At 54.7% G+C, this 56,421-nt stretch carries 53 protein-coding genes (1 of these 53 only partly in view); 19 read left to right on the top strand and 34 right to left on the bottom strand.

Translation table 11 applies throughout. The features are described from left to right. Positions 1-132, bottom strand: the 5' end (the start) of a protein-coding gene (locus tag ACHHZ6_RS18420) for a DUF2589 domain-containing protein (protein WP_182273404.1). Its footprint begins 426 nt before the window's first position; the window shows 132 of its 558 coding nt (coding positions 1-132); its start codon is at positions 130-132; its stop codon lies beyond the left edge, outside the window. 206 nt (positions 133-338) lie between these two features. Between ACHHZ6_RS18420 and tyrB the strand changes: the two genes are divergently transcribed. The 3 genes from tyrB (at position 339) to ACHHZ6_RS18405 (ending at position 2,972) form a co-directional block, all read left to right on the top strand. Then, entirely contained in the window at positions 339-1,532 is a 1,194-nt protein-coding gene (gene tyrB / locus ACHHZ6_RS18415; RefSeq protein ID WP_182919258.1) for an aromatic amino acid transaminase, read from the top strand. Positions 1,533-1,787: 255 nt separating this feature from the next. Continuing rightward, positions 1,788-2,501 carry an acid phosphatase AphA gene (gene aphA / locus ACHHZ6_RS18410; protein ID WP_182273406.1) on the top strand — a complete coding sequence of 238 codons (714 nt, stop codon included), beginning with the start codon at positions 1,788-1,790 and terminating at the stop codon, positions 2,499-2,501. A gap of 117 nt (positions 2,502-2,618) precedes the next feature. Beyond that, entirely contained in the window at positions 2,619-2,972 is a 354-nt protein-coding gene (locus ACHHZ6_RS18405) for an MmcQ/YjbR family DNA-binding protein (protein WP_182273407.1), read from the top strand. A gap of 3 nt (positions 2,973-2,975) precedes the next feature. Here the strand turns inward: ACHHZ6_RS18405 and uvrA are convergent, their stop codons facing one another. Continuing rightward, positions 2,976-5,798, bottom strand: coding sequence for an excinuclease ABC subunit UvrA (gene uvrA / locus ACHHZ6_RS18400; protein ID WP_182919259.1), 2,823 nt, complete (start codon positions 5,796-5,798; stop codon positions 2,976-2,978). A gap of 251 nt (positions 5,799-6,049) precedes the next feature. Between uvrA and ssb1 the strand changes: the two genes are divergently transcribed. Next, positions 6,050-6,574, top strand: a complete 525-nt coding sequence (ssb1, locus tag ACHHZ6_RS18395) for a single-stranded DNA-binding protein SSB1 (protein WP_008503384.1) — start codon at positions 6,050-6,052, stop codon at positions 6,572-6,574. Between the two features lie 61 nt (positions 6,575-6,635). Here the strand turns inward: ssb1 and ACHHZ6_RS18390 are convergent, their stop codons facing one another. Next, complete coding sequence (locus tag ACHHZ6_RS18390; RefSeq protein ID WP_172514016.1) at positions 6,636-6,917, bottom strand: YjcB family protein; 282 nt, start codon at positions 6,915-6,917, stop codon at positions 6,636-6,638. A 478-nt stretch (positions 6,918-7,395) separates the two neighbouring features. On the opposite strand from ACHHZ6_RS18390, the gene ACHHZ6_RS18385 reads away from it, so the two are divergent. Both ACHHZ6_RS18385 and ACHHZ6_RS18380 read left to right on the top strand, forming a co-directional pair. Then, positions 7,396-8,796 (top strand): sensor domain-containing diguanylate cyclase, encoded by a 1,401-nt coding sequence (locus ACHHZ6_RS18385; RefSeq protein ID WP_182919260.1) that lies wholly within the window; start codon positions 7,396-7,398, stop codon positions 8,794-8,796. Positions 8,797-9,135: 339 nt separating this feature from the next. Then, the gene (locus ACHHZ6_RS18380) at positions 9,136-10,698 is read left to right on the top strand and encodes an EAL domain-containing protein (protein ID WP_182273410.1); all 1,563 of its coding nucleotides are present in this window, start codon (positions 9,136-9,138) and stop codon (positions 10,696-10,698) included. A 9-nt stretch (positions 10,699-10,707) separates the two neighbouring features. On the opposite strand, the gene soxS is transcribed toward ACHHZ6_RS18380, so the two are convergent. After that, positions 10,708-11,034 carry a superoxide response transcriptional regulator SoxS gene (gene soxS, locus ACHHZ6_RS18375; protein ID WP_013095071.1) on the bottom strand — a complete coding sequence of 109 codons (327 nt, stop codon included), beginning with the start codon at positions 11,032-11,034 and terminating at the stop codon, positions 10,708-10,710. Positions 11,035-11,184: 150 nt separating this feature from the next. On the opposite strand from soxS, the gene soxR reads away from it, so the two are divergent. The 4 genes from soxR to ACHHZ6_RS18355 all read left to right on the top strand — a co-directional run bounded on the left by soxR (position 11,185) and on the right by ACHHZ6_RS18355 (position 16,043). Continuing rightward, on the top strand, positions 11,185-11,643 hold the full coding sequence (gene soxR, locus ACHHZ6_RS18370) for a redox-sensitive transcriptional activator SoxR (RefSeq protein ID WP_182273411.1): 459 nt from the start codon (positions 11,185-11,187) through the stop codon (positions 11,641-11,643). 284 nt (positions 11,644-11,927) lie between these two features. Then, on the top strand, positions 11,928-12,599 hold the full coding sequence (locus tag ACHHZ6_RS18365; RefSeq protein ID WP_182273412.1) for a glutathione S-transferase family protein: 672 nt from the start codon (positions 11,928-11,930) through the stop codon (positions 12,597-12,599). 297 nt (positions 12,600-12,896) lie between these two features. Next, a complete protein-coding gene (ghxP, locus tag ACHHZ6_RS18360; RefSeq protein WP_395122838.1) occupies positions 12,897-14,246 on the top strand; it encodes a guanine/hypoxanthine transporter GhxP in 1,350 nt (449 codons plus the stop codon). 150 nt (positions 14,247-14,396) lie between these two features. After that, positions 14,397-16,043 (top strand): Na+/H+ antiporter, encoded by a 1,647-nt coding sequence (locus ACHHZ6_RS18355; RefSeq protein WP_182273414.1) that lies wholly within the window; start codon positions 14,397-14,399, stop codon positions 16,041-16,043. 60 nt (positions 16,044-16,103) lie between these two features. Here the strand turns inward: ACHHZ6_RS18355 and ACHHZ6_RS18350 are convergent, their stop codons facing one another. Next, the gene (locus tag ACHHZ6_RS18350; RefSeq protein WP_182273416.1) at positions 16,104-16,991 is read right to left on the bottom strand and encodes a LysR family transcriptional regulator; all 888 of its coding nucleotides are present in this window, start codon (positions 16,989-16,991) and stop codon (positions 16,104-16,106) included. A gap of 102 nt (positions 16,992-17,093) precedes the next feature. Here ACHHZ6_RS18350 and ACHHZ6_RS18345 point away from each other — a divergent pair, with 102 nt between their 5' ends. Both ACHHZ6_RS18345 and ACHHZ6_RS18340 read left to right on the top strand, forming a co-directional pair. Then, on the top strand, positions 17,094-17,504 hold the full coding sequence (locus ACHHZ6_RS18345; protein ID WP_196390704.1) for a CidA/LrgA family protein: 411 nt from the start codon (positions 17,094-17,096) through the stop codon (positions 17,502-17,504). After that, positions 17,497-18,186 (top strand): LrgB family protein, encoded by a 690-nt coding sequence (locus ACHHZ6_RS18340; protein ID WP_182273418.1) that lies wholly within the window; start codon positions 17,497-17,499, stop codon positions 18,184-18,186. Before ACHHZ6_RS18345 ends, ACHHZ6_RS18340 begins: the two co-directional genes overlap by 8 nt. A 35-nt stretch (positions 18,187-18,221) precedes the next feature. On the opposite strand, the gene actP is transcribed toward ACHHZ6_RS18340, so the two are convergent. From actP to acs, 3 genes are all read right to left on the bottom strand, one after another. Then, positions 18,222-19,871 (bottom strand): cation/acetate symporter ActP, encoded by a 1,650-nt coding sequence (gene actP / locus ACHHZ6_RS18335; protein WP_182919263.1) that lies wholly within the window; start codon positions 19,869-19,871, stop codon positions 18,222-18,224. Next, on the bottom strand, positions 19,868-20,182 hold the full coding sequence (locus ACHHZ6_RS18330) for a DUF485 domain-containing protein (RefSeq protein WP_182273420.1): 315 nt from the start codon (positions 20,180-20,182) through the stop codon (positions 19,868-19,870). Before ACHHZ6_RS18330 ends, actP begins: the two co-directional genes overlap by 4 nt. Positions 20,183-20,323: 141 nt before the next feature. Then, the gene (gene acs, locus ACHHZ6_RS18325; protein WP_395122837.1) at positions 20,324-22,282 is read right to left on the bottom strand and encodes an acetate--CoA ligase; all 1,959 of its coding nucleotides are present in this window, start codon (positions 22,280-22,282) and stop codon (positions 20,324-20,326) included. A gap of 422 nt (positions 22,283-22,704) precedes the next feature. On the opposite strand from acs, the gene gltP reads away from it, so the two are divergent. Continuing rightward, on the top strand, positions 22,705-24,018 hold the full coding sequence (gene gltP / locus ACHHZ6_RS18320; protein WP_182273422.1) for a glutamate/aspartate:proton symporter GltP: 1,314 nt from the start codon (positions 22,705-22,707) through the stop codon (positions 24,016-24,018). A gap of 34 nt (positions 24,019-24,052) precedes the next feature. Here gltP and ACHHZ6_RS18315 read toward each other — a convergent pair whose 3' ends face one another. The 3 genes from ACHHZ6_RS18315 to fdhF form a co-directional block, all read right to left on the bottom strand. Then, positions 24,053-24,727: a tetratricopeptide repeat protein gene (locus ACHHZ6_RS18315; protein ID WP_182273423.1), complete on the bottom strand. Its 675-nt coding sequence runs from the start codon at positions 24,725-24,727 to the stop codon at positions 24,053-24,055. A gap of 121 nt (positions 24,728-24,848) precedes the next feature. After that, a complete protein-coding gene (locus ACHHZ6_RS18310; RefSeq protein ID WP_182919267.1) occupies positions 24,849-25,001 on the bottom strand; it encodes a Hok/Gef family protein in 153 nt (50 codons plus the stop codon). A 321-nt stretch (positions 25,002-25,322) separates the two neighbouring features. Then, on the bottom strand, positions 25,323-27,470 hold the full coding sequence (fdhF, locus tag ACHHZ6_RS18305; RefSeq protein WP_395122836.1) for a formate dehydrogenase subunit alpha: 2,148 nt from the start codon (positions 27,468-27,470) through the stop codon (positions 25,323-25,325). Positions 27,471-27,726: 256 nt separating this feature from the next. Between fdhF and ACHHZ6_RS18300 the strand changes: the two genes are divergently transcribed. Continuing rightward, positions 27,727-28,458, top strand: coding sequence for a response regulator (locus ACHHZ6_RS18300; protein WP_182273426.1), 732 nt, complete (start codon positions 27,727-27,729; stop codon positions 28,456-28,458). Here ACHHZ6_RS18300 and ACHHZ6_RS18295 read toward each other — a convergent pair. Genes ACHHZ6_RS18295 through ACHHZ6_RS18270 form a run of 6 tightly spaced genes read right to left on the bottom strand, consistent with a single transcriptional unit; the run spans position 28,455 to position 34,546 of the window. After that, the gene (locus ACHHZ6_RS18295; protein WP_182273427.1) at positions 28,455-29,459 is read right to left on the bottom strand and encodes a carbohydrate kinase family protein; all 1,005 of its coding nucleotides are present in this window, start codon (positions 29,457-29,459) and stop codon (positions 28,455-28,457) included. The two genes, ACHHZ6_RS18300 and ACHHZ6_RS18295, sit on opposite strands and share 4 nt — an antisense overlap. Beyond that, positions 29,459-30,319, bottom strand: coding sequence for a ketose 1,6-bisphosphate aldolase (locus ACHHZ6_RS18290; RefSeq protein ID WP_182274608.1), 861 nt, complete (start codon positions 30,317-30,319; stop codon positions 29,459-29,461). The genes ACHHZ6_RS18295 and ACHHZ6_RS18290 overlap by 1 nt, the downstream gene beginning before the upstream one ends. Positions 30,320-30,329: 10 nt before the next feature. Further along, positions 30,330-31,016 (bottom strand): D-lyxose/D-mannose family sugar isomerase, encoded by a 687-nt coding sequence (locus ACHHZ6_RS18285; protein ID WP_182273428.1) that lies wholly within the window; start codon positions 31,014-31,016, stop codon positions 30,330-30,332. A gap of 46 nt (positions 31,017-31,062) precedes the next feature. Further along, positions 31,063-32,004 (bottom strand): ABC transporter substrate-binding protein, encoded by a 942-nt coding sequence (locus ACHHZ6_RS18280; protein ID WP_182273429.1) that lies wholly within the window; start codon positions 32,002-32,004, stop codon positions 31,063-31,065. Positions 32,005-32,033: 29 nt separating this feature from the next. Next, positions 32,034-33,029, bottom strand: coding sequence for a ribose ABC transporter permease (locus ACHHZ6_RS18275; RefSeq protein ID WP_182273430.1), 996 nt, complete (start codon positions 33,027-33,029; stop codon positions 32,034-32,036). Positions 33,030-33,031: 2 nt separating this feature from the next. Further along, on the bottom strand, positions 33,032-34,546 hold the full coding sequence (locus ACHHZ6_RS18270; protein ID WP_196390707.1) for a sugar ABC transporter ATP-binding protein: 1,515 nt from the start codon (positions 34,544-34,546) through the stop codon (positions 33,032-33,034). A 181-nt stretch (positions 34,547-34,727) separates the two neighbouring features. On the opposite strand from ACHHZ6_RS18270, the gene ACHHZ6_RS18265 reads away from it, so the two are divergent. After that, positions 34,728-37,010: an ATP-binding protein gene (locus ACHHZ6_RS18265; RefSeq protein WP_395122835.1), complete on the top strand. Its 2,283-nt coding sequence runs from the start codon at positions 34,728-34,730 to the stop codon at positions 37,008-37,010. Between the two features lie 69 nt (positions 37,011-37,079). Next, entirely contained in the window at positions 37,080-37,406 is a 327-nt protein-coding gene (gene yjdP / locus ACHHZ6_RS18260) for a DDRRRQL repeat protein YjdP (RefSeq protein WP_182273433.1), read from the top strand. Between the two features lie 48 nt (positions 37,407-37,454). Here the strand turns inward: yjdP and phnP are convergent, their stop codons facing one another. From phnP to ACHHZ6_RS18180, 16 genes are all read right to left on the bottom strand, one after another. Then, positions 37,455-38,213, bottom strand: coding sequence for a phosphonate metabolism protein PhnP (gene phnP, locus ACHHZ6_RS18255; RefSeq protein ID WP_395122834.1), 759 nt, complete (start codon positions 38,211-38,213; stop codon positions 37,455-37,457). A 9-nt stretch (positions 38,214-38,222) separates the two neighbouring features. Continuing rightward, a complete protein-coding gene (phnO, locus tag ACHHZ6_RS18250) occupies positions 38,223-38,657 on the bottom strand; it encodes an aminoalkylphosphonate N-acetyltransferase (RefSeq protein WP_182919272.1) in 435 nt (144 codons plus the stop codon). After that, on the bottom strand, positions 38,650-39,201 hold the full coding sequence (gene phnN / locus ACHHZ6_RS18245; protein ID WP_182919273.1) for a ribose 1,5-bisphosphokinase: 552 nt from the start codon (positions 39,199-39,201) through the stop codon (positions 38,650-38,652). Before phnN ends, phnO begins: the two co-directional genes overlap by 8 nt. Beyond that, the gene (gene phnM / locus ACHHZ6_RS18240) at positions 39,198-40,334 is read right to left on the bottom strand and encodes an alpha-D-ribose 1-methylphosphonate 5-triphosphate diphosphatase (protein WP_395122833.1); all 1,137 of its coding nucleotides are present in this window, start codon (positions 40,332-40,334) and stop codon (positions 39,198-39,200) included. Before phnM ends, phnN begins: the two co-directional genes overlap by 4 nt. Further along, positions 40,331-41,011 (bottom strand): phosphonate C-P lyase system protein PhnL, encoded by a 681-nt coding sequence (gene phnL, locus ACHHZ6_RS18235; RefSeq protein ID WP_395122832.1) that lies wholly within the window; start codon positions 41,009-41,011, stop codon positions 40,331-40,333. Before phnL ends, phnM begins: the two co-directional genes overlap by 4 nt. Positions 41,012-41,020: 9 nt before the next feature. Further along, complete coding sequence (gene phnK, locus ACHHZ6_RS18230; protein ID WP_182273439.1) at positions 41,021-41,776, bottom strand: phosphonate C-P lyase system protein PhnK; 756 nt, start codon at positions 41,774-41,776, stop codon at positions 41,021-41,023. Continuing rightward, positions 41,773-42,618, bottom strand: coding sequence for an alpha-D-ribose 1-methylphosphonate 5-phosphate C-P-lyase PhnJ (gene phnJ / locus ACHHZ6_RS18225; protein WP_182273440.1), 846 nt, complete (start codon positions 42,616-42,618; stop codon positions 41,773-41,775). Before phnJ ends, phnK begins: the two co-directional genes overlap by 4 nt. Further along, the gene (locus ACHHZ6_RS18220; protein WP_395122831.1) at positions 42,611-43,675 is read right to left on the bottom strand and encodes a carbon-phosphorus lyase complex subunit PhnI; all 1,065 of its coding nucleotides are present in this window, start codon (positions 43,673-43,675) and stop codon (positions 42,611-42,613) included. The genes phnJ and ACHHZ6_RS18220 overlap by 8 nt, the downstream gene beginning before the upstream one ends. After that, positions 43,675-44,259: a phosphonate C-P lyase system protein PhnH gene (phnH, locus tag ACHHZ6_RS18215; protein WP_182273442.1), complete on the bottom strand. Its 585-nt coding sequence runs from the start codon at positions 44,257-44,259 to the stop codon at positions 43,675-43,677. Before phnH ends, ACHHZ6_RS18220 begins: the two co-directional genes overlap by 1 nt. After that, the gene (phnG, locus tag ACHHZ6_RS18210; protein WP_395122830.1) at positions 44,256-44,708 is read right to left on the bottom strand and encodes a phosphonate C-P lyase system protein PhnG; all 453 of its coding nucleotides are present in this window, start codon (positions 44,706-44,708) and stop codon (positions 44,256-44,258) included. Before phnG ends, phnH begins: the two co-directional genes overlap by 4 nt. Then, positions 44,709-45,434, bottom strand: a complete 726-nt coding sequence (gene phnF / locus ACHHZ6_RS18205; RefSeq protein WP_182919277.1) for a phosphonate metabolism transcriptional regulator PhnF — start codon at positions 45,432-45,434, stop codon at positions 44,709-44,711. A 21-nt stretch (positions 45,435-45,455) separates the two neighbouring features. After that, positions 45,456-46,235, bottom strand: coding sequence for a phosphonate ABC transporter, permease protein PhnE (gene phnE, locus ACHHZ6_RS18200; protein ID WP_182273445.1), 780 nt, complete (start codon positions 46,233-46,235; stop codon positions 45,456-45,458). Positions 46,236-46,350: 115 nt separating this feature from the next. Next, positions 46,351-47,367: a phosphonate ABC transporter substrate-binding protein gene (phnD, locus tag ACHHZ6_RS18195; RefSeq protein ID WP_196390712.1), complete on the bottom strand. Its 1,017-nt coding sequence runs from the start codon at positions 47,365-47,367 to the stop codon at positions 46,351-46,353. A gap of 23 nt (positions 47,368-47,390) precedes the next feature. Then, on the bottom strand, positions 47,391-48,179 hold the full coding sequence (phnC, locus tag ACHHZ6_RS18190) for a phosphonate ABC transporter ATP-binding protein (RefSeq protein ID WP_182273447.1): 789 nt from the start codon (positions 48,177-48,179) through the stop codon (positions 47,391-47,393). Between the two features lie 136 nt (positions 48,180-48,315). Next, positions 48,316-48,750 carry a VOC family metalloprotein YjdN gene (yjdN, locus tag ACHHZ6_RS18185; protein ID WP_182273448.1) on the bottom strand — a complete coding sequence of 145 codons (435 nt, stop codon included), beginning with the start codon at positions 48,748-48,750 and terminating at the stop codon, positions 48,316-48,318. Between the two features lie 120 nt (positions 48,751-48,870). After that, positions 48,871-49,206 carry a zinc ribbon domain-containing protein YjdM gene (locus ACHHZ6_RS18180; protein ID WP_182919279.1) on the bottom strand — a complete coding sequence of 112 codons (336 nt, stop codon included), beginning with the start codon at positions 49,204-49,206 and terminating at the stop codon, positions 48,871-48,873. Positions 49,207-49,803: 597 nt separating this feature from the next. On the opposite strand from ACHHZ6_RS18180, the gene crfC reads away from it, so the two are divergent. The 3 genes from crfC to proP all read left to right on the top strand — a co-directional run bounded on the left by crfC (position 49,804) and on the right by proP (position 55,114). Beyond that, on the top strand, positions 49,804-52,158 hold the full coding sequence (crfC, locus tag ACHHZ6_RS18175; protein WP_395122829.1) for a clamp-binding protein CrfC: 2,355 nt from the start codon (positions 49,804-49,806) through the stop codon (positions 52,156-52,158). Beyond that, the gene (locus tag ACHHZ6_RS18170; RefSeq protein ID WP_182273451.1) at positions 52,155-53,033 is read left to right on the top strand and encodes a diguanylate cyclase regulator RdcB family protein; all 879 of its coding nucleotides are present in this window, start codon (positions 52,155-52,157) and stop codon (positions 53,031-53,033) included. The genes crfC and ACHHZ6_RS18170 overlap by 4 nt, the downstream gene beginning before the upstream one ends. 578 nt (positions 53,034-53,611) lie before the next feature. Continuing rightward, positions 53,612-55,114, top strand: coding sequence for a glycine betaine/L-proline transporter ProP (gene proP, locus ACHHZ6_RS18165; RefSeq protein ID WP_182273452.1), 1,503 nt, complete (start codon positions 53,612-53,614; stop codon positions 55,112-55,114). Between the two features lie 35 nt (positions 55,115-55,149). Here proP and ACHHZ6_RS18160 read toward each other — a convergent pair whose 3' ends face one another. Further along, positions 55,150-56,103, bottom strand: coding sequence for a nickel/cobalt transporter (locus tag ACHHZ6_RS18160; RefSeq protein WP_182919280.1), 954 nt, complete (start codon positions 56,101-56,103; stop codon positions 55,150-55,152). Positions 56,104-56,421 lie beyond the last annotated feature (318 nt).

Genomic DNA, 56,421 nt, shown 5'->3' with positions numbered 1-56,421 from the left:
GACAGAGAGCAGGAAGTCGGCATAGGATTTGCTGGCCTGTACCTGTGCTTTGATCATTGCCTGCAGTGGCCCACCAATCATATGTTCGAGTGGCAGGGCATTAATGACTGAACCAATAAATTGTGAATCCATAATGTGAACTCCTTGAGTCAGTGAATGCGCGGTTGCGCAGGAGTCACATTACGGGAGCGGAGGGGGCGAAAATATTGGGTAAATGTCATGGCGAGAGGATGCAAAAAACCTATGCCAATTGCAGGATAAGGCGAAGGGGTGGTGTTACGGCATGTTCCAGTTTATTGTGGAATTCCCTGCCTCATCGAATTCCGGAGAACCATCGCGTGTTTCAGAAAGTAGACGCCTATGCTGGCGACCCCATTCTCTCCTTAATGGAGCGTTTTAAAGAAGATCCTCGCAGCGACAAAGTGAATCTTAGCATTGGTCTGTATTACAACGAGGGCGGTATCATTCCTCAGCTGCAGGCCGTGGCCGAAGCCGAAGCGCGTCTTAACGCGGTTCCGCACGGGGCCTCGCTCTATCTGCCAATGGAAGGGTTAAACACCTACCGCAACACCATCGCGCCGCTGCTGTTTGGAGCCGATCATGCGGTACTCGCACAAAAACGCGTGGCGACCATCCAGACGCTGGGCGGTTCAGGGGCGCTGAAGGTCGGCGCAGACTTTTTGAAAAAATACTTCCCGGATTCCGGCGTGTGGGTCAGCGATCCAACCTGGGAAAACCACGTAGCCATTTTTGAAGGCTCGGGCTTTAAGGTGTCGACCTACCCGTGGTTTGACAGTGCAACCAACGGCGTACGTATTGATGCGCTGCTGGAAAAACTGAACACCCTGCCAGAGCGCAGTATTGTACTGCTGCATCCGTGCTGCCATAACCCGACCGGTGCCGACCTCACCAATGCACAGTGGGATGCCGTGATTGAGGTGCTGAAGGCGCGTAACCTGATCCCATTCCTCGATATCGCCTATCAGGGCTTTGGCGCAGGAATGGAAGACGATGCCTACGCCATTCGTGCCGCTGCCAGTGCCGGGTTACCTGTACTGGTCAGCAACTCCTTCTCAAAAATCTTCTCTCTGTACGGCGAACGCGTTGGCGGCCTGTCCGTGGTGTGTGAAGATGCCGAAGCAGCCAGTCGTGTGCTGGGTCAGCTGAAAGCGACAGTGCGCCGCATCTATTCCAGCCCGCCAAACTTTGGTGCGCAGGTGGTGGCCACGGTTCTTGGAGATGATCGGCTGAAAGCGTCCTGGCTTGCCGAAGTGGAAGCGATGCGTAAGCGCATTTTGTCGATGCGTCAGGAACTGGTTAATGTGCTGAAAGAGGCCGTTCCCGGGCATAACTTTGACTATCTGCTTAAGCAGCGCGGGATGTTTAGCTATACCGGTCTGAGCGCGGCTCAGGTTGAAAGGCTGCGTGAAGAATTTGGCATCTACCTGATTTCCAGTGGTCGTATGTGCATGGCGGGCTTGAATACCGATAACGTCAAGCGCGTGGCTCAGGCCTTCGCTGCTGTGATGTAAGTATTCACTATCATTCCCCCTCTCCCTGTGGGAGAGGGTCGGGATGAGGGCATCAGGCCGCAGAAAATCTTACCCGGTGGCGCTGGCGCTTACCGGGCCTACGCCACGCATCTGCGCTTTGTGATCTTCTTCTTTTTATTCAGATTCATAAGCAAAAACTCCTTTCTTTCACTTCCCGCTGGGGTTATGGTCGGATAGTTTTTTGACCATTCGCTCAAATTAAAACGATAACAAACTGAATATTCAGGGGAAAATATGCGCAAGATCACACTGGCGCTCAGCGCCGCCTGTTTATTGTTCTCGCTTAATAGTGCAGTCGTCGCGCGTGCTTCTGCACCGACGCCGCTTTACACCGGAACCACCGCCGCCATTCTTGCTGAACAGGCACCCATTCACTGGGTTTCCGTGGCACAAATTGAAAATAGCCTGATGGGGCGTCCGCCAATGGCTGTAGGCTTCGATATCGACGATACCGTGCTGTTCTCCAGCCCGGGTTTCTGGCGGGGCAAGAAAACCTTCTCACCGGACAGCGAAGCGTATCTGAAGAACCCCGAATTCTGGGAGAAGATGAATAACGGCTGGGATGAGTTCAGCATCCCGAAAGAGGTTGCCCGTGCGTTGATCGCCATGCACGCTAAGCGTGGTGACAGCATTTACTTTGTGACGGGGCGCAGCCAGACCAAAACTGAAACCGTATCAAAAACGCTTCAGGATGATTTCCAGATCCCGGCGACCAGCATGAACCCGGTTATTTTTGCCGGTGACAAGTCCGGGCAAAACACCAAAACCCAGTGGCTGGAGCAGAAAAATATCAAAATCTTCTACGGTGATTCGGATAACGACATTACCGCCGCTCATGATGTGGGAGCCAGAGGGATCAGGGTACTACGCGCCTCTAACTCGACCTATCGACCGCTGCCAATGGCCGGGAAATTTGGCGAAGAGGTGATTGTGAATTCTGAATACTGATGTATGCTGATTTTTTGAACAAATCAGGCCTGCCGGGTTTACCTTTTGTCGTCTTGCTACACAATTTAAAGAGGCCGGCACTCAGTTCGAGTTCAACCCATTCACAGGGGAGCAAAGATGACAATTTCGGAGATACTCCAGTACTGCATGAGTAAACCCGGTGCGGAGCAAAGCGTTCACAGCGACTGGAAAGCCACGCAAATAAAGGTTGGCGACGTGTTGTTTGCTATGGTGAAAGAGGTTGAGGGCCGCCCGGCTGCATCGCTGAAAACCAGCCCGGAGCTGGCGGATTTGTTACGTCAGCAGCACCATGACGTCAGACCGAGTAAGCATCTGAACAAGGCACACTGGAGCACTGTTTATCTTGATGGCTCGCTGCCAGGCTCGCAGATTTATTATCTGGTGGATGCCTCTTATCAACAGGCGGTTGAGCTGCTGCCGGAAGTGACCCGACAGCAACTCTCCGTGTGACAACTACAGCAACGGTTTGAGGAAGCGTGCGGTGTGCGAGGCTTCGCACTCTGCAACGGTCTCTGGCGTACCGGATACGAGGATTTCACCGCCGCCGCTACCGCCTTCCGGGCCGAGATCGACAATCCAGTCTGCGGTTTTAATCACGTCCAGATTGTGTTCAATGACCACGATGGTGTTGCCCTGGTCTCTGAGCTGATGCAGAACATCAAGCAACTGCTGAATATCGGCAAAGTGCAGGCCGGTCGTCGGCTCATCCAGAATGTACAGCGTCTGACCGGTGCCTCGTTTGGATAGTTCACGCGCCAGCTTCACGCGCTGCGCTTCACCGCCAGACAGCGTGGTAGCAGACTGCCCCAGACGAATATAGGTCAGGCCTACGTCCATCAGCGTTTGCAACTTACGCGCCAGCGCAGGGACTGCATCAAAGAACTCACGAGCCTCTTCGATGGTCATATCCAGCACTTCGTGGATGGTTTTGCCTTTGTACTTAATCTCCAGCGTTTCACGGTTATAGCGTTTGCCTTTGCACTGGTCGCACGGTACGTAGATATCCGGCAGGAAATGCATCTCAACCTTGATTACACCGTCGCCCTGACATGCTTCACAGCGGCCACCGCGGACGTTAAAGCTGAAACGTCCAGGGGTATACCCGCGCGAGCGCGCTTCCGGTACACCCGCAAACAGTTCACGTACAGGCGTAAAGACGCCGGTATAGGTCGCCGGGTTGGAACGCGGGGTGCGTCCAATGGGGCTTTGGTCAATGTCGATAACCTTGTCGAAATGCTCCAGCCCCTGGATGTCGCGGTACGGTGCAGGCTCGGCGAGGGTCGCGCCGTTCAGCTGCGTCTGCGCAATCGGGAACAGCGTATCGTTAATCAGCGTCGATTTACCGGAACCGGACACGCCGGTGATACAGGTAAACAGCCCAACCGGCAGCGTCAGGGTCACATCTTTCAGGTTGTTGCCGCGTGCGCCAGTCAGCTTCAGCACTTTTTCCGGGTCTGCCGCCACGCGCTGCGTCGGTACGTCAATTTTGCGCTTGCCGCTCATGTACTGGCCGGTCAGAGACTCTGGCACTGCCATGATATCTTCCAGCGTCCCTTCCGCGACTACCTGACCGCCGTGAACGCCTGCACCCGGGCCGATATCAATAACGTGGTCAGCGGCGCGGATGGCATCTTCATCATGCTCGACCACAATCACCGTGTTGCCGAGGTTGCGCAGGTGGATCAGCGTCCCGAGCAGGCGTTCGTTGTCGCGCTGGTGCAGGCCGATAGACGGCTCATCCAGCACGTACATCACACCCACCAGGCCCGCACCAATCTGGCTTGCCAGACGAATACGCTGCGCTTCACCGCCGGAGAGTGTTTCAGCAGAGCGGGAAAGCGTCAGGTAGTTCAGACCCACGTTCACCAGGAACTTCAGCCGATCCCCAATCTCTTTCAACACTTTTTCGGCGATTTTCGCGCGCTGGCCGGAGAGCTTCAGGTTGTTGAAGAAGTCCATCGCGTGACCGATGCTCATGTCTGAGATGGTCGGTAGCGCCGTGTTTTCGACAAAGACGTGGCGAGCCTCGCGGCGCAGACGTGTCCCTTCGCAGGTTGCACAGGAGCGGTTGCTGATAAACTTCGCCAGCTCTTCACGTACTGCACTGGATTCGGTCTCTTTGTAGCGGCGCTCCATATTGTGCAGCACCCCTTCGAACGGGTGGCGACGCACGGAGGTATCGCCGCGATCGTTCATGTACTTAAACTCGATGTTCTCTTTACCCGAACCGTACAGCACCACTTTGTGTACATGTGGATTCAGGCTGCCCCACGGCGCTTCGACATCGAATTTATAGTGCTCTGCCAGCGACTTCAGCATCTGGAAGTAGTAGAAATTACGGCGATCCCAGCCGCGAATAGCCCCGCCTGCCAGTGACAGTTCCGGGTTTTGGATCACGCGATCCGGGTCAAAATACTGCTGTACGCCCAGACCGTCGCACGTCGGACACGCGCCCGCCGGGTTGTTGAACGAAAACAGACGCGGTTCCAGCTCGCGCATGCTGTAGCCGCAAATGGGACAGGCAAAGTTGGCAGAAAAAAGCAGTTCTTCCGCTTTCGGGTTGTCCATATCGGACACCACGGCGGTGCCGCCAGAGAGTTCCAGCGCCGTTTCAAACGATTCGGCCAGCCGGGTTGCCAGATCTTCGCGTACTTTGAAGCGGTCAATCACCACTTCAATGGTGTGCTTCTTCTGCAGCTCCAGCTTGGGTGGGTCTGACAGGTCACACACTTCCCCGTCGATACGGGCGCGAATATAGCCCTGGCTTGCCAGGTTCTCCAGCGTCTTGGTGTGCTCGCCTTTGCGCTCTTTAATGATCGGCGCAAGCAGCATCAGGCGTTTACCTTCTGGCTGCGACAACACGTTATCCACCATCTGGCTGACGGTTTGCGCCGCCAGCGGGACGTCGTGATCCGGACAGCGCGGCTCACCCACGCGCGCATACAGCAGACGCAGGTAGTCATGAATTTCGGTAATCGTACCAACCGTTGAACGCGGGTTATGCGAAGTGGATTTCTGCTCAATAGAGATGGCAGGTGATAACCCTTCAATATGGTCTACGTCTGGTTTTTCCATCAGTGACAGGAACTGACGTGCGTACGCAGAGAGGGACTCAACGTAACGACGCTGTCCTTCGGCATACAACGTGTCGAAAGCCAGTGAGGATTTGCCAGACCCCGAAAGCCCGGTCACGACGATGAGTTTGTCGCGAGGGATTATGAGGTTGATATTTTTGAGATTGTGGGTGCGAGCGCCCCGAACTTCGATCTTATCCATTCACCTTTCCCGGTTGGAACACGGATTGCCTGGTTTGTTTGAAGGACAACCGACTGTCAGAAACGGCTAATTATGACACAACTCGACCTGTTTGAATATACAGTATTGGAATGCGATTTCTGATTCGCTGTGCAACAATGTTGCGCTGGCGAGAGAACTCTGGAACGTGCTACGCAACTATCAAAGTGTCGCATGGAAATGGTACACTCGCGCGTTTACACTATTAAGAAACGTATTCAGGAGACACGAACATGGCCAGCAGAGGCGTAAACAAGGTGATTCTCGTCGGTAATCTGGGCCAGGACCCGGAAGTACGCTACATGCCGAGTGGTGGCGCAGTTGCCAACATTACGCTGGCTACTTCCGAATCCTGGCGTGATAAAGCGACCGGTGAGATGAAAGAGCAGACCGAATGGCACCGTGTTGTGCTGTTTGGCAAACTGGCAGAAGTGGCCGGTGAATACCTGCGTAAAGGTTCTCAGGTTTATATTGAAGGCCAGCTGCGTACCCGCAAATGGACCGATCAGTCCGGCGCTGAAAAATACACCACCGAAGTGGTGGTCAACGTTGGCGGCACCATGCAGATGCTGGGTGGCCGTCAGGGCGGTGGCGCACCAGCAGGTGGCGGCCAGCAGCAGGGCGGTTGGGGTCAGCCTCAGCAGCCACAGGGTGGCAACCAGTTCAGCGGCGGCGCGCAGTCTCGCCCGCAGCAGCAGTCTGCTCCGGCTCCGTCTAACGAACCACCAATGGACTTCGACGACGACATTCCGTTCTGATTACCAGACGCTAAAAATAAAAAAACCCAGACAAGCGTCTGGGTTTTTTATTAACCAGGGATCAGGTAATCACCATCGGCCAGTCTGGCGGGGTGTGACTCATGGCTTCCACCATCACCACTTTAATATTTTCCCAGACGGCGGTGATATCCAGCAGGGTGATGCCGAGCAGACCCGTTGCGAACCAGCACGCCGCACCCAAACCCAACAGGGTGCTGATCACGGCAAGACCAGCATAGTCAGATTTACGAAACTGAATGTTCAGCGTGCTGGCTAAAAACATCAACACCGCACTCAACAAGGGCCAGCGCAGAAGAACCATGCTGGTGGTAATGGTCGCCATAAAATCCATCCTCGAAACAGCTGACGCACGACACTGAAAAAGTGTTTTTCGTTACATAATATATGTGAACTATATCACGTTTGTTGTTTTATTCGCCAGTGGTCGTGTGGTGAAAAGTGGAGGGTTTATAACCACAGGAACGGTGTTGAAATCTGAGTGGAAAATATATCTTTGCAGACTAAGCAACCATTTCACTGACTCTTTATAATAAATTCATTGAGATAACAAAACCTCTGCAATGTTTCCCTGGTTGTATAATATTTACAGTCGTAAACCTATGGATTATGCTTGAGTGGACAAATAAATGTACTCGTAGCTAATGATTCAGGCTCCTGAATTTTCTGGCCTTTTTACTATTATGTATTATTTTAATTACACACGGCGTTATTTGATTTCGCTGAAATGGTCTCCACTTTATGCTTTTTGAATCTGAAGAAAGCTGCGTTCTTTTTATCGTTTAATCATCTGCGAAAAAATAATGAAAGAAAAACGACGTGAGATTGTTAATGACAGCGCGCGGGCGTTGCACGCGCTGGCGAAGCTGATGCCTCTGCTTAACGCTCAGTGTTCACTGGCGGAAATGCTGGAGACTATCAACCGGGCACTGGGATCAACGCTTGCCTGGATAAGCGTTGATAATGATGGGCTGCAGCGCGTGGTCTGTGCGGGTGAGGTGGCCTGCCATTCGTTTGAAGTCACTGATTTTCTTGCCAGCACGCTGCTACAGCGAAATCACCGTTCGTGGCGGGTGGTTTACTGGAAAGAGAAAATTGGCCATTCGTTATTTTCCCCTCAGCACCCTGGTTACGCACAATTACAAAGCGGTGTGTTATGCAAACTTTCAACTCATGACTGGCATTGTAGCGGTTATTTCTTTTTGGCATTTGAGGAAAAATTATATTCTTTGCCGAACCTGAAAAATATCATGGTAGTGCTGGTTGAAAAATTAAAGGACTATTTTGAGGAAATTATTGCCCGTGAAAAAACGGCACAGGAAATGCAGCGTGTCGTAACGCAGTATAAAACGTTGTTTGAGCGGGCACCTGTATTGATGAACTCCTTCGACAAGTATAACCGTTGTGTGTTGTGGAATGCTGAGTGCGAAAAAGTCTTTGGCTGGACGATGGCGGAGATCGGTGCGCATTCAGATCCACTGTCACTGTTTTACCCCGATCCGGATGAACGGCGGCGGGTGCTGGAGTCGGTTCGTATCTCACCGCTAAAGGATATGTATGAGTGGCATCCGGTACGCAAAGACGGTGTGCAACTGACGATCCTGTGGTCGAACATTCTGTTACCGGACAACTCTATCCTGAATATTGGGCTGGATATCACCGAACGTAAAAAAGCGGAACAGCAGCTGGAAGTGAAAGCGACCACTGACGATCTCACCGGCTGTTTTAACCGGTCTGCGATTTTGCAGCAGTTGAAATCATCGCTGGCGGCAAGCTCCAGACAGGATACTAACAGCCATTTTTGCGTGCTGATGTTTGACCTGGATTTTTTCAAACAGATCAATGATGAATGGGGGCATCAGGTTGGCGATGTGGCGCTAATTCATTTTTGTGACTGTATCCGGGAGCTTATTCCGGTGGACTCGGCGCTGGGACGTGTCGGAGGTGAAGAGTTTTTGCTCCTGTTGGCACGAACTGACGGCAATGCCGCTATGCTGCTATCCGCCCGGCTACGTTCTGTTTTGTCCACGAAGCCGCTGCGGGTTGGCGATAAAAAACTGGTGCTTTCATTTAGCGCAGGGGTTGTTGAGGTGTGCCAGCCACAACGCGATACTTCAGCATTACTGATGCGTGCCGATAAAGCATTATATGATGCCAAGCGTATGGGGCGAGGGAAAACAGTGGTGGCTTCTGATTATTTATAAATCAAACCCGGAAATAGCGTCGGGCAAATAGCATGAAATTTCATACTCATGTTGTACTTTTTTCATGCTGCCGGAAGTTTGGTTTAATCAACGATCCTCTGTTGTGCTATCTTAAAATCTCCAGTTCAGGCTGGATAATTATTTTCCTTAGCAGAAACGGAATGAATACTTTCAGTTTGGCTTACGGGAAAATATTATCGTCATAACGAATTTTAAGAATTTTAATACCAAAAGTCAGTTGCTAACTTCGCATGATTCATGCAACGTAATCACCTGTTTAACAAAGCATCCGGCCTTCATTACTACGGGCGTACAAAATGCAGGGATATAGGGCGGGAAATGAATCGTAGCGCGCGGCGCAAGATGCTCAGGGTGGTAGGGATCATCATGGTAGTTATGCTACCGGTGATGCTTGCGCTATGGTTTGCCCAGCTCAGAGCCGTGTCGGAAACAAGCGCCCAGCTACGCACATTTGCCGAACTGGCTTTAGACAAAACAGAACTCGTTATTCAACAGGTGGAGCTGGCCCGTAGCGACGCCGAAAAATATCAGGGTGAACTTTGTACACCGGGACATCGTCAATATATGTTGAACGTTGTTCGTGGCCGCCTGTTCATCGCCGATTTAATTTATGCTGAAGGTCAGAATTTTCTTTGTTCGACCGCGATTACTCCTGAACAGCCTTACGCTATCGCCGCTGCAAATTACAAACGTAAGCCTGATGTGGCTATCTATTATTATCGCGATACGCCATTTTTCACTGGCTATAAAATGACATATATGCAGCGCGGAAATTATGTCGTGGTAGTCAACCCGCTTTTCTACAGTGAGGTAATGTCGACAGATTATTCACTGTCATGGGGCGTGTATGACACGGTGACCAATGCATTCTTTTCTGTCAGCCAGAAAGCAAATGTGTCTTTATTAAATTCGATGATTCGACATAAGGAATCGTCATTTCAAAAAGATGGCCGTTTCTATACCATCGTAAAATCCGATAAGCGTCCCATTGCAGCTATCGTATCAACCTCCAGCAAACGTTTTTATGAAATCCTCTACCACCAGGCCACATTGACGCTGCCGTTGGGGATGATTTGCAGCATCATTATTTTACTGATGTGGTCACGCACTCATCGTGAACTCAACTCACCAGGGCGTTTGCTGCACCGGGCGCTGAACAAACGCCAGCTTTGCGTACACTATCAGCCGATTATTGATATCAAGAATAACCAGTGCGTGGGCGCTGAGGCGCTGCTGCGCTGGCCTGGCTTTAACGGGCAGGTGATGAGCCCGGCGGAATTTATTCCGCTGGCGGAAAAAGAGGGCATGATTGAGCGAATTACAGATTATGTTGTGGAGGAAGTGTTCAACGATCTGGGGCATTTCCTGGCCACCAGTCCGCATCTGTATATTTCGATTAACCTGTCGGCCTCAGATTTTCACTCTTCGCGCCTGATCGCTCTGATCTCTGATAAGGCCCGCCACTACGCCGTCCGTGCGCAGCAAATCAAAATCGAAGTGACAGAACGTGGATTTATCGATGTGCCTAAAACCACGCCCGTTATTCAGGCTTTCCGCCAGGCGGGCTATGAAGTGGCGATCGATGATTTCGGAACAGGTTACTCCAACCTGCATAACCTCTATTCGCTGAACGTCGATATTCTTAAAATCGACAAATCCTTTATCGATACCTTAACGACCAACAGTACCAGTCATCTGATTGCCGAGCATATCATCGAGATGGCGCAAAGCCTGCGCCTTAAGACCATTGCGGAAGGCGTGGAGACGGACGAGCAGGTGAGCTGGCTGTTGAAGCGTGGCGTACAGTATTGTCAGGGATGGCACTTCGCGAAAGCAATGCCGCCCCAGGAGTTTATGACCTGGCAGCAGCAACCTTTGTGATGATACGCCTTAATTCAGCTGGTGGCGGTAATCGCTCGGCGTGCGGTCAAACTCGCGACGAAACACGCGGGAAAAGGTTTGTTGCGACACATAACCCAGATCCATCGCGATATCAAAAATGGGCCGTTGCGTAGAGCGTAACGCCTGAGCCGCCAGCAGCAGCCTGCGCTGGCGAATGTACTCACCCAGCGTCTGATGCATGACGGTGCGGAACATTCTCTGTAAATACCATTTCGAATAGCCCGACTTTTTAGCGACCACATCAATGTTCAACGGTTGGTCGATATGTTCATCAATCCATTCAATAAGTGTCTGAATAATTTGCTGATGCGACATAAGGTTGCCCCTCTGTAGATACAACTATACATGTCATCCTTCAAGCAGCCTTGATCCAGCTTGAATGATTTTATGTATATCCCGGTTGATTCGTCGTTTTCTCTGCGGGGGAGTATAATTCCTCAAGTTAACTTGAGGTAAAGAGGTTTTATGGAAAAGAGATTGCCGCGAATAAAAGCGCTTTTAACCCCCGGCGAAGTGGCGAAGCGAAGCGGTGTGGCGGTGTCTGCGCTCCACTTCTATGAAAGCAAAGGGTTAATTAAGAGTATCCGTAACGCAGGAAACCAGCGGCGCTACACCCGTGATGTGCTCCGCTATGTTGCAATAATCAAAATTGCGCAACGAATCGGAATTCCCCTGGCCACCATCGGTGATGCGTTCGGCGTGTTGCCGGAAGGGCACTCACTGAGCGCAAAAGAGTGGAAACATCTGTCATCCCAGTGGCGTGATGAGCTTGACCGGCGCATTCATACTCTTGTGGCGTTGCGCGATGAACTGGACGGCTGTATCGGTTGCGGCTGTTTGTCGCGTAGTGATTGCCCGTTGCGTAACCCTGGAGACAGGCTGGGCGAGCAGGGCACAGGAGCGCGGTTGCTGGAGGAGGATTGAGGATTTTCCCGCGCTATATAAAGAACTAAAGCGCCACATAAGGGCGCTTTAGTTTTTCCCGGTCTTTGTCTTTCTCTCTATCCCGCTGGTTCACGGGAGGGTTTCCCCCGACATCAGCACCCCTCATGTCGAGCAAGTTGGGGAGGTTCCGGATTGTGCTGACACTTTAATTCTATGCAAGCCCCCGGTTTTCGCCAGCCTGAGCCGTGGCTTTTTAGCCAAATTTTTTTCGCGATGTTGTTCGATTTTCTATAGTTAATAAGTATGAATAACAGGAGGCAACGATGCTCACGGTACATCATCTTAACCAGTCACGTTCACAGCGCGTGATCTGGGCGCTGGAAGAACTTTCTTTATCCTATGAGATTGTTCACTACCAACGTGAAAAAAATATGCTGGCTCCCGCCTCCCTCAAGAAAGTACACCCTTTGGGGAAATCCCCGGTGGTTGAAGACAACGGGCTCATTCTAGCGGAATCGGGAGCTATTCTGGAATATCTACAGGAAACCTACGACACCGAATCGCGGTTCAAACCGCTGGATCCTGCCCATAAGGTGCAGTATCGCTTCTGGCTGCATTATGCCGAGGGTTCGCTGATGCCGCTGCTGTTAATGAAGCTGATCTTTGCCAGCCTCGGTAAACCGCCGATCCCGTTTGGCCTGCGGGCGCTGGGGAGCGTGCTGGGACAGGGGGTACAAAAGGCCTGGCTCAACCGACAGCTAGAAACCCACGCGCGCTATATCGAGTCACATCTGGCGGAAAACAGCTGGTTTGCCGGTGACGCACTCAGTATGGCCGATATTCAGATGAGTTTTCCCATCTTCGCCCTGCTGGCGCGTGGTGGTATTGAAAACCTGCCGCACATACAGGCGTGGAAGGAAAAGATCGAAATGCGCCCTGGCTGGCAGAGAACGCTCGAACAAGGTGGCCCGTTTAACATACCTGGCGAAGGGTAAAATGTTACTAAATTGCGCACAGACGATAACGTTTGCGCATCCTCTGCTTATTTCTTCAGCGGCATAAGGGAATTTTAGCGAAAAACGAGAAAGTTCAGTTGAAAAGGGCGGTGATTAGGCTAGATAATCGTTTGCCTTAATTTGACCACCCGTTTTGTAAGCGCGGAGCTAAACGTTTGCTTTTTTTGCGACGCCCCTTTCGTCGCAAATGCAGCACAAGGATTTGACGTTTTGCTGGCAGTGGAGTCTCCACCACGCTTGCGGACTTTCTATAAAAACTCTCAGGGGATGTTTTCTATGTCTACGCCATCTGCGCGTACCGGCGGTTCACTCGACGCCATGTTTAAAATTTCAGCTCGCGGCAGCACCGTGCGCCAGGAAATCGTTGCGGGTCTGACAACGTTTCTGGCGATGGTTTACTCCGTCATCGTTGTGCCGGGCATGCTGGGCAAAGCCGGCTTCCCACCGGCGGCCGTTTTTGTTGCCACCTGCCTCGTGGCGGGTGTGGGTTCCATCGTGATGGGCCTGTGGGCGAACCTGCCGCTGGCGATTGGTTGCGCCATCTCTCTGACCGCCTTTACCGCATTCAGTCTGGTGTTGGGTCAGCACATCAGCGTGCCTGTTGCACTGGGTGCCGTGTTCCTGATGGGGGTGCTGTTTACCGTCATTTCCGCGACTGGCATTCGTAGCTGGATTTTGCGCAACCTGCCGCATGGTGTGGCGCATGGTACCGGCATTGGTATTGGTCTGTTCCTGCTGCTGATTGCGGCGAACGGCGTGGGTCTGGTGATCAAAAACCCGCTGGACGGTCTGCCGGTTGCGCTGGGTCATTTCGCAAGCTTCCCGGTCATCATGTCGCTGATCGGCCTGGCGGTGATCATCGGTCTGGAAAAACTGAAGGTGCCAGGCGGCATTCTGCTGACCATTATCGGCGTTTCCATCGTTGGCCTGATTTTCGACCCGAACGTGTACTTCTCCGGTGTTTTTGCCATGCCGTCGCTGAGTGATGACAAAGGCAATTCCCTGATTGGTAGTCTGGACATCGTGGGCGCACTGAACCCGGTGATCCTGCCAAGCGTTCTGGCCCTGGTGATGACCGCCGTGTTTGATGCCACCGGCACCATCCGCGCGGTGGCCGGTCAGGCAAACCTGCTCGATAAAGACGGTCAGATTATTGATGGCGGCAAAGCGCTGACGACCGACTCCCTGAGCAGCGTCTTCTCTGGCCTGGTCGGTGCCGCTCCGGCAGCGGTGTACATTGAGTCTGCAGCGGGTACGGCGGCAGGCGGGAAAACAGGTCTGACGGCGATCACCGTCGGTGCGCTGTTCCTGCTGATCCTGTTCCTCTCTCCGCTCTCCTACCTGGTACCCGCGTACGCGACCGCGCCAGCGCTGATGTATGTAGGTCTGCTGATGCTGAGCAACGTGGCAAAAATCGACTTTGCTGATTTTGTGGATGCCATGTCTGGCCTCATCACAGCGGTATTTATCGTGCTGACCTGTAACATCGTAACCGGCATCATGATCGGTTTTGCGTCGCTGGTGATTGGCCGCCTGGTTTCGGGTGAATGGCGTAAGCTGAACATCGGCACCGTCGTTATCGCTATCGCACTGGTGGTGTTCTACGCGGGTGGCTGGGCGATTTAAGTTGTCCTTTGATGCGAAAACGGGTGGCTCAGGCCGCCCGTTTTTATTTTCAGGACTCATCCCGTTGCCTTTTGCGTTACTCTCTGGAAGATAGAATAAAAGGCACGACGCCTTCCGCAGTACATAAGCAACACAGCAAACAGGGAACGCATGGAAATCTTCTTCACAATACTTATCATGACCCTTGTGGTCTCGCTTTCCGGGGTGGTCACACGCGTACTGCCCTTTCAGTTGCCCCTACCCTTAATGCAAATTGCCATCGGCGCGCTGCTGGCATGGCCGACGTTTGGTCTGCACGTTGAGTTCGATCCGGAATTGTTCCTCGTCCTGTTTATCCCGCCGCTGCTGTTCGCCGATGGCTGGAAAACCCCGACGCGCGAATTCCTGGAGCACGGGCGAGAGATCTTCGGTCTGGCGCTGGCGCTAGTGGTGGTCACGGTGGTTGGGATCGGCTTCCTGATCTACTGGGTGGTGCCGGGTATTCCGCTCATTCCGGCTTTTGCGCTGGCGGCTGTCCTGTCGCCAACCGATGCCGTGGCGCTATCGGGTATTGTGGGTGAAGGCCGTATTCCGAAGAAAATTATGGGCATTTTGCAGGGAGAGGCGCTGATGAACGACGCCTCTGGCCTGGTTGCCCTGAAATTTGCCGTGGCGGTTGCGATGGGAACGATGGTCTTTACCGTCGGCGGTGCAACCTTTGAATTCTTCAAGGTGGCGATTGGCGGTATCCTGGCCGGGTTTGTGGTGAGCTGGCTGTATGGTCGCTCGCTGCGCTTTCTCAGCCGCTGGGGGGGTGATGAACCTGCCACGCAGATTGTTCTGTTATTCCTGCTGCCGTTTGCCTCGTATCTGATTGCCGAACACATTGGCGTGTCGGGCATTCTTGCGGCGGTTGCGGCGGGGATGACCATCACCCGTTCTGGTGTGATGCGTACCGCTCCTCTGGCTATGCGTTTGCGTGCAAACAGCACATGGGCGATGCTGGAGTTTGTGTTTAACGGCATGGTCTTCCTGCTGTTGGGCCTGCAGTTGCCGGGTATTCTGGAGTCCTCACTGGTGGCGGCAGAAGCTGACCCTAACGTCGAAACCTGGATGCTGTTCGCTGATATCGCGTTGATCTACCTGGCGCTGATGCTGGTGCGTTTTGGCTGGCTGTGGACGATGAAAAACTTCAGCCAGCGTTTCCTGAAGAAAAAGCCGATGGAGTTCGGGTCGTGGTCAACGCGTGAGCTGTTGATTGCTTCTTTTGCGGGTGTCCGTGGGGCAATCACTCTCGCCGGTGTGCTCTCCATTCCACTGTTGCTGCCGACGGGGGATGTCTTCCCGGCGCGTTACGAACTGGTGTTCCTGGCGGCAGGTGTGATTTTGTTCTCGCTGTTTGTCGGCGTGGTCATACTGCCTGTTTTGCTGCAGCATCTGGATGTGGGCGACCATTCCCAGCAGCACAAAGAGGAACGCATTGCCCGGGCTGCCACGGCAGAAGTGGCGATCGTGGCTATCGAGAAGATGGAAGAACGTCTGGCGACGGATGCTGAAGAGAACATTGATAACCAGCTTCTGAAAGAGGTCAGTTCGCGCGTGATTGGTAATTTGCGCCGTCGTGCTGACGGGCGAAACGATGTGGAAAGTTCGCTACAGGAAGAGAACCTGGAACGCCGGTTCCGTCTGGCGGCGCTGCGCTCAGAACGTGCCGAGCTGTATCACCTGCGTGCTACACGCCAGATCAGCAATGAGACGCTGCAAAAGCTGTTGCACGATCTCGATTTGCTGGAAGCGTTGTTGATCGAGAATCAGTAGTCTGTGCGGGCTGATGCCCTCACCCCGGCCCTCTCCCACAGGGAGAGGGAGAAGGGGGCACTATTCAGACTGGACCCAAAACCCCTCACAGCACTTCAGCCACGCCTGCGCGCTGTGCGACAGATACACTCCTTCACGCCAAATCATCCCGAGCTGCCAGTGCAAATCGCTCTCCAGTGGGATCCAGCGCAGCGTATTTTTATCCAGCCGCTCACAAATGGGTTGTGGCAGGATGGCAATCCCCACGCCTGCCTGCACCATCGCGGCCAGAAAATCCCACTGGCCGCTACGCACCGCAATGCGTGGCTTCACGTTGTGTTGACTAAACAACGCCATTAACTGACGGCTGAGGGCAAAATCTTCGTTGTAGATCAGCAGAGGATGCTCGCCGAGCACCTCCGGCTTCACCGAGTCGATCTTCATCCAGTCGCCGGACCGCGGTACCAGTACACACAGCGGGTGGCTGAACAGCGACAGCGTTGCCAGACCACTCTCTTCTTCGACGGGCAGTGCGGTCATCGCCACGTCCAGCTCGCCGTTGGTGACGGCCTGCTGGACGGTTAAGCCACCAAACTCGGAAATCTTCAGTTCGACGCCGGGGTAGCGCTGGCGAAACAGGCTAATCGGCCCGGCCATCATCATGCCCACCATCGGCGGAATACCCAGACGCAGCAACCCTTTTGTCAGGTGGTTAATATCGTCAAGCTCGGCTTCGAGCTGGCGGAACTCCGCCAGGATCGCCAGCCCGCGCTCGAATACCACGCGCCCGGTATCGGTCAGCAACAGCTTGCGCCCGTCGCGAATAAGCAGGGTACAGTTCAGTTCATCTTCGAGGTTTTTCAGCATCTTGCTGATAGTCGGCTGGGTAACAAATAGCTTTTCTGCTGCGCGGGTAAAACTTTGCTGACGAACCACTTCGACAAAATAGCGCAGCGTTCTTATGTCCATGATTATTCCTCGAAACTATACCTTTGATGATTTTAATTCATTTCAGTCCATTACGTGCGCTCACTATACTGACGCTCTATCTCATTTTTGAGGAATTTACTCATGGCCGTGGCGTTAAGCCGTGTTACGCCTGCCGTTGTACAACGACTTCAGGTACCGGTTCAGGTACTGCTTTATGCGGGTTTGTTTGTTTTTGCCGAATATCTTGTCAGCTGGCTGCATCTGCCGCTGCCTGCCAACCTGGTGGGGATGATGCTGATGCTGACGCTGATCCTCTGTCGTGTTATTCCACTGAACTGGGTACGAGCCGGTGCGCGCTGGCTGCTGGCTGAAATGCTGTTGTTCTTTGTCCCTGCGGTGGTGGCGGTGGTGAATTATGCTCAACTGCTGATGGTGGATGGCTGGCGCATCTTTGCGGTCATCGCGCTGAGTACGCTGATGGTGCTGGGATCTACCGCCTGGGTGGTGGATAAAGTATATCGGTTTGAAATCAGCAGGCAGAAGCATGACTAACTTTCAGATAAGCGTGCTATGCCTGATTGCCACGCTGGCGATCTATTTTGCCAACAAGCGGTTGTATCGTCGTTTTCACGCGCTGCCACTGATGCCGCTGGTTTTCACACCGATCCTGCTGGTGTTGATGCTGGTGTTTGGACATATCTCCTGGCAGAACTACATTGGTGAATCCCACTGGCTGCTGTGGCTGCTCGGCCCGGCGACCATCGCTTTTGCTGTGCCGGTGTACGATAACCTTGCGATTATTAAACGCCACTGGATGTCACTGAGCGCAGGTGTGATTACCGCTACGGTGGTGGCGGTGTGCAGCTCCGTCTGGCTGGCGCGGCTGTTTACCCTGTCCGATGAGATCCAGCGTAGCCTGGCCGTGCGTTCGGTCACTACGCCGTTTGCGCTGGCCGCTGCCAAACCGCTAGGCGGTCAGCCGGATCTGGTGGCGTTATTTGTCGTTGTGACCGGGGTATTCGGAATGGCGGTTGGCGACATGCTGTTCCTGCGGCTCTCCATCCGTGAAGGCATGGCGAAAGGGGCGGGATTTGGTGCGGCGTCGCACGGCGCTGGAACGGCGCGATCTTATGAGCTGGGTCAGCAGGAGGGCGTGGTCGCAAGCCTGGTGATGATGCTTTCGGGCGTGATGATGGTGTTGGTTGCGCCGCTGGTGGCATGGATGATGTTCTGAATTCCCCGGCCAGATGACCGGGGAGGACGTGCGGGTTAGTGCGCGCGGCCTTGTTCGACGCCCAGGCCGGTTTGTGAACGGATAAACTGGGCGCGGAATTTCTCACGTTCCAGGTTACCCTCCGGTGAGTTATCGGTCGCGGAGAAAACCCAGATACCGATGAACGCCACGGCAATGGAGAACAGCGCCGGGTATTCATATGGGAAGAGGGCTTTTTCATGGCCGAGGATCTGCACCCAGATTGTCGGGCCGAGAACCATCAGGATCACTGCTGTCAGCAACCCCAGCCAGCCGCCAATCATTGCCCCACGGGTGGTCAGTTTTGACCAGTACATAGAGAGCAGAATGATGGGGAAGTTACAGCTCGCTGCAATCGAGAAGGCCAGCCCCACCATAAAGGCGATGTTCTGTTTCTCGAACAGGATCCCCAGCAGGATTGCCACCACGCCCAGCACCAGCACGGTGATTTTCGAGACTTTCAGCTCCTGGCGTTCGGTTGCCCCTTTGCGGAACACGTTGGCATACAGGTCATGCGATACCGCAGATGCCCCGGCCAGCGTCAGACCGGCAACTACCGCGAGAATGGTGGCGAAGGCCACGGCCGAGATAAAGCCGAGGAACAGGTTGCCGCCCACCGCGTCGGCCAGATGCACCGCCGCCATGTTATTCCCGCCAATCAGCGCGCCTGCGGCATCTTTAAACACCGGATTCGCGCCGACCAGCATGATGGCCCCAAAACCAATGATAAAGGTCAGAATGTAGAAGTAGCCCATAAAACCGGTGGCATAGAAGACGCTTTTACGTGCCTCACGCGCATCGCTCACGGTGAAGAAACGCATCAGGATATGCGGTAACCCGGCGGTACCAAACATCAGGCCCAGACCGAGCGAGAGCGCAGAGATCGGGTCTTTCACCAGCCCGCCTGGGCTCATGATCGCGTCCCCCTTCGGGTGAACCGCCATCGCTTCGGCAAACAGGTTATTGAAGCTAAAGCCGACGTGTTTCATCACCATAAAGGCCATAAAACTTGCGCCGAACAGCAGCAGTACGGCTTTGATAATTTGTACCCAGGTGGTGGCGAGCATGCCGCCGAACAGGACATACATCACCATCAGCACGCCGACCAGCACGACCGCAACGTGGTAGTTCAGGCCAAACAGCAGCTCGATTAACTTGCCCGCACCAACCATCTGCGCAATCAAATACAGCGCCACAACCACCAGCGATCCGCAGGCGGAGAGGGTGCGAATTGGCCCCTGTTTCAGACGATACGAGGCCACGTCAGCAAAGGTAAAACGTCCCAGGTTGCGTAAGCGTTCGGCAATCAGGAACAGAATAATTGGCCAGCCGACGAGGAAGCCAAGGGAGTAAATAAGGCCGTCGTACCCGGAGGTATACACCAGCGCGGAAATCCCCAGGAAAGAGGCCGCCGACATAAAGTCCCCGGCGATCGCCAGGCCGTTCTGAAAACCAGTAATGTTGCCGCCTGCGGTGTAGTAATCGCTACGTGAGCGCACGCGTTTTGACGCCCAGTAAGTGATGTACAGCGTCAGCAACACGAAAATCAGGAACATCACGATCGCCTGCCAGTTGGTTGGCTGGCGTTGTACCTCACCGGTAATGGCATCCGCTGCGTTGACGGCAAAGGGAAGTGTGGCGGCAAGCGCCGTCAGAACTCTCTTCATGATGCTTTTACCTCACGCAGTACCGCTTTATTAAGACGATCAAATTCACCGTTCGCGCGCCAGACGTAGACGCCGGTCAGCACAAACGACACCACAATGATGCCAATACCAATGGGAATACCGCGCGTGACGCTGGTACCTGCATGCAGCGGCGTACCAAGCCAGTGTGGGGCAAAGGCAATCAGCAAAATAAAGCCGACGTAGATAATCAGCATGATGATGGAAAGAAAGAAGGCAAACCGTTGCCGTTTATCGACGAGCTCCCTGTAGTGCGCACTATTCTCTATCTGCTGACAAATATCGTTATTCATCACAGAGTCTCCAGAGTTTTGTAGGGTAGGTGTTTGTAGTTATTCCCTCTCCCTTGAGGGAGAGGGTTAGGGTGAGGGGGTAAGATGCGGTCTGATGCCCTCACCCCGGCCCTCTCCCACAGGGAGAGGGAGAAAACAGCGTTACGATGGCATTGCGATGGCCTGCTTCTCTTCGAGCAGTTTTTCCACCACGCCCGGATCGGCAAGCGTTGAGGTATCACCGAGGTTACTGGTGTCCCCTGCCGCAATTTTGCGCAGGATACGGCGCATAATTTTGCCGGAGCGGGTTTTTGGCAGCGAGTCCGTCCAGTGCAGCACATCTGGCGTGGCAAGCGGGCCTATCTCTTTACGTACCCAGTTACGCACCTCGGCATACAGCTCTGGCGACGGCTCTTCACCGTGGTTCAGGGTGACGTAAGCGTAAATTGCCTGGCCCTTAATGTTGTGCGGAATGCCGACCACTGCAGCTTCAGCAATCTTCGGATGCGACACCAGAGCGGATTCAATCTCCGCCGTCCCCAGACGGTGGCCGGAGACGTTCAGCACATCGTCCACGCGTCCGGTGATCCAGTAATAACCCTCTTCATCACGACGCGCGCCGTCGCCGCTGAAGTACATATTTTTAAAGGTCGAGAAGTAGGTTTGCTCAAAGCGCTCGTGGTCACCAAACAGGGTGCGTGCCTGGCCTGGCCAGGAATCGGTGATCACCAGGTTGCCTTCGGTGGCTCCCTCCAGTGGGGTTCCTTCGTTATCCACCAGCGCAGGCTGTACACCGAAGAATGGATGGGTGGCAGAACCCGCTTTTAATGGCGTCGCGCCCGGGATAGGGGTAATCATGAAGCCACCGGTTTCAGTCTGCCACCAGGTGTCCATTACCGGGCATTTCTCTTTACCGATTTTTTTCCAGTACCACTCCCAGGCTTCCGGGTTGATTGGTTCACCAACGGAGCCGAGGATGCGCAGGGACGAGCGGTCAGTACCTTCGATGGCTTTATCACCTTCGGCCATCAGCGCGCGGATAGCCGTTGGCGCGGTGTAGAGAATATTGACCTTATGTTTGTCTACCACCTGGCACATACGTGCCGGGGTTGGCCAGTTAGGTACGCCCTCAAACATCAGCGTGGTTGCGCCACAGGCCAGCGGACCATACAGCAGGTAGCTGTGACCGGTGACCCAGCCCACATCGGCGGTACACCAGTAGATGTCGCCCGGGTGGTAGTCGAAGACATATTTGAAAGTGGTTGCCGCATAGACCAGATAGCCTCCGGTGGTATGCAACACGCCTTTTGGTTTGCCGGTCGAGCCGGAGGTATACAGAATAAACAGCGGATCTTCCGCGTTCATCTCTTCTGGCTGGTGCTGGTCGCTCGCTTTCTCAATCAGGTCGCTCCACCACAGGTCACGACCCTCGTTCCAGTCGATCTTGCCGCCGGTACGTTTGAGCACGATAACATTGCTGACGCTCTTCACATTTGGGTTTTTCAGCGCTTCATCGACGTTTTTCTTCAGTGGGATATTGCGCCCGGCACGCACGCCTTCATCTGACGTGATCACCAGTTTTGAGTTTGAATCGACGATGCGACCAGCAACCGCTTCTGGTGAGAAGCCGCCGAAGATAACGGAGTGGATCGCACCGATGCGCGCGCAGGCCAGCATGGCAACCGCGGCTTCCGGCACCATTGGCATATAGATAGCCACCACGTCGCCTTTTTTAATGCCGTGTTCCAGCAGCACGTTGGCGAAGCGACACACGTCACGGTGCAGTTCTTTATAGGTGATGTGCTTGCTTTGGGAGGCATCGTCGCCCTCCCAGATGATGGCTGTTTCGTTGCCACGCTCGGCAAGATGGCGATCCAGACAGTTCGCCGCCAGGTTTAGCGTGCCGTCTTCGTACCATTTAATGGAGACGTTACCTGGCGCAAAGGAGGTGTTTTTCACCTTCTGATAAGGTTTGATCCAGTCGAGGATGTGGCCCTGCTCACCCCAGAAGAGGTCAGGGCTGGAGATAGATTGCTGATACTTCTCGTGGTACTGCTCCGGGTTGATCAGGCAACGTTCCGCAATATTTGCGGGAATATCATGTTTGTGTATTTGGCTCATGGCTTTTTTTCTCCTTGTAAGATGTTAATAATATGTCTCTAAAACGTTAATTGTAGGGGCTTTACAAGCTTTGTTTATTATTTGGGCTACAGATCACGCATTGTCTGAACAGGCTGAAAAATGAGCGAATGAAACTTTGAAGGGAAATAATTCAGCCTACTGATTATTCACATTTGTGTTGAAAAAAGCGTTTTTATAACAAAAGGTTATTTATAAGAATTATTATAAATTAATGTCACAGACTCTTTTGGTAGTGAACCGCCTTGTTCTTTAAGGCTTGCACAGCATGCCGTGCAGATGATACTCATACGCCGCGTTAAAAAACCCCATAAACCAACGCAACACAATTCATACCCTTTCAGTATGTCTCCATATTCATGCAGTTTAGTGACGTGGAGATTTCATTGAGGAAGTCAGTTTCTATGAAAAATTTGAAAGTCAGCCTGGCCTGGCAAATCTTGCTAGCCCTTGTGCTGGGTATCTTGTTGGGCAGTTATCTTCATTATCATAGCGACAGCCGCGAGTGGCTGATTGCGAACCTGCTCTCTCCGGCAGGCGATATTTTTATTCATCTGATTAAGATGATTGTAGTGCCGATTGTTATCTCTACGCTGGTGGTAGGTATTGCCGGCGTTGGTGATGCGAAGCAGCTAGGCCGTATCGGCGCGAAAACGATCCTCTATTTCGAAGTGATCACGACAATTGCCATCATCCTGGGCATCACGATGGCAAACGTGTTCCAGCCAGGTTCCGGGATTGATATGTCGCAGCTGGCGACGGTGGATATCTCAAAATACCAAAGCACAACCGCAGATGTGCAGAGCCACGCGCATGGCCTGATGGGCACCATTCTGTCGCTGGTGCCGACTAACATCGTGGCATCAATGGCGAAGGGTGAGATGCTGCCGATTATCTTCTTCTCCGTGCTATTTGGTCTGGGACTGTCATCGCTGCCCGCGAGCCACCGTGAGCCGCTGGTAACTGTATTCCGTTCTATCTCTGAAACCATGTTCAAAGTCACCCACATGGTAATGCGTTACGCGCCGGTAGGGGTGTTCGCACTGATCGCGGTGACCGTGGCGAACTTCGGCTTCGCCTCCCTGTGGCCGCTGGCGAAGCTGGTTATCCTGGTACACTTCGCCATCCTGTTCTTTGCGCTGGTGGTGCTGGGGATTGTGGCGCGCCTGTGCGGGCTGAGCATCTGGATCCTGATCCGCATCCTGAAAGATGAACTGATTCTGGCGTACTCCACGGCCAGTTCGGAAAGCGTGCTGCCGCGTATCATCGAGAAAATGGAGGCCTACGGTGCGCCCGCGTCGATCACCAGCTTCGTGGTGCCGACCGGCTACTCCTTTAACCTCGATGGTTCGACGCTGTACCAGAGTATTGCGGCCATCTTTATTGCCCAGCTGTACGGCATTGATCTGTCACTGTGGCAGGAAATCGTGCTGGTACTGACCCTGATGGTGACCTCAAAAGGTATTGCAGGTGTGCCGGGGGTCTCCTTCGTGGTGCTGCTGGCGACGCTGGGCAGCGTCGGTATTCCGCTGGAAGGGCTGGCGTTTATCGCCGGTGTCGACCGTATCCTCGACATGGCGCGTACGGCGCTGAACGTGGTGGGTAACGCGCTGGCGGTGCTGGTGATTGCCAAGTGGGAACACAAATTCGACCGCAAAAAAGCACTGGCGTATGAACGTGACGTGCTGGGGCGTTTCGATAAGACGGCTGACCAGTAATGTAAAAAAGCCCGGTAGCGCCACCGGGCTTTTTTTACTGACCGCTCAGGGTGTCGAATTCCTCACACCCTGTATCAAACCCTTCGGTACAACTCAGGTTCAGCCAGTACAACGCTTTCTGTTTATTCGGCGTAATAAAGCCTTTCTCACCCTGCTGGAACAGCATCCCCGCCCAGTATTCCGCATAACCCGTACGTGACAGGGAAGAACTGCGCTGGAACCAGGAGGCTGCCTTTACGTCGTCCTGAGCGACTTCAACACCGTTGGCATAGATAAGCCCCAGCAGCATTTGCGCATCTACCGCAGAGTCGTTATCAATATCTTCAGTCGCGGTTTGCAGCAGTTTAATGGCCTGAGGATAGTCAGTTTTGCCCGCCTGAGTGTTTACCAGCACGCGTGCCAACATAATCGCACCACGTTTGCTGCCCGCAATCGTTGCCTGTTGCGCCAGCGCTTTGGCATGCAGGTAATCGCCCTGCGTGAACTGGATTTGTGACAGTAATGCCATTGCATCGACATCACCCCCTTTTGCCGCTTTCTCCGCCCACAGTGACGCCTGTTTACTGTCTCCAGAGCTAAAGTATGTATCGGCCAGGTAATACTGGGCGCGGGCATCGCCCGCTTCGGCCTGTTCCTTGTACTGGCTGCCGATCTCATCAGCACGGGCAAGCGACGTAAAAAGTAACAACAACACCAAAATATGTTTCATGGACACTTATCATCTGAGTACATGTCGCGCAGTATAATCGCGGTCGCGGAAGAAAAAAATGGGTGCATTAAGACCTCAGCCTCCTACAAGCCGGGCGGAACTGTCGTTCCGCCCGATGAGGTTAGCCTGCATTGCAGGCTAATTTCGCCGCCACCTCCTGATGTTCACCCTTTATTGTGAGTTCGCATAACTTACCGCGATTAATAAAGGTAAAGATCACTATCGTCAGGCAAATAATAAAGACGATACCTAACGCAGTTTTTAATGGCGTCATGCCTTTTACTCCTTGTCAAAAAAAGAATAAGAGGCTACTCTCAACTTGTTGGGAGTTGAGGGGTAGCCTCGGGTAAATGCAAATTTCCCGGGGCTTTCCACTTTCTGTCCCTCAACAATGCTCAAGACAGAAAGTCTTAAGCACCCGCCGCATATCTTATCTCTCTGAATTAAAATGCAAAGATGTAATTCTTTTCTGCGTAAATTACATTATTTCTGCGAGATGCCTTCCGGAATAAAAATATACAGTATTTATATTTAATTCAGATATAAAAATGGGGTGAATATGCCACCCCATTTATTCACCGATTAATTAACGGCTTCAGCCCATTGCGCTTTCACGCAGTCGGGCTTTCAGCTTGTTATATTCATCAATCACATACTGTTCGGCAGCATGTTGATCGACAATCGGCTCTATGCGTACGGCACAGTATTTATACTCCGGCGTTTTGGTTATCGGGCTTAAGTTCTCCGTCACCAGTTCGTTACAGGCACCAATCCACCACTGGTAGGTCATATAGACCGCCCCTTTGTTTGGACGATCGCTGACCTGCGCACGGGTAATGATCCGACCTTTACGCGAGTTCACCCACACCAGCGCTTCATCTTCAATGCCGAGGCGTTCCGCGTCGGCGGTGTTGATCTGCGCGTAGCCCGGTTCATCCGCCAGCGCTGCCAGCGCGGCACAGTTGCCGGTCATCGAACGACAGGAATAGTGACCTACTTCACGTACGGTGGAGAGCACCATCGGATACTCGTCGGTGAGCTTATCGATGGGGGCGACCCAGTCGCAGGTGAAGAACTGCGCCAGCCCGTTCGGGGTGTCGAACGTCTCCTTGAAGAGATACGACGTGCCCTGGTCGGCTTCTGACTCATCCCGGCACGGCCACTGGATGTACCCCAGTTCACCCATTTTGTCATAGGTGGCCCCGTAGAAGTCCGGGCACAGATGACGCAACTCGTCCCAGATCTCCTGGGTGTTGTTGTAGTGCATCGGGTAACCCATGCGGGTAGCGATTTCGCTGATGATCTGCCAGTCCGTTTTCAGATCCCACTTCGGCTCGACCGCTTTAAAGAAGCGCTGGAAGCCACGGTCTGCTGCCGTATAGACACCTTCATGCTCACCCCAGGACGTCGACGGTAAAATCACATCCGCCGCTGCCGCCGTTTTGGTCATAAAGATATCCTGCACAATCACCAGCTCCAGATCCTCAAACCCTTTGCGCACTGCGGACAGCTCGGCATCGGTTTGCAGCGGATCTTCACCCATAATGTAGGCAGCACGCACCTCGCCATGTGCCGCACGGTGCGGCAGCTCGCTGATGCGATATCCGGTATGTTCCGGCAGGCTCTCCACGCCCCAGGCCTTCGCAAATTTCTCGCGGTTCTCCGGGAACTTGACGTACTGATAGCCCGGATAGGTATCCGGCAGCGCACCCATATCACACGCACCTTGCACGTTGTTCTGACCGCGAACCGGGTTAACACCGACATGTGCCTTACCAAGATTACCGGTCAGCATGGCGAGGCTGGTCAGTGAACGCACGGTTTCCACACCCTGATAGAACTGGGTAACGCCCATGCCCCACAGAATAGCGGCGGTTTTCGCCCCCGCGTACATCCGTGCTGCCTGGCGGATCTCCTGGGCGCTGACGCCAGTAATCGCTTCAACCGATTCTGGCGTGTAGCCTTCAACAATTTTCCGATACTCTTCAAACCCTTCCGTACGGGTGGCGACGAACGCCTGGTCGTACAGGTTTTCCTCAATAATGACGTGCCCCATTGCATTCAACAGCGCGATATTCGAACCGTTTTTCAATGCGATGTGCATATCCGCAATGCGCGCAGTTTCAATTTTACGCGGATCGCAGACGATGATTTTCGCCCCATTTTGTTTGGCGCGAATAACGTGATTCGCGACGATAGGGTGAGAATCCGCCGGGTTATAACCGAAAACAAACACGAGATCGGTGTTATCTATCTCGTTGATTGCATTGCTCATTGCGCCGTTACCGACCGACTGGTGCAGACCTGCAACCGATGGGCCGTGTCAGACGCGAGCGCAGCAGTCGACGTTATTGGTACCAATAACGGCGCGCGCGAATTTTTGCATTACATAGTTGGTTTCATTACCCGTACCGCGTGAGGAGCCGGTGGTTTGAATCGCATCCGGGCCATACTTGGCTTTGATGGCGCTCAGGCGCGCGGCGACGTAGTCCAGCGCCTCACTCCAGGAGACGGCTTCCAGCTTGCCACCGCGCTCGCGGCGGATCATAGGGGTTTTCAGGCGCGGGGTGAGGATTTGGGTATCGTTAATAAAATCCCAGCCGTAGTAACCTTTCAGGCACAGCGTGCCCTGATTGGTTTTCCCCTGTGCGGCCTCCGCCCGGACGATTTTGCCGTTATCGACCACCAGGTGGATCTTGCAACCTGAGGCACAATAAGGGCAAACCGTGACGACTTTTTTCATCAGTCTGCTCCAGTTAATAAACTCTTTCGCACCCATTATGCAGCTTCTATGCCATGTTTTTAGTGTGGGTATCATCAGACTTTACGGCCAATTTCGGGTCAAAACGCTGACGAAAAACAGGCAATCGTCAAAATTGACGTGTCGAAAGGGCAGTGGATGTGACCTGGGTTGAAATTCCATCACGTAAAAAACAATTTGGCTGGAGCGAGCGGCAGAATGGTTCAGACTTAATATAGTTCCCTGACGGAAGCATGCGATGAAACCGGCGATTCTGGTGGTTGATGACGATACGGCAGTCTGCGAACTGCTGCAGGATGTGCTCAGCGAGCACGTCTTTACCGTGCTTGTCTGCCATAATGGCCGGGACGCACTGAGTCTGGTGCAACAGGAGCCAGGGATTGCCCTCGTGTTACTGGACATGATGCTGCCGGACATCAACGGTCTGCAGGTCTTGCTACAGTTGCAAAAGCAACGCCCGGAACTACCGGTGGTGATGCTGACAGGTCTGGGCAGTGAATCGGACGTGGTCGTGGGGCTGGAGATGGGGGCCGACGATTACATCGGTAAACCGTTCAACCCGCGCGTGGTTGTTGCCCGCGTTAAGGCTGTGCTGCGTCGCACCGGGGCGCTGGCGGCAGAAACCGCGACACCGCGCGTGGCGGGGATTGCCTTCAACGGCTGGACGCTGGATACCACCCGCTGTGAGCTCAGCGATCCGCAGCGTAACACCGTCTCATTAACCCAGGGCGAGTATGGCCTGCTTCTGGCACTGACCCAAAACGCCCGTCGTGTGCTCAGCCGCGAGCAGTTGCTTGAATTGACCCACAGTGAAAGTGCCGAGGTCTTCGACCGCACCATCGATGTGTTAATTATGCGTCTGCGCCGGAAAATTGAGGCCAACCCGCATCAACCCGCCTTCATTAAAACCATCCGTGGGCTGGGCTACGTCTTTGCTACTGATGTCTCTCACAGCGAGAAAGCCGCTTAAGTATTCTCTTTGATATACGCCTGCAGTTCTGCCAGTGTTTTCGCGCCGTCAATTGCATTGGCGGCCAGCAGGCTTGCTCGTGCGCAGGCATGTGCCAGATAAATACTGTCTGCCAGCGGCAGGGATCCATGGCAGCCGTATAAAAAGCCTGCGCAAAACGCATCGCCCGCTCCGACGCTGCCGATAATTTCCTCCTGCTCCAGCATCCAGGACGGTATCCAGCGTCCGGCTTCACCCGGCGCTTCGCCCCATGCCCCTTCCGGACAGTGGATCACCACGCGCTGGCGTACACCCGCAGCCAGAAGCTGCGAGGCGGCTTCAGCAATATGGGCAATGTGCGGCATATCGTTGCTATCGCGCATCTCCAGCCCGCTGAACTCTCCGGCTTCAAGCTCGTTAATCACCAGATAATCGAGATGGCGCAGGGCAGGGAATACCAGCGGTTGATAGCGCGGATCACCCTTGCGGGAGACCAAATCGAGCGAGGTTTCATATCCCTGGTCACGCATCTGCGCCAGCAGTCGCGCACTGCGAGTGCCGAATTCGGCATCCGGCATATCCAGACTGTCGAGCAGCAGCAAATACCCCAGGTGGAAGATTTTCATTGAGCCGTCAAGGTGGTCAAATGCGGGAAGATCCAGCAGACGGTTGGCTCCTGGCGAGTGGAAAAAGGTACGCTGTCCGCTGGGGTCGGTCATCACCTGCGACATGGAGGTTGGCGCGAAGTCGGTACGCTGCACGCGCTGGCGGTTAACGTGATACTGGTCAAGCATCGCCAGAATGTAATCCCCGTCGCCATCAACGCCAATCAATCCTACCGCCTGTAATGGCAGGCCGACATGCATTTTTGCCAGCGTCAGCAGGACATTCAACGGCGCACCGCCGGTTGAGCGTTCGCTGTGGGTAATCTCCGCCAGCCAGCCGCGCTCCGGCCACTGCACGATCTGGTGGACATGATCCACCAGCATATTACCTGCGGCGATAATCCCTTTACGTTCCATTATGCCTGCCCCGCGCTGCCGAAGATGCGCATCTGCCCGGCCACCGTATCGGCAATCGCCTCCTCAATACCCAGCAACAGCTCGGCAAACTCATCATACAACGGCTGACGTTTTGCCATGCGTTGCTCAACGGCAGACAGCGCGGCCTGTGACATACCGGTATAGAAATTGATTTTATGAATACCCAGCTCAATGGCGCGGTGGAAATCCTCATCGCTAATGCCGGAGCCGCCGTGCAGCACCAGCGGCAGGCCGGTCTGCTGGCGAATGGCATCCAGGCGTGGGAAATCGAGTTTCGGCTCGCCTTTGTATTTACCGTGCGCATTGCCGATGGCGACCGCCAGTGCATCGATGCCGGTCAAATCGACAAACTCTCGCGCCAGCTGAGGGTCAGTGAAAAACGCTTCATCGGCATGACCATAGAGCGCACCGCCTTCATCGCCACCCACGGCACCCAGCTCCGCTTCCACCGACACGCCAACCGCATGGCACATCTTCACCACTTCGCGCGTCTGACGAATATTTTCCTCGTAGCTTAATGCAGAGCCATCGAACATCACAGAGCTAAACCCTAAACGCAGTGCGCGCACCACGGCCTCAAAATGCAGCCCGTGGTCGAGATTAAGGACCACGGGAATATCGTGTCGGGCGGCTTCAAATTTGATGGTTTCGACCAGTGAATCCAGGGAGACGTACTTAAAATGCACCTCTGCAATGTTGATGATAAAAGGCGAGCGTTCCTGCTTCGCCGCGGCAAACAGCGCGCGCAGAAAATGAGAGTCAAGAACGTTAAACGCCCCCAGCGCGTAGCGATGTTCTCTGGCGTGCTCAAGCCCGTCGGCAAGAGAAATCAATGGCATCATTCACTCCTTATATCCGAAACAGGTTGTACTCGTTGCACAACACCAGCACCGCCGGTTCGTCTTCTTCAATAGTGTTATAGCGGTCAATGGCCTGTAAAAAGTGGTTGTCGTGATCGTCGTCATTTACTGACGACACTTCTCCCACCAGGACGTCACCAAAGCCGCGTTCGCCCCAGAAACTGTGGTACAGGCCGGGCGTCAGGCAGATACTTTCCCCTGGTGTGAGGCGCAGCTGGCTACCGGGCGTATGGGTCTGACGGCAGCCGTCGATCACGACCGTGACGTCGGTGTTTTCGGTCTCTTCATGCACCCCGGCATTCCATAACTCAATAATCAGATTCCCGCCGCCACGGTTGATGATGTCTTCCCGCTTACGCCAGTGAAAATGCATGGGTGTCACCTGACCATCGCGTACGTGCATGATTTTTTCGGCATAGCATTTTTCATAAGGTATGCCGTTGGGAGAACCGTTTCGCAGGGTAAACAACGTTAACCCCTGCGCGACAAAGTTGTTGCCACCAAAGGCGGTTACGTCCCAGCCGAGTTTGAGGTCGAACACTTCCCGCCAGGCACTTTGGTCGAGCTGCTGCCATTTCGTTGGTGGGAAGCTGGCAAACGACGGGAGGTGCACGTCGTGCATGGAAAAAAATTGCCGTGTATGGCCGAGGATTTCGTTGATATCGGAGCGTTTCATGGGGACTCCTCGTAAACGCCCTCTCCCGGAGGGAGAGGGAAAAGGATTACTTCACCGTCCATCCCTTATAAGAGCCGACGTTCTTTTTATCGATCATCGTCACCGGGATCAGCACTGGCGCTTTCGGGGCAGGTTTGCCCTGTAGAATGTCATAGCCGATCTCTACCGCTTTTGCCGCCATTACCTGCGGATCTTGTGCCGGAGTCGCCACAAACAGGGAATTTTCCCGCTTCAGCGCCTCTTCACCATCCGGTGAACCATCCACACCGACGATAAAGAATTCGCTACGCTGTGCCTGTTTGGCCGCCAGATCGGCCCCGATCGCCGTGGGATCGTTAATCGCGAACACGCCGTCGATCTTCGGATTGGCCGCCAGCAGTGAAGTCATCACCTCCAGACCACCTTCACGGCTGCCTTTGGCGTTCTGATTGTCAGAAAGCACTTTGATACCAGGATGCTTTTTGAATTCTGTCTGACAGCCTTCTACGCGGTTTTGCACCGCAGACACCGGTGGTCCGTTGATGATCACGACGTTGCCTTTACCGTTCAGGCGGTCGGTAATGTATTTACAGGCCATTTCCCCTGCCTGGGTGTTATCGGAGGTGATGGTGGCGTCTGCCCCTTCTGCTGCCACGTCAACCGCCACCACCACGATCCCGGCGTCTTTTGCGCGCTTAACTGCCGGGCCGATCCCTTTTGAATCTGCGGCATTGAGAATGATCATGTCCACTTTGGCGGCAATAAAGTTGTCGATCTGCGCCACCTGCTGGCCCAGATCGTAACCACTGGAAACCAGCGTCACTTTGACGTTATCGCCCGCCAGTTTGCGCGCTTCCAGCTCGGCACCTTTGGTGATCTGCACGAAGAACGGGTTGGCAAGGTCACCCACCGTGACGCCGATGGACTTCAGATCTTTCGCCTGCGCAAATGGCGTTGCGGCAAGCAGCGCGCCAGCACAGAGCGCGGTCACTAATGGCTTCAATCTCATGCTGTATTCCTCGAAGTAAGATGTTGTTGTTATGCACTTTGATGGTGTCGGGTACGGTATTTGTCGATCAGCACCGCAATGATGATCACCGCCCCTTTGATCACCAGTTGCCAGAAGTAAGAGACGCCCATCAGCGTCATGCCGTTGTTAAGGGTAGCGATGATCAATGCGCCTACCAGCGTGCCGGTGATCGTGCCGATCCCGCCGACAAAGCTGGTACCGCCGAGGATCACCGCCGCAATGGCATCCAGTTCGTAGCCCATGCCCAGGTTGCCGTTGGCACTGTAGAGTCGTGACGCGCTCATCACCCCGCCTAAGCCCGAGAGCAGGCCGCTCATGCCGTACACGAACAGCAGTACCAGCCAGACCTTGATACCTGTTAAGCGTGCCGCCTGCATGTTGCCGCCCACCGCGTAGATGTGCACACCCAGCGTGGTGCGGCGCAGGATGAACCAGCACAGCGCAATGACCGCCAGAGCAATGACCACCAGCCACGGAACCGGGCCGAGATAGTTATTGCCTATCCACTCGAAGTTGATGTTCGAGTTAATCACCGTTGTGCCGTCTGCCAGCAGGTACGCCGCACCGCGCAGGGCGGTATAGGTACCGAGCGTGACGATAAACGGCGGCAGTCCGGCAAAGGCCACCAGCGCGCCGTTGAACAGCCCCAGCACCAGGCCGAGCATCAGCGCCGCCGGAATGGAGAGCATGGCGAATTCGGGTATCAGCGATACGACCATTGCCGCCACCGCCGTGGTACCCAGAATCGAGCCGACGGAGAGGTCAATCCCACCGGTCAGAATGATGAAGGTCATCCCTGCCGCCAGCACGATGTTGATCGACGCCTGACGGGTGATGTTGAGCAGGTTGCTCTCGGTAAAAAAGTTGGGGGCAATAAAGCCAAATACCGCCACGATCAGGATAAGAATTGGCAAAATACCGACCGTTTGCATCAGATCGCTCATCAGCACTTTTTTGGCGGAGGTCGATTTCGCTACCTGCTGCGGATGGGTTGGGTTTGTCATAATTACACCGCCTGATGATGAGAGTCGTTCACGCCGGTTGCCAGCGTCATAATGTTTTCCTGGGAGATGTCGCGCCCGTGCAGTTCACCCGCGATGCTACCTTCCTGCATCACGTAGACCCGGTCGCTCATGCCCACCACTTCTGGCAGCTCGCTGGAGATCATTAAAATCGCCACCCCTTTATGCGCCATCTGATTCATGATGCGGTAGATCTCGCTTTTTGCGCCGACGTCCACGCCGCGCGTCGGTTCGTCCAGAATCAGGATGCGCGGGCCAATCGCCACCCAGCGGGAGATGAGTAATTTTTGCTGGTTGCCGCCGGATAACCCGCCCGCGCGCACCTGTGAATGGGGGACGCGGATGTTGAGCAGGGCGATGGCCTCATCAGAAATGGACTGTGCTTTTTTACGGTTAAGCATGCCAAAGGTGGCATCACGTTCCAGCGTTGCCATCGTGATGTTCTCCTGTGCCGCCAGCTCCAGGAACAGCCCCTGTTCTTTGCGGTTCTCAGTCAGAAAACCGATGCCGTTTTCGATTGCTGCGCGTGGGGAGTGGATCACCACCGGTTCACCGTCCACTTCAATCATTCCCCCGGTGGCCTTACGTGCGCCGAAAATCAGCTGCGCCAGTTCGGAACGTCCGGCACCGACCAGCCCCGCGAGGCCAACAATTTCGCCGGAACGCACCTGCAGACTGCAGGGCTGCACTTTTTTGCCGTCGGTGAGGTGATGGACGTTGAGACGCGGGCTACCGAGCGGGATATCGCGCTCTTTGTTGAACAGGTCGCTTAACGGACGGCCAACCATCATCTTCACCAGCTCAGACGCATTCAGCTTGTCGCGCGTCAGGCTGCCAACATATTGCCCGTCGCGCAGGACGCTGACGCGGTCAGAGAGTTCGTACACTTCTGCCATACGGTGGCTGATATAAATGATCGCCATTCCTTCATCACGCAGGCGCAAAATCAGTTCAAACAGGCGATGGGTTTCACGCGAAGAGAGGGCGGCGGTCGGTTCATCCATCACCAGAATGCGGCTGTTGCGGTGCAGTGCGCGGGCAATTTCCACCTGCTGTTGCTCGGCGATAGTCAGTTTCATCACCAGGTCGGTGGCTTTGAAGTGTGCGCCAAGACGGTCAATCACCGCCTGGGCCTGAGTCGCCATCTCTTTACGCTGCACCATTCCACCGCGCGACAGTTCGCTACCGAGGAAGATGTTTTCAGCAACGGTCAGGTTGGGTGCAAGCTGCATCTCCTGATAAATCAGGGTAATGCCTGCGGCCAGGGCATCTTTTGGCCCTTTAATGTGAAACGGCTGACCGTCGATCAGGATCTCGCCGCGGGTGGCGGTGTATGCCCCCGCGAGGATTTTCATCAGCGTGCTTTTCCCCGCGCCGTTTTCCCCCATCAGCGCGTGGATCTCACCGGGAAAGACCGTCAAATCCACACCCTTGAGCGCGTGGAAATTGCCAAACGTCTTGGCAATATTGCGCATCTCGAGTACCGGGGTTCTGCTCATGGCGGATCTCCTGTGAATGTCGATATCTGCACTTCATCACAGGTGAGTAAATGCAAAATGTCAGAAGCCGTTCATATTTGTCATAGTTATGAATAGTTAATCGCCGTCACATTTCTCTTTTCCCTCTCCCTGTGGGAGAGGGCTAGGGTGAGGGCACCAAACCGCACAGGAGCCCAAACCCATGTCATCACGCCGACCCCCGTTCTTCGCCAGCGCCCGTGGCCGCCTGCTGATTTTTAATCTGCTGGTGGTGGCAGTGACGCTGATGGTCAGCGGTGTGGCAGTGCTCGGCTTTCGTCATGCCAGCCAGATCCAGGAGCAGGTGCAGCAGCAAACGCTGAATGACATGACCGGCAGCATGAACCTCGCGCGTGACACCGCCAACGTGGCGACCGCGGCGGTGCGGCTCTCGCAGGTGGTGGGGGCGCTGGAATACAAAAGTGAAGCCGACAGGCTGAAACAAACACAAACGGCACTGCGCCACTCGCTGGAACAGCTCGCCGATGCACCACTGGCGCAGCAGGAGCCGGTACTGGTGGCGCGAATCATTCAACGTAGTAATGAATTACAGCAAAGTGTGACAGGTATGCTGGAGCGCGGGCAGCGCCGTCATCTGGAGCGTAACGCGCTGCTCAGCGCGCTTTATCAGAGCCAGAGTTATCTGCGCCATTTGCAGGATATTAACCGTCGTTACGGCAGCAACGTACCGGATGCGCAACAGCTCGCGGAAATGGACAGGCTACTCATCGCCGCCATTGAAACCCCTGCCCCACGCGCCACGGTACAGCAACTGGATACCGTGACGGCGACGTTGCCCCGCAGCGCGAGCCTGCCGGTGGTGAACCTGGTGCTGCCTGATTTTAACGACGAATTACGTAAACTGGCTCCGTTGTCAAAGCAACTGGAAGAGAGCGATCTGTCGATCAGCTGGTATATGTTTCACATCAAGGCGCTGGTGGCGATATTAAACAGCGATATCAATCAGTACGTGGAGCAGGTGGCACAGGCCTCCACGCTGCGTACCGCCCAGAGTCATCAGGAGTTGCGCTCCATTAGCGTGTTTATCAGCGTGTTTGCCGTACTGGCACTGATCATTACCGGGTGCGCCTGCTGGTATATTTACCGCAACCTGGGCTCCAACCTGACCGCTATTTCCCGGGCGATGTCGCGTCTTGCCCACGGAGAGCAGGATGTTTCGGTGCCTGCGCTGCAGCGGCGTGACGAGCTGGGGGAACTGGCGCGCGCGTTTAACGTTTTTGCCCGCAATACTGCCTCGCTTGAGCACACCACGCGGTTGCTGAAAGAAAAAACCTCACAGATGGAGATTGACCGCATCGAGCGTCAGGGGCTGGAAGAAGCACTCCTGCATAGCCAGAAGATGAAGGCCGTCGGGCAACTGACGGGAGGACTGGCACATGACTTTAACAACCTGCTGGCGGTGATTATCGGCAGCCTGGAGCTGACCGATCCCACCTCACATGACGCCCCACGCATTACCCGCGCGCTTAAGGCGGCGGAACGTGGCGCACTGCTGACCCAGCGTCTGCTGGCCTTTTCCCGCAAACAATCCCTGACCCCACATGCGGTGGAGATGAAACCGCTACTGGAAAATCTCAGCGAACTGATGTGCCACTCGTTGCCTGCCACTCTCACGCTGGAGATTGAGGCACAATCCCCGGCGTGGCCCGCGTGGATAGATGTGAGCCAGCTGGAGAACGCCATTATTAACCTGGTGATGAACGCCCGCGACGCGATGGAAGGGCAAAGCGGGGTGATTAAGATCCGTACCTGGAATCAGCGTGTGACCCGTAGCGACGGGCGCAGACAGGACATGGTGGCACTGGAGGTCATTGACCGCGGCAGCGGGATGTCGCAGGAGGTGAAATCACAGGTCTTTGAGCCGTTCTTTACGACCAAGCAGACCGGCAGCGGCAGTGGATTAGGCTTGTCGATGGTCTACGGTTTTGTGCGTCAGTCCGGCGGTCGTGTCGAAATTGAAAGCGCACCGGGGCAGGGGACGACCGTGCGCCTCCAGCTTCCGCGCTCGACACTGCCTGCCGTTTCTGACGATGAAATACCCGATGCCACGACATCCGGTGAAAGCGAACGGCTGGTTCTGGTGCTGGAGGATGAAGCCGATGTTCGTCAGACCCTGTGCGAGCAGCTGCATCACCTGGGCTATCTGACGCTTGAAACGGACAACGGTGAACAGGCACTGAGGATGCTGGAGGCGTCGCCGGATATCGGCATATTTATCAGTGACCTGATGCTGCCCGGCAACCTGAGCGGTGCCGAGGTGATTAACCATGTGCGCAGCCACTTCCCTCAGTTACCGGTATTGTTGATCAGCGGCCAGGATTTACGGCCAGCGCATAACCCACAGCTGCCGGACGTGGCATTACTGCGTAAACCTTTTACCCGTGTACAGCTGGCGCAGGCGCTGCGAAAAGTGATGATAATTTGAGATTCCTCTGCTACCTCTGTCGCCTGCCGTTTATTACCTTAAAGCCAGTCCACCTGCGAGTCTGGCCTTATGAAACGTTGCTCTACCGCCCTGTTATTTGGTCTGCTGTCATTAACCAGCCAGCTGGCTCATGCCGATATTGTTGATGATGCTATTGGTAACATTCAGCAGGCGATCAACGATGCCTATAACCCCAGCAGCAGTCGCAGCAACGATGATGGCAATGACGGTTACAGTCGCAGTAGTCAGTCCGACAATCGACGGTACGATGACCGTCGCAGACAGCTTGAAGACCGACGTCAGCGTTTAGATGAGCGTCAGCGCCAGCTGGATGACGATCGGCGTCGGTTAGAAGAGGATGAGCGGCGCCTGGAAGATGATTACGATCGGGGATAAGTGCGGCCTGTTGTCCTCCAGCCCTCTCCCACAGGAGAGGGAGAAAACCTAATCCAGCACTAACACCATGCCGTCATACCCTGCTTCAAACCCGTCCGGCAGTGAATTATCCATCATCCACACGTCAAACTGATGGCTGATATGGGTCAGGATCACCTGCGGGCAGCCAATCACCTCGTTTAACGCAATGACCGTATTTAAATCACAATGATTACGCGGTGTCTCCGCTCGTGGCTCATGGCTGCAGTCAATAATCATTGCCTGTGGTGGGTTGTTGAGCAGAAACTTCATCGTTTTCTCCGGCAGGCCAGCGGTATCAGAAAGCCACGCCACACGGCTGTGGGAAGATTCCAGCAGATAGCCGAACGTGGGTTTCGAATGGTTCAGCGGCAGCGGTGTGACCCGTAGCCCCTGTAGCTCAAACACCACAAATGGCTCTTGCGTGTGGCTAAAATCCAGAAGCCCCGGATGTTTGAATAAGTCATCGCAGCCCGCTTCGTCCGGCGGGCCGTATACCGGAATGGTTGCCCCCACACCCCAGCGCAGGGGGAATAGCCCCTGAACGTGATCCATATGATAGTGGGTGAGCAAAAACTGCCGGAAACTGCCCGCGGGCCAGTCGTCCATCAGGTGCGGAATGCCCGCGTCCAGCAACGTGACCGCATCGTTGAATTTGACCACCGCACTGCAGGGGCGGCGGCGATATTCTTCCTGCAAACGTGCCCGGCGGCACGCCGCGCAATCGCAGCCAAATACCGGCACCAGTTGGGCACCACCGGTGCCGGTTAATGTGATAGTCAGACTCATCGCACACCTCTACAGCGGCTTGGTGAATCGAAAATGGCTCTGCGTATACCCTTCACGAACATAGAAACGGTGGGCGTCTACACGCCTGACGCTGGTGGATAGCTCCGTCAGCTCTGCCCCCGCCAGGCGTGCCACGTCTTCCGCCCAGGCCAGCAACTGGCTCCCCACTTTTAACCCGCGCGCCTGTGGCATCACCACCAGTTCCTGGATCTCACCGATCCATCGGGCATGGTGCAGATGAAACTGCATATGCAGGCCAATCATGCCGACGACCTGCCCGTCCAGTTCAGCCAGCTGATAGTGCATGCTGTGATCCTGAAGATTGGCAAGAAACCCGGCGTGAAATGCCTGGTTATCGAACTCAGCCTGCTTAAGCTCGCAGATCAGGGCATAGACGATCTGCGCGTCAACGGCGGTGGCGGGGCGAAGCTGGCAGTCAGGCATGTTGTTTCTCCTTCTGACGGATAAGCGATAAAAAGTTATCGACTGACTGTAGCAAACTTCCGTCGTTATTGAGGATATGGCATTGCGATGGGGTATAGCGCGCCGCACGTTCCAGCCGCTGGTCTATCTCGCGAGCCGATTCGCGTCCCCGGCTTTGCAACCGGCTACGCAGGATATCCGGTGACACCTGCAGACAGACCGGCAGCAGCGCCGCTTCATAGCGGGCGCGAGCCTGTTGAAGGTGCGCCCGTGAGCCGTTGACCAGCACGTCAAAACCCGCGTGCAGCCACAGGTCGATCTCAATGCCGATGCCGTAGTAATAACCGTTGGCGTGCCAGCTCAGCGCCAGCAGATTTTGCCCGGCGCGGGTAAAAAACTCCTGCTCGCTCAGGGCAATATGGTTTTCACTCCCGGCGTTCGCCGCGCGGGTAATGTAGCGGTGTGCAACCAGCAGCTGCGAATGCTCCCGCTGGCGTAATGCCGACAGCAGGCTGTCCTTGCCGGAACCTGATGGCCCCATTAACCAGATGAGTCTTCCCATCAAAACACCCTTTTTCCCTGACGCCAGACGTGGTCGATATGGATGTGCTCGCCTTTACGGTGGGCCAGCACCAGATCCGCCCGTTTACCTTCGGCAATTTCACCGCGATCGTGAAGATTGAGTGCCGTTGCCGGGTTTTTCGTCACCAGACGGATCGCCTGCGGTAGCGTGAAGGGGTTGTGTTCGTCATCTGCTACCCGGAAGGCCGCGTCCAGCAGGCTGGCGGGGTAGTAGTCGGAGGAGAGAATATCCAGCAGGCCGAGTGATGCGAGCTGGCTTGCCGCCACGTTGCCGGAGTGCGAGCCGCCGCGCACGATATTCGGTGCGCCCATCAGCACGTTCATGCCGTGTTTGCGTGAGGTTTCCGCTGCTTCGAATGTGGTGGGAAATTCGGCGATCACGCTGCCAAGCTGATGAGATTCGAGCACATGATCGTGTGTGGCGTCGTCATGGCTGGCTAGCGCGATATTGCGATCCCGGCACAGGGCGGCAATGGAGAGGCGGTTTGGTTGCGACCACTGCGCTGCCAGTGCGAGTTGCTCTTCTTCATAACGGGCCATCTCTTCATCAGAAAGGGAATATTTGCCCTGATAGTATTCACGATACTTCTCAATATTGGCGAACTGGCGCTGCCCCGGAGAGTGATCCATCAGCGACACCAGTGAGACCGGCTCGCGGCCAACCAGTTTTTCAAACAGCGGCAGGGTAGTGTGGTGCGGCAGTTCGCAGCGCAGATGCAGGCGGTGCTCGGCGCGGTTGAGGCCGCGCTTTTGCGTCTCTTCCACGGCGTTGATCATCTTTTCCAGGTTTTCCAGACGATCGCCACCGTCTCGCACATCACCAATCGCCACCGCGTCCAGTACGGTGGTGATGCCGCTGGCAACCATCAGCGCGTCGTGGCTGCTCATTGCCGAATGGGCGGGCCAGTCTACCTTCGGGCGCGGGGTGAAAAATTTATCCAGATTATCGGTATGCAGCTCGATAAGCCCTGGCAGTAGCCAGCCGCCTTCGCCGTCCATCGCTTCGGGTGAGCGGCTCTGGGTTTCGGCAAACGCACGGATCACGCCATCCTGGATCTCAATCGAGCCGTCCACCACCTCATTTTCCAGCACCAGTTTTACGTTATTGATAATCATGCGTTGGTCCCCATCGGGTGCAGTCTGTCTGCCACGCGCGAACGCACGGTTTCGTCGTGGAAGATCCCCACGATCGCCGCGCCGCGTGCTTTGGCCTGTTCGATCAGTTCAACCACTGCTGCACTGTTCTTGCTGTCCAGCGAGGCGGTAGGTTCATCGAGCAGTAAAATTGGGTAATCGACGATAAACCCACGTGCAATGTTCACGCGCTGCTGTTCACCACCGGAAAAAGTAGAAGGGGCGAGATGCCACAGGCGTTCCGGCACGTTGAGGCGCGTCAGCAGGCCCGCAGCTTTGGCGGCGCAGGTTTCACGCGGCACTCCCAGATCCAGTAGCGGCTGCATCACAACGTCCAGCGCGGAGATCCTGGGGATCACCCGCAGAAACTGGCTCACCCAGCCGATCGTTGAACGGCGGACTTCCAGCACCTTGCGTGCCGGGGCTTGCACCAGATCCACCCACTCATCATTGTGGCGAATATGAATATGGCCTTCATCCGGCAGATAGTTGGCGTACAGGGAGCGCAACAATGTTGATTTTCCGCTGCCGGAGTGGCCGTGTAGCACCACACATTCGCCATTGCTGACCTCCAGAGAGGCATTTTGCAGTACCGGCAGGCGCACACCGTTTTGCTGGTGGAGCACAAAGGTTTTACTCACGTTTTCTACGCGGATCATGTTGGCCTCTTAGTTCTGCAATACCGATGACACCAGCAGTTGGGTGTACGGATGGTGTGGGTCGTCGAGCACGCGGTCGGTTAGCCCACTTTCCACCACCTGACCCTGCTTCATGACCAGCAGGCGGTCTGCCAGCAGGCGCGCAACGCCCAGATCGTGGGTGACAATCACCACCGCGAGGTTCAGCTCTACCACCAGACCGCGCAGGAGATCGAGCAGGCGCGCCTGAACGGACACATCCAGCCCTCCAGTGGGTTCATCCATAAACACCAGCTTCGGATGGGTGACCAGGTTGCGGGCGATCTGCAGGCGCTGCTGCATGCCACCGGAAAAGGTGGTTGGCAGGTCGTCGATGCGTGAGGCGGGGATCTCCACCTCTTCAAGCCAGTGCTGCGCGGTGGCGCGAATATTGCCGTAGTGACGTGCGCCGGTCGCCATCAGCCGCTCGCCGATGTTGCCCCCCGCAGAAACCTGGCGGCGCAGGCCGTCCATCGGGTGCTGATGTACCACGCCCCACTCGGTGCGCAGCAGGCGGCGGCGCTCGGCTTCACTCATGCCATACAGCGACTGGCCTTCATATAAAATGTCACCGTTGTGCGGCGTCAGGCGCGCGGAGATAGACTTCAGCAGGGTGGTTTTGCCGGAACCGGACTCGCCGACAATCCCGAGCACTTCGCCGGGCCACAGCTCGAACGAGACGTCGCTGAAGCCTTTGCCAGGCGCATAAAGATGGGTCAGATTGTTGACCGAAAGCAGCGGTTTCATTGGCCGTTCGCCTCGCTCTGTTGGCGGCAGTAATCGGTGTCGGAGCAGACAAACATCCGTTTGCCCGTGTCATCCAGCACCACTTCATCCAGATAGCTGTGCTTCGAGCCGCAGATGGCACACGGTTCGTCCCACTCCTGCACCGTAAACGGATGATCATCGAAATCGAGACTCTCCACGCGGGTGTAAGGCGGTACGGCATAGATGCGCTTTTCGCGCCCGGCCCCAAACAGCTGCAGGGCGGGCATCATGTCCATCTTCGGGTTATCGAATTTTGGGATCGGCGATGGGTCCATCACGTAGCGACCGTTGACCTTCACCGGGTAGGCGTAAGTGGTGGCGATATGGCCGAAGCGGGCGATATCCTCGTACAGTTTCACCTGCATCACGCCGTACTCTTCCAGCGCGTGCATGGTGCGGGTTTCGGTTTCGCGTGGCTCGATAAAGCGCAGTGGCTCCGGGATCGGCACCTGGAAAATCAAAATCTGATCTTCGGTGAGCGGCGTTTCCGGAATGCGGTGGCGGGTCTGGATCAGCGTTGCGTCTTCGGTTTTTTCAGTGGTGTTGACGCCCGTCACGCGCGTAAAGAAGTTGCGGATCGACACCGCGTTGGTGGTGTCATCAGCGCCCTGGTCGATGACCTTCAGCACGTCTGCTTCGCCAATCACGCTGGCGGTGAGCTGAATACCACCCGTACCCCAGCCGTAAGGCATCGGCATTTCACGGCCACCGAACGGTACCTGGTAGCCCGGAATGGCGACCGCCTTCAGGATGGCGCGACGGATCATGCGTTTGGTTTGCTCATCCAGATAAGCAAAGTTGTAGCCGCTTAAGTTAGCCATGGGTGCGCTCCCGTTGCAGGCGTTTCAGCAGTTCCAGTTCGGCCTGGAAATCGACGTAGTGCGGCAGTTTGAGGTGCGAGACAAAACCTGCGGCTTCAACGTTATCCGCATGAGCCAGCACAAACTCTTCGTCCTGCGCCGGGCCGGAGATATGCTCGCCGTAGTCCGGTGCCTGCAGGGCGCGGTCAACCAGCGCCATCGCCATCGCTTTGCGTTCGCCAAGGCCGAACACCAGCCCGTAGCCGCGGGTGAAGTGCGGATCGCTCTCTTCGGGTGCGACAAAACCGTTGACCATTTCGCACTCGGTCATCAGCAGTTCGCCGACGTTTACCGCAAAACCTAGCTCTTCCGGCACAATTTCGACATCGATAGAGCCGCTGCGAATTTCTGCCGCAAACGGGTGATTGCGCCCGTAGCCACGCTGGGTGGAGTAGGCCAGCGCCAGCAGGTAGCCCTCATCGCCACGCATCAGCTGTTGCAGGCGTGAAGAGCGTGAGCACGGATAGACCGGTGGGGTGCGGGTGATGTCATCAGGCTGAGCACCTGAGTCCTCTTCCGCTTTCGCCAGCCCCTGTTTCGCCAGCAGGCTAAAGACGTGCGGGGACGGTTCCTGGGCGGCGTCGGAGGCGGTGAGTGACGACGTTTCACCGTTTGCCAGCAGGGTGAAGTCCAGCAGACGATGGGTATAGTCGTAGGTGGGGCCAAGCAGCTGGCCGCCGGGGAGATCTTTGTACACCGCGGAGATGCGGCGTTCCAGACGCATTTCAGCCGTATTCACCGGTTCGCTCACTGCCAGTCTGGCAAGCGTCGTGCGGTAGGCACGCAGCAGGAAGATAGCTTCGACGTTATCGCCGCTGGCCTGCTTCAGCGCCAGCGCCGCCAGCTCGCGATCGGCGATGCCTCCTTCGGTCATCACCCGGTCGACGGCCAGATTTAATTGCTGCTCAATCTGGACGACGCTCAGCTCGGGAAGCTGGTCATCGCCCCGTCGTCTGTGCTCCTGCAACCTGTGGGCGGCGGCAATCGCCTTCTCGCCCCCTTTGACGGCAACGTACATCAACACACCTCCACATGGGTGGTTCGCGGAATAGCCAGCAGGCGTTCGCCGCAGGTCAGGATCAGGTCGATACCGAGCGGGAACGGGTGCGGGCGTTCAGTCAGTTCATGAATGATGCACTCCGGTAGCTGTGGTGCGACCATGCGCTCGTCGGCGATACCCGCACCCGTCAGGCGCAGCATGCGACCACCGCTCAGGCTGGATACCTGCAAAATCAGCGTGGCGCTGGTTTCCGGGGCGACAGCCGTGCCTTCGCTCAGGGCGTTGAGCTGCTCGTGGCTGATTTGTTCGTCGGCCACGGCAAATACCGCCTGCCGGGGCTGTTCAACCAGTGGGGCGTTGGTATGAAAACGCAGGTTCTGGCTGGCGATATCATTCGACAGTGCGCCTGAGAGCCACACCGGGGTGTCGTTGTCGGCCAGAGTCAGCAGCACGCTGGTGGTGGCGAGGTTCAGCGGCAGCCAGCCCTGGGAGAGCTGATGCAGCGAGACGATCACACCTGGCTCGCTCATGGCTTTCAGCAGGCGACGGAAACTCTGTTGGGCATCCTGGACGGCCAGGGTAAAAGCAGGTTGAAGCGTCATGCGTTGTCTCCGCGAACGAGCGTAAAGAAGTCGACCCGGCTGGTGTTCACTTCGGCCTGACGTGCGGCAATACGGGCAGCGCGGTCAGCTTCCAGCGGGGCAATGAGGGTTTCCATCAGGGTCTGGAAATGGGATTGTTCCTGCAACAGGGCGTCGACCACAGCACAGCGCTCGGCGTGTTGTTTATCGCGCCCTAGCACGTAGCTGTAACCCAGCGTGCCGCTACTCAGGCGGATCACGGCGCGTGTTAATGTGGCGTCACCGGCGAAGAAGCGCTCGCCCGTGCCGCCCATGCGTGCCTGGATTTGCACCAGGCCAATTTCCGGTGCGCGGAGGGTTTCGTAATCGGGTATCAGGCTGAGTGCGTTCATACGGCCAGAGAGTGCGGCTGGCTGGCTGTGAGCGAGCACGCGCATCCAGCGCTGACGTGTGGAGGTGTCGAAGTGCATTCAGTGCTCCATAGTGAATTCAATCATGTCGGCGCGGGTCAGGCTGACGGAGTATTCCGTCGCGTTGATCTCACCGTCACGGTGGTTAAGGGTGCGCACGCAGAGCAGCGGAGCCATGTTGGGGATCTCCAGCACGTTGCTCTCTTTGGCCTGCGCGCGGCGGGCGCTGATGCGCGTCTGGGTGCGTTTGAGCGCAATGCCCGTGGCGTCACGCAGGAAGTCATGCAGCGAACCGCTGGAGAAGTTTTGCAGCACCGGCCAGAGCGTCAGGTCGGCGAAGTAGTGGTCTATCTGACACACTGCCACACCGTTGACCCGGCGCAGGGTACGCAGGTGGATGACGTTGTCACCCTCCTGAATACCCATTGCATCTGCCACGTGACTGGAGGCCGGGCGCAGCACCGACAGCAGTTTTTCGCTGGTGGGGTGGCTGCCCTGATCAAGCAGATTCTGGCTAAAGCGTGCCTGTGCATTGAGCGGATAATCGAACGGGCGCATCAGCACCAGCACGCCAATACCCTGACGGCGCTGCACCCAGCCGCGTTCGACCAGCTGATCAATGGCGCGACGCAGGGTGTGGCGGTTCACTTCATAGCGGTCGGCAAGCTGTTGTTCGGCAGGCAGGTAATCTCCGCAACGGTAATGCGTGCGCAGTTCCACCTCGAGTCTGGCTGCAATCTCTTGCCAGCGGGTTGGGTAACTGGTCGGATGTCTGGATAAGTGCATATCAATCAAAGCCTCGCTATCTCAGATGAAGTGCTTACGCAAACGTTGAGAGAGGAAATCCAGCAGGCTGACGGTAATGATGATGAGCACCATCAGGGCGCAGGTTTGCTGGAACTGGAAACCGCGAATGGCTTCCCACAGGGTGACGCCAATACCGCCTGCGCCGACCATGCCAACAACGGTGGCGGAGCGGACGTTGGACTCAAAGCGGTACAGTGAGTAGGAGATCAGCAGTGGCATCACCTGCGGCAGTACGCCGTAGAGGATCTCTTCGATTTTGTTGGCACCGGTGGCGCGAATACCTTCGACCGGTCCGGGCTCGATGGCTTCGACCGCCTCAGAAAGCAGCTTGGAGAGCACGCCGGTGGTGTGAATGAACAGTGCCATTACGCCCGCGAAGGGACCAAGGCCAACGGCGACCACAAACAGCATCGCAAACACCATTTCGTTGATGGCCCGGCAGGCGTCCATCAGGCGGCGCATCGGCTGGTAAATCCACCACGGCACGATGTTTTCGGCGCTCATCAGACCAAACGGAATGGAGAGAATGACGGCAAGGGCGGTGCCCCAGACGGCGATTTGCAGGGTGGTTGCCATTTCGCCAAGGTAGTCCTGCCACTGGCTGAAGTCTGGCGGGAAGAAATCGGCGGCGAAGGTCGCCATGTTGCCGGAATCTTTGAAGAGCAGCAGCGGATCCATTTCTGCACCCTTCCAGGAGATAACAAGTACCGCCAGCAGGATGGCCCAGCTTAATAGCGAGAACCAGCTGCGCTTCGGCGGTGGGACAGTGATGGTTTGCATGTGTGTTCCTTTATCTGTTCTCCCTCTCCCTGTGGGAGAGGGCCGGGGTGAGGGCATCAGCGTGCGCATTTCCCCCTCACCCTAACCCTCTCCCTCAAGGGAGAGGGAACCTGAGTTACTGCACTGCTTTATTCACGCTGGTCATCGCACCGAGCGCGGCGGTCAGACGGTCAAGATCTTCCAGCTTCGCCTGAATCTCAGACACTTTGCTGGTCTTCTCTGCGTCCTTCAGACCTTTGTTGTCCTTCACGCCCTGCATCTCTTTAAACAGCGCCAGCTGGCGAATTGGCACCAGCTGCAGGTCGCTGGATGCGCGGAATGGAGCCCAGCCCAGCTTCGCCAGAACCGCCTTCTCTTCCGGCGTTTTGCCGTAGTTCATGAAGAAGTCGTACACCTTGTCCTTGGTGCTTTCGGAGAGGTTTTTACGCCACACAATCGGGTCGCCCGGGATCAGCGGAGATTTCCAGATAACCTTCAGCTCTTTCAGCTTGTCCGGCGCTGAAGTCTTCAGCTTGTCGAGGTTTTCAGTGTTGTTGGTGGCAACATCCACCTGCTTGTTCGCCACGGCCAGAGCGTTGGTTTCGTGGCTGGCGTTAACGGTGCGTTTGAAGTCGCTGGCGGAGGCGTTGTTCTTCGCGAAGACGTAGTAGCCAGGGACGAGGAAGCCAGAAGTGGAGTTCGGGTCGCCGTTACCAAAGGTCAGATCTTTGCGTTTGGCGAGCATATCGTTGAGGTTGTTGATCGGGCTGTCTTTGTTGACGATCAGCACGCTCCAGTAACCCGGGGAGCCATCCGCTGCAACGGTCTGTGCAAAGACCTGGCCGTTCGCGCGATCCACCGCTTCCATTGCGGAGAGGTTGCCGTACCAGGCGATGTCCACTTTGTTAAAGCGCATCCCCTGGATAATGCCCGCATAGTCCGGGGCGAAGAAGGCGTTCACTTTGATCCCCAGTTTGGTTTCCATATCTTTCAGGAAGGGTTCCCACTGAGGCTTCAGGTTCTGCTGTGATTCCGTCGAAATAATGCCAAAGTTCAACGCTTTTTCCTGCTCCTCTGCGTGTGCAGGGCTTAACAGGGTGCTGATGCTGAACATGCTGGTAAAGGCCAGCGCGGCAACCGTTTTATAGCTCATTTCCATTCCTCGTAGTGGGGACGTTAAGCAGCCTGCGCGTTCTCTTCGACGCGGTTAATGCTGCGGTAGAGATGGTCAAAACGTTCGTTATCAAACTGATGGCTTGCACCATCAAAGAACACATGTCCCTGACGCAGCGCGACGATGCGTTCGCAGTAGCGCAGGGCGTAATCCACCTGATGCAGCGTCACCACCACGGTGATGCCATCGTTCTGGTTAATGTCACGCAGGGTTTCCATCACGATGCGGGCTGATTCCGGATCCAGTGAGGCGATAGGTTCGTCAGCCAGAATGATTTTCGCTTTCTGCATTAGCGCGCGAGCAATGGCCACGCGTTGCTGTTGTCCACCAGACAGGGTGGAGACACGCTGATGGGCAAAGTGCGCCATACCTACGCGGGTTAGCGCCTGCAAGGCTTCTTGCTTCTGGGAAGGAGAGAACCAGCGCAGGCAGGTGCGCCAGAACGGGGTGCTGCCGAGCGCGCCGATCAGCACGTTTTCCAGTACTGTCAGGCGATTCACCAGGTTGAACTGCTGGAAGATATATCCCGTCTGGGCGCGGCTTTTGCGGATATTACTCGCCAGACGGCCAGCACGCTGTACGGTGTTACCCAGCAACTCGACGTGGCTTTCCGGTGTTTTATCGCAGGTGAGAAGGCCGCTTAAATGACGCAGAAGGGTGGATTTACCGGAACCGGATGGCCCCAGCAGAGCGACCATTTCACCCTGCTGGACAGTCAGATCAACGGTGTGCAGAGCCTTATTGTGGTGGAAGGTCTTGCTCAGTTTCTCGACGCGAATGACGGTTTGCATGTGCTGGGCCTCACGATAAATGTGGCCTCATGCTGGCGCATCAATATGACATTTTGGTTAAGTCCCGGTTGCGGGAATTTGAAGAGTTGAGCGGAATTTGATGACAGGCGGAGGCAGACTGCCCACCGCCAGCAGGTTAGTGCGGTTTAAGGACATTAATCATCCACGGCACGCCGTATTTATCGATAACTTTACCGAAACCGTGTGCCCAGAAGGTCTCCTGCCAGGCCATTTCGATGATACCGCCAGCGGCAAGGTTATCGAACCAGCGCTTACCCTCAGCGACATCCTCGGTGTCGAGTACCAGGGTGAACCCGGCATACTGTGCTTTGCTGCCGGGGGGCAGCCCATCGCTCATCATGATATCGCTGCCAGCGATGCGGACATTGGAGTGAGCGATAGCGGAATCCGGGAACTGCATGCCAGAGGGACAGCCTTCTGCACTGTTATCGCTTTTTGGCATTTCGCCGAAGGTGATTTTATAAAGAAGCTCTGCGCCGACAGCGTGCTGATAGAAGGCGCTTGCCTCTGCACAGTTGCCGGCGAAAGAGATATAGGGACTTAACGGCATAATCATTACCTCAGGTAAGAGAAGCCCGTTAAGTGTAGTGCTCATACGCCCGGTAAGCGAAGCACCACCGGGCGTTTTTGCCGGATAAACTGTGTTTATCCAGCCTGGAGACTTAAAAAATCAGTTCTTTTTCACGAACTCAGATTTCAGTTTCATCGGGCCAAAACCGTCAATTTTGCAATCGATATTATGATCGCCTTCAACCAGACGGATATTTTTCACCCTGGTGCCGATTTTCAGCATAGAAGAGCTGCCTTTAACCTTCAGGTCTTTAATCACGGTAACGCTGTCGCCATCAGCCAGCAGATTACCGTTAGCATCTTTAACGACAAGTGCATCACTATCCTGAGACGGTTCTGCATCATTCCATTCGTGAGCGCATTCCGGGCAGATGAACATGCCATTATCTTCATAGGTGTATTCAGAATTGCATTTCGGGCAGTGTGGGAGTGACATAGGGGTATCCTCAAAAAGTGCTTAACACGCTGGAAAGTGCCAGCTAAATGGCGGCAGAGTGCCGAAAAAGGTGGCAAGTATAACGCAAATCCACAGTTTTGTCGGTGATATTGTTTAATAAAAAAGTGTGGAAAGCGTGTTGGGAGTGACACTTTCTGTCAGTCAGTTAAGCGATGCTTACGTCATTAACACGGTGGAAAGAATTGGCGCTAAATATATTGAATATTTTATTGCAGCAAATTGCTACGTTCCTCCATTTCGGATAAGGTGAAGCACCACGTTGTTATTTATCCACGGTCTTCATCGTCATACATATCTTATGACGGTGGTGAATTACCTCTCTTTTTAGGTGGGTAAATAATGACGATATATCCTGAAGTTTCCTAAAAATGGGCTACGCTTTTTATCTTTTGGCTATCTGTCAGAAGGAGAGTTTTACACACCATGCAAGGATGATGAATTATTTCTGATTGCCATCAATCAGTTATATTTCAGCAAACATGTTTTCCACACGTGATCATATAAGCCGAAACAGCATAATTAAAACCAGGTGGCTTAATAAAAGTAATAAATTTGCGTTAAGGAAAGGCTTTTATCATGCACACACAGACTATTTTTGAATTAAGCCAGGAAGCTGAGCGTTTGCTACAGCTTGCCTTGCAGAATCTTGATACGTTGAAATCAATGCCGATTGCGATGCTGGACAACACGGCAGCCGCTATGACGGGTGAAAAGAACAACGTCTTGCCTTTGCATTTTAGCGCGCGTGGTGTCGAAGCACAGCAGGCGATGCTGAATAATGAATTACGGAAAATAACCCGTCTGGAAATGGTGCTGGCGATTGTTGGCACGATGAAAGCGGGAAAATCGACCACCATTAATGCGATTGTGGGTACGGAAGTGTTGCCGAACCGCAATCGCCCGATGACGGCACTCCCTACGCTGATCCGCCATACGCCGGGCCAGAAGGAGCCGGTGCTACATTTCTCTCATGTCTCGCCGATTGATGAGTTAATCCAGCGGTTACAGCAAAAGCTCTGCGATTACGATCGCGGCAAGCTGGCGCTGCGCCTGGAAATTGATAAAGACATGAATACGTTGCTGGAGAGCATTGAAAAAGGTGAGGCTTTTGAAAAGCATCACCTGGGTGCGCAGCCGATATTTCATTGTCTGAAAAGTCTGAATGACCTGGTGCGGCTTTCCCTGGCATTGGGCGTCGAGTTCCCGTTCTCAGAGTATGCGGCTATCGAACACATCCCGGTGATTGAGGTGGAGTTTGTGCATCTCGCGGGTCTGGGTGCCCATCTTGGACAACTGACGTTGCTCGATACGCCGGGGCCAAATGAAGCCGGACAGCCGCATCTGCAAAAAATGCTCAGTGAGCAGCTGGCTCGCGCATCGGCGGTGCTGGCGGTGATGGATTACACCCAGCTGAAATCCATTTCTGATGAGGAAGTCCGCCAGGCGATTTCGGCAGCGGGAAAATCGGTGCCGTTGTATGCCCTGGTGAATAAGTTCGACCAGAAAGATCGCAACAGCGACGATGAGGAACAGGTCAGGGCGATGATTTCCGGCACCTTAATGAAAGGGAATATTTCGCCGGGGCAGATTTACCCTGTTTCGTCGATGTGGGCGTATCTGGCGAACCGTGCCCGCTATGAGATGGTCAACAATGGGCGGCTGCCGGATCACCAGGAACAGCGCTGGGTACAGGATTTTGCCGAAGCGGCACTGGGACGACGCTGGCGTTCAGCAGATTTGGACAATATCGACCATATTCGTCATGCCGCCGATCTGCTCTGGGAAGATTCGCTATTTGAGCAACCTATCCGCAAACTGATTTATGCCGCCTATGCCAATGCGTCGTTATTTGCTCTGCGTTCGGCGTCGCATAAGCTCCTTAACTATGCGCAAAATGCCAGGGAGTATCTCGATTTTCGCTATCAGGGGCTGACGGTGGCCTTTGAGGAGCTGGAGCTTAATATCACGCGGATTGAAGAGGATATGTCGCTGCTGCAGATGCGTCAGCGTGTGGCCAGCGATGAAGTGAAGCACGAGGTCGGGCAGGCGCTGAGTGCCACGGATGACTTTATGGCGCTGCAGAAAAGTGCGCTTAAGCAGGCGATCGGTCATGTCTTTAGCCGTCACAATATCCTTGATTTAGCCGGTATCGATCCGCTGAATCTTCGCCGCGACGAGCCGGAAGAGATGAACCAACTGGTTCTGGAGGATGAGGGGCAGGCACAGATTGCGCTGAGTAAAATCCGCTCTTCCTGCGAGCTGATCATGCTGGATGCACAGAGCAAAATCAGCCGGGAGCTGGCGTTACGTTTCGATCAACTGGAGTCTACGCTGGCGCGTTCGCTGAATGAGGCCATGCGACCGATTGAGGCGAGTATCAAAGAACAGCTTAGTCACGCTGGTTTTCGGGCGCGTATTAGCTTCCCGGCGTTTCAGGCTAACCAGCTTAACTTCAACACGCGTGGGCTGTTTAATGATGCCATCGCGATGGACAACCGCCCGACGGGCCAGCCATCGGGTGCGGGAAGTATGCGTGAAACGGTTTCTCGTTGGCTGAATAATCCTGGCTGGGGCTGGGAAGATTATGTGGAAACGCGCACACGATACGTTATCGATGTTGCACAGCTACATGACAAATTTACGCAGCATATTGATCAGTTTTGTGAACAAATCTGTAAAGCTTTGGCTGCGCAGGTCGATGTCTCTGTTACGGCGGGCATGGCAACGTTCTTTGCGGAATTTTCGTTATGCCTGACGGGGTTACAGGAAAGTTTGCGTGATAGCCTCGCAGTGCGTCAGCAGAATGAGCATTCGACCCGAGCGCTCAGCCAACTGTTGAAGCAAAGTCTCACGACTGCGACGTGGATTCAGGAAGATACCCGACTGTTACGCGATGACATTCAAACTCTATTCGCGGCAGAGCAACCATGACAACACAGCTACTGGATGGTCCCGGGCGGACGCTGGAGTGCATTTATCCTAAATTTATGGTCGATCTGGTTCAGGGGGTGGACGCGGTGCGTCATACCCACCTGGGGCCGCAACAGTTACAGTTTCGTGAGCGTTTGACTCAGGAGATCATGACGCACACCCGGCTGCGGCCCTGGTCAATGGCGGGAATGCTCAACGAAAATGCGGCATTGCGTCTGGGGCTGGCGGAAAAACTGGCCAGTATGCTTGACCCGGGCCACCTCGCGCTGACCCGCATGGCCGATAAACTGATTGCGCTGCGTCAGCAGGCTAACCAGCGTGTGCAGCAATCGCCAGGGCTGCTTCATCAGTATGCCGAGCTTTCTTCGCATTTCAGACAGCGTGCGACGTATAAAGAAAAGGCACTTACCCAACGCGGGTTGACGGTGCAGGCGGGCGAACACAGTGAACAGATTTTTACCCGCTGGCGAGCCGGGAATTATGATGGCTGGTCGCTGGCCGGGCGCTGTTATATTGCGCTGGAGGAGTTACGCTGGGGCGCGTTTGGCGATGCATGCCGCCTGGCGAATGACGATGTGGCGGCTATGCTCAAGGATAATCTGCGTAGCATGGCGGCAAACTATCTTGCTCAGGGAATTAACGCCTCTCCCGCTACCCGACATTTCTATCATCAATGGCTGGCGACACCAACTGCACCGGGATTAATGGATCATAAAGATATGCTGGGCTGGTTGGGTGACTGGTGCCAGGCAGATAAACATCCGGTGAGCTGGTCGGTGACACAGAACTGGCAAACAGTGGCTCTGGGAATGCCAAGACTCTGTTCGGCAAAACGGCTGGTGGATGCAATGGTCGAAGAGATTTTTGGTGGGTGACCCTTCTTCTGTGAGAACAAGTGGATTAATCAATTAATCCAATGTGTTACACGGTATCAAAGCCGATGTATTTGCTCTCCATACAATAAAAGTAAATAAGCAGGCATCCTGAAATGTGTGCAAAACACCAGGGGGGTTGTGCCTGTTTTTTTTATTGGAGTTTTAATTTAATTAAAATGAAACATAATTTTTATTATTGCTTTTGAATATCCGCCGAAAGCAAAGTAACCGGTATGTGATAATTAAAATTGATGCTGATATGGCGGGAGGGTACGCAGTTTGTTTTTTGCTATGCAAAGGATAATAGAGGTGTTTGAGAAAGTGCGTATTCGTCGTAATTGACAAATGCTGAAATCAGATGACAAACCGGGAAAATATGTGTGAAGTTGATCACAAATATAAACGCTGGTAGGGTAATAAAGGTCATTAACTGCCCAGGCAGGCGTCAACAGGTTCGGTTGTATAGGCGTGAAACGTCAATGTAAGTAAACCTGCTACGCTTGAAAGAGGTGAAGCCCTGCCCTTGCAGATCGCACGTTGTCTGTGGTGCAGACTGGGCTCAATCTACGAGGATAGCAATGCTTAAAAGGAAAAAGATAAAACCCATCACGCTTCGCGATGTCACCATTATCGATGACGCTAAATTGCGTAAAGCGATCACCGCCGCCTCGCTCGGTAATGCGATGGAATGGTTCGATTTTGGTGTCTACGGATTTGTTGCCTACGCACTTGGTAAAGTGTTCTTCCCTGGTGCCGACCCAAGCCTGCAGATGATTGCAGCGCTGGGGACCTTCTCTGTTCCCTTCCTGATCCGCCCGTTAGGTGGTCTTTTCTTCGGCATGCTCGGCGATAAATACGGTCGTCAGAAGATCCTTGCCATCACCATTGTCATTATGTCGATCAGTACGTTCTGTATCGGCCTGATACCGTCCTATGCCTCCATCGGCATCTGGGCACCGATTCTGCTGCTGCTCTGTAAGATGGCGCAGGGCTTTTCCGTCGGGGGTGAGTATACCGGTGCGTCGATCTTCGTCGCGGAGTATTCCCCGGACCGTAAGCGCGGCTTTATGGGAAGCTGGCTGGACTTCGGCTCGATTGCCGGGTTTGTCATGGGCGCGGGCGTTGTGGTTCTGATTTCGACTGTAGTCGGTGAAGAGAACTTCCTTGAATGGGGCTGGCGTATTCCGTTCTTCATAGCGCTTCCGCTGGGCATCATTGGTCTTTACCTGCGCCATGCGCTGGAAGAGACTCCGGCGTTCCAGCAGCACGTTGATAAGATGGAGCAGGGCGACCGTGAAGGACTGCAGGATGGCCCAAAAGTGTCGTTCAGGGAGATCGCAACCAAACACTGGCGTAGCCTGTTGACCTGTACTGGTCTGGTGATTTCCACCAACGTGACCTACTACATGCTGTTGACCTATATGCCAAGCTATTTGTCGCATAACTTGCACTACCCGGAAGATCACGGTGTGTTGATTATTATCGCCATTATGGTGGGCATGTTGTTTGTACAGCCAATAATGGGGTTGCTGAGTGACCGCTTTGGCCGTCGACCATTCATCATTCTGGGGAGTGTTGCGCTGTTTGCGCTGGCGATCCCGGCGTTTATGCTGATTAACAGTGATATGTTGAGCCTGATTTTTGCCGGCCTGCTGATGCTGGCGGTGATCCTCAACTGTTTTATCGGGGTAATGGCGTCTACGTTGCCCGCGATGTTCCCGACACACATTCGCTATAGCGCACTGGCGGCTGCCTTTAATATCTCTGTTCTGATTGCCGGTCTGACGCCGACGCTTGCCGCCTCACTGGTGGAAAGCACGCAGAACCTGATGATGCCCGCTTATTACCTGATGGTGATTGCGGTGATTGGTTTGATTACTGGCGTTACCATGAAGGAGACTGCGAACCGTCCTCTGAAGGGGGCAACGCCTGCGGCATCTGATATCCAGGAAGCGAAGGAGATCCTGCGCGAGCACTACGATAATGTAGAGCAGAAGATTGAAAATATTGACGCAGAGATTGAAGAGCTGCAGAAAAAGCGTTCGCGACTGGTGGATCAGCATCCGCGAATTAGTGAGTAATAAAAGAAAACCCGCCGCTGGCGGGTTTTCTTTTATTAGCATCCGGCGGCGATATAGTCACCGTTGGCGCTGATGGGGATCACCGTCAGGAACAAAAGAGTGGCGAACAGGATCAACACAATCCCGCCAGCTATTTTGCACGCCGGTACTAGCCAGCTCAGAGACGATCCTCCCCCAAACCAGGCTACGGTGCGTTCACGGGCGTAACGTACTGCCAGCGATAACCCCATAATAGAGAGTGCCGTTCCCAGTGACATGGTCATTACTGCGGCAATTCCCCAGGTGACGATGCCCAGTGCGTTCGAGAACATCAGGATCATGATTGCCCCGCTGCACGGGCGCGCGCCAATTGCCAGAATCACCCCCAGACGAGTTTTCCAGTCGCCGGTTGTCAGGTCTGTTCCTACACCGTGATGTCCGCAACCACAGTGTTCATCATGCTGATGCAGAGGGGAGAGTGAACGGATAGCCCTCTTGCGCGGTTTTAAGCTTTTCAGCGTCTGATAAATGATAAATGCACCGAAGGCACCAATTAGCACTGCGCTTATCTTCTCTACATACCAGCGACTCACGCTGATATCTCCTGATGCGAGGTTAAAACCCACTGCCAGAATAAAGACAAAGAGAATGGCGCTGACTCCCTGCATCAGGCTGCCAAGAAAGGGCACGACACGAGCGGCAATTTCGCTTTCTTTATTTGTACTCAGATACGTGGTGACAATGAATTTGCCATGCCCCGGCCCGACGGCGTGAAGGACGCCATAAAGGAAGGCTCCGGTTAATAGCCATAATCCTCCGCTGTACTGGTGGTTGTTCAGCTGTAGCAGGTACATCACCAGATAGCGGTGCAGGGTGATTTGTGTGGCAAGGCACCACTGGATAAAGGCGCTCCAGTGCGTATGTAGCGTAAAACCGGCAAAGAGGAGCGTCAGAACCATTAGTCCAGCGGTTGGGATGCGCCAGTCACGGACGAGACGTTGTGTGATCATAGGGTGGCCTGCTGGGGGGAATGTTTTCCGCCATTATAGTTGATTTTCCCCCTCAGTTCGTCGGTTCGCTCAGGGATCTCTGAGCTGTCTGTGGATAAGTCTGTGTGTAAAAGGGTATAAGGCGGGGTTTTGCTGGGGAATGCAGCAGTCAGTCATTTTTCTGTCATTTAGCAGTTGCAGCGGCACGAGAACTCCCTATAATGCGCCTCCATCGACACGGCGGATGTGAATCACTTCACAAACAACCCGGTCGGTTGAAGAGAAAAATTCTGAAATAACGGGTTGACTCTGAAAGAGGAAAGCGTAATATACGCCACC

It is taken from the genome of Enterobacter cloacae complex sp. 2024EL-00214 (assembly GCF_043945575.1).
GTDB classification, from domain to species: Bacteria; Pseudomonadota; Gammaproteobacteria; order Enterobacterales; family Enterobacteriaceae; genus Enterobacter; species Enterobacter cloacae_P.
This window is presented reverse-complemented; position numbering and strand designations above follow the sequence as displayed.

Excerpts from the sequence above, each read along its gene's own strand:
- ACHHZ6_RS18310 (WP_182919267.1), bottom strand. The coding sequence starts at position 25,001 with ATGACGCCATTAAAAACTGCGTTAGGTATCGTCTTTATTATTTGCCTG.
- ACHHZ6_RS18330 (WP_182273420.1), bottom strand. The coding sequence starts at position 20,182 with ATGAATAACGATATTTGTCAGCAGATAGAGAATAGTGCGCACTACAGG.
- phnE (WP_182273445.1), bottom strand. The coding sequence starts at position 46,235 with ATGCAAACCATCACTGTCCCACCGCCGAAGCGCAGCTGGTTCTCGCTA.
- ACHHZ6_RS18405 (WP_182273407.1), top strand. The coding sequence starts at position 2,619 with ATGACAATTTCGGAGATACTCCAGTACTGCATGAGTAAACCCGGTGCG.
- ssb1 (WP_008503384.1), top strand. The coding sequence starts at position 6,050 with ATGGCCAGCAGAGGCGTAAACAAGGTGATTCTCGTCGGTAATCTGGGC.
- phnK (WP_182273439.1), bottom strand. The coding sequence starts at position 41,776 with ATGAAACCGCTGCTTTCGGTCAACAATCTGACCCATCTTTATGCGCCT.
- proP (WP_182273452.1), top strand. The coding sequence starts at position 53,612 with ATGCTTAAAAGGAAAAAGATAAAACCCATCACGCTTCGCGATGTCACC.
- soxS (WP_013095071.1), bottom strand. The coding sequence starts at position 11,034 with ATGTCGCATCAGCAAATTATTCAGACACTTATTGAATGGATTGATGAA.
- acs (WP_395122837.1), bottom strand. The coding sequence starts at position 22,282 with ATGAGCCAAATACACAAACATGATATTCCCGCAAATATTGCGGAACGT.
- ACHHZ6_RS18315 (WP_182273423.1), bottom strand. The coding sequence starts at position 24,727 with ATGAAACATATTTTGGTGTTGTTGTTACTTTTTACGTCGCTTGCCCGT.
- ACHHZ6_RS18160 (WP_182919280.1), bottom strand. The coding sequence starts at position 56,103 with ATGATCACACAACGTCTCGTCCGTGACTGGCGCATCCCAACCGCTGGA.
- soxR (WP_182273411.1), top strand. The coding sequence starts at position 11,185 with ATGGAAAAGAGATTGCCGCGAATAAAAGCGCTTTTAACCCCCGGCGAA.
- yjdP (WP_182273433.1), top strand. The coding sequence starts at position 37,080 with ATGAAACGTTGCTCTACCGCCCTGTTATTTGGTCTGCTGTCATTAACC.
- phnG (WP_395122830.1), bottom strand. The coding sequence starts at position 44,708 with ATGCACTTCGACACCTCCACACGTCAGCGCTGGATGCGCGTGCTCGCT.
- ACHHZ6_RS18265 (WP_395122835.1), top strand. The coding sequence starts at position 34,728 with ATGTCATCACGCCGACCCCCGTTCTTCGCCAGCGCCCGTGGCCGCCTG.
- ACHHZ6_RS18270 (WP_196390707.1), bottom strand. The coding sequence starts at position 34,546 with ATGAGCAGAACCCCGGTACTCGAGATGCGCAATATTGCCAAGACGTTT.
- phnH (WP_182273442.1), bottom strand. The coding sequence starts at position 44,259 with ATGACGCTTCAACCTGCTTTTACCCTGGCCGTCCAGGATGCCCAACAG.
- ACHHZ6_RS18285 (WP_182273428.1), bottom strand. The coding sequence starts at position 31,016 with ATGAAACGCTCCGATATCAACGAAATCCTCGGCCATACACGGCAATTT.
- uvrA (WP_182919259.1), bottom strand. The coding sequence starts at position 5,798 with ATGGATAAGATCGAAGTTCGGGGCGCTCGCACCCACAATCTCAAAAAT.
- ACHHZ6_RS18380 (WP_182273410.1), top strand. The coding sequence starts at position 9,136 with ATGAATCGTAGCGCGCGGCGCAAGATGCTCAGGGTGGTAGGGATCATC.
- gltP (WP_182273422.1), top strand. The coding sequence starts at position 22,705 with ATGAAAAATTTGAAAGTCAGCCTGGCCTGGCAAATCTTGCTAGCCCTT.
- ACHHZ6_RS18290 (WP_182274608.1), bottom strand. The coding sequence starts at position 30,319 with ATGCCATTGATTTCTCTTGCCGACGGGCTTGAGCACGCCAGAGAACAT.
- phnP (WP_395122834.1), bottom strand. The coding sequence starts at position 38,213 with ATGAGTCTGACTATCACATTAACCGGCACCGGTGGTGCCCAACTGGTG.
- ACHHZ6_RS18170 (WP_182273451.1), top strand. The coding sequence starts at position 52,155 with ATGACAACACAGCTACTGGATGGTCCCGGGCGGACGCTGGAGTGCATT.
- ACHHZ6_RS18275 (WP_182273430.1), bottom strand. The coding sequence starts at position 33,029 with ATGACAAACCCAACCCATCCGCAGCAGGTAGCGAAATCGACCTCCGCC.
- phnJ (WP_182273440.1), bottom strand. The coding sequence starts at position 42,618 with ATGGCTAACTTAAGCGGCTACAACTTTGCTTATCTGGATGAGCAAACC.
- yjdN (WP_182273448.1), bottom strand. The coding sequence starts at position 48,750 with ATGCCGTTAAGTCCCTATATCTCTTTCGCCGGCAACTGTGCAGAGGCA.
- phnL (WP_395122832.1), bottom strand. The coding sequence starts at position 41,011 with ATGATCCGCGTAGAAAACGTGAGTAAAACCTTTGTGCTCCACCAGCAA.
- phnM (WP_395122833.1), bottom strand. The coding sequence starts at position 40,334 with ATGATTATCAATAACGTAAAACTGGTGCTGGAAAATGAGGTGGTGGAC.
- actP (WP_182919263.1), bottom strand. The coding sequence starts at position 19,871 with ATGAAGAGAGTTCTGACGGCGCTTGCCGCCACACTTCCCTTTGCCGTC.
- ACHHZ6_RS18365 (WP_182273412.1), top strand. The coding sequence starts at position 11,928 with ATGCTCACGGTACATCATCTTAACCAGTCACGTTCACAGCGCGTGATC.
- ACHHZ6_RS18350 (WP_182273416.1), bottom strand. The coding sequence starts at position 16,991 with ATGGACATAAGAACGCTGCGCTATTTTGTCGAAGTGGTTCGTCAGCAA.
- ACHHZ6_RS18390 (WP_172514016.1), bottom strand. The coding sequence starts at position 6,917 with ATGGCGACCATTACCACCAGCATGGTTCTTCTGCGCTGGCCCTTGTTG.
- phnO (WP_182919272.1), bottom strand. The coding sequence starts at position 38,657 with ATGCCTGACTGCCAGCTTCGCCCCGCCACCGCCGTTGACGCGCAGATC.
- crfC (WP_395122829.1), top strand. The coding sequence starts at position 49,804 with ATGCACACACAGACTATTTTTGAATTAAGCCAGGAAGCTGAGCGTTTG.
- ACHHZ6_RS18220 (WP_395122831.1), bottom strand. The coding sequence starts at position 43,675 with ATGTACGTTGCCGTCAAAGGGGGCGAGAAGGCGATTGCCGCCGCCCAC.
- aphA (WP_182273406.1), top strand. The coding sequence starts at position 1,788 with ATGCGCAAGATCACACTGGCGCTCAGCGCCGCCTGTTTATTGTTCTCG.
- ACHHZ6_RS18340 (WP_182273418.1), top strand. The coding sequence starts at position 17,497 with ATGACTAACTTTCAGATAAGCGTGCTATGCCTGATTGCCACGCTGGCG.
- ACHHZ6_RS18385 (WP_182919260.1), top strand. The coding sequence starts at position 7,396 with ATGAAAGAAAAACGACGTGAGATTGTTAATGACAGCGCGCGGGCGTTG.
- phnF (WP_182919277.1), bottom strand. The coding sequence starts at position 45,434 with ATGCACTTATCCAGACATCCGACCAGTTACCCAACCCGCTGGCAAGAG.
- ACHHZ6_RS18355 (WP_182273414.1), top strand. The coding sequence starts at position 14,397 with ATGGAAATCTTCTTCACAATACTTATCATGACCCTTGTGGTCTCGCTT.
- ACHHZ6_RS18345 (WP_196390704.1), top strand. The coding sequence starts at position 17,094 with ATGGCCGTGGCGTTAAGCCGTGTTACGCCTGCCGTTGTACAACGACTT.
- ACHHZ6_RS18300 (WP_182273426.1), top strand. The coding sequence starts at position 27,727 with ATGAAACCGGCGATTCTGGTGGTTGATGACGATACGGCAGTCTGCGAA.
- ACHHZ6_RS18280 (WP_182273429.1), bottom strand. The coding sequence starts at position 32,004 with ATGAGATTGAAGCCATTAGTGACCGCGCTCTGTGCTGGCGCGCTGCTT.
- ghxP (WP_395122838.1), top strand. The coding sequence starts at position 12,897 with ATGTCTACGCCATCTGCGCGTACCGGCGGTTCACTCGACGCCATGTTT.
- phnD (WP_196390712.1), bottom strand. The coding sequence starts at position 47,367 with ATGAGCTATAAAACGGTTGCCGCGCTGGCCTTTACCAGCATGTTCAGC.
- phnC (WP_182273447.1), bottom strand. The coding sequence starts at position 48,179 with ATGCAAACCGTCATTCGCGTCGAGAAACTGAGCAAGACCTTCCACCAC.
- ACHHZ6_RS18295 (WP_182273427.1), bottom strand. The coding sequence starts at position 29,459 with ATGGAACGTAAAGGGATTATCGCCGCAGGTAATATGCTGGTGGATCAT.
- ACHHZ6_RS18180 (WP_182919279.1), bottom strand. The coding sequence starts at position 49,206 with ATGTCACTCCCACACTGCCCGAAATGCAATTCTGAATACACCTATGAA.